The following is a 56,243-nucleotide window of genomic DNA, read 5'->3' as shown; positions in this document are numbered from 1 at the left end:
GTGCTGTCGACGCTGAAGCGCCTGCTCGACGGTCCCGCCGGCGCCGGGCCCATGGAGATCATCAGCGCCGACCGCCTGGCGGTGCGCCTGGCCGGCCGCCAGCTGCAGTGCGACGCCACCGAGTTCGAGGCCGCGGTGCGCGCGGGCCACCAGGCCGAGGCCACCGCCCTGTACCGCGGCGAGTTGCTGCCCGGCTTCTACGACGACTGGGTCCTGGACGAGCGCCGCCGCCTGGCCGCGCTGGCAGACCGCCTGCAGCCGGCCGCCGCCCCGGCCTACCCGGCACCGGTGGCCGGCCCCGGCGCGCTGAACCTGCCGCACTACCTGACCCAGTTGCATGGTGCCGATGCGGTGGGCGCAGGGCTGCGCGCCGAGGTCCAGGCGCACCGCCTGGTCACGCTGCTGGGCCCGGGCGGCTTCGGCAAGACCCGGCTGGCGGTGGAGGTGGCGGCCAGCCTGGCCGACAGCGCCGGCTGGGGCCCGCAACAGGCCGCCGGCACGGCGCCGCCGCCGCGCTTCGACCTGGTGGCCTTCGTGCCGCTGGTGGCCTGCCAGGGCGCCGATGCCCGGCCCGAAGCCCTGCTGGCGGCGCTGCTGCAGGCCCTGCGGCAGGAGGCCCGCGGCCCGGCCCCGGCCGATCCGCTGGATCCGCTGGCCGGGGCACTGGCGGGCCGCCGCAGCCTGCTGGTGCTGGACAACTTCGAGCAGCTGGTCGACGCCTGCGCCCCGTTGGTGGCCGCGCTGCTGGCGCGCTGCCCGGGGCTGCACCTGCTGGTCACCTCGCGCCGGGCGCTGGGCCTGGACGGCGAGCACCAGCGCCCCTTGCCGCCGTTGCCGCTGCCGGCCGACGAAACCGGCACCCCGGCCAGTGACGAGGCGGCAGCGCTGAACCCGGCGGTGGCGCTGTTCGTCGACCGCGCCCGCGCGGTGCGGGCAGACTTCCAGCTGGAGGCCGGCCACCGCGCCGCGGTGGTGGCACTGGTGCGGCTGCTGCAGGGCATGCCGCTGGCCATCGAGCTGGCGGCCGCCCGGGTGCGCAGCCTGTCGCCGGCCGACCTGCTGGCGCTGCTGCAGCACGGCGGTCCGGCCGGCGCCGGCACGGCACCAGCGCTGGCCCTGCTGGCGCGCTCGGGGCCGCGGGCCGGTGGCGATGCGCGGCATGCGTCGATGCTGGCCGTGGTGCAGTGGAGCTGGCAGCTGCTGCCGCCGCCGGCCCAGGCCCTGCTGCCGCGGCTGTCGGTGTTTGCCGGCAGCTTCAGCGCCGCGGCGGCGCAGGCGCTGGGCGATGCGCCGGCCGTCACCGTGGCACTGGCGCTGGATGAGCTGGTGGCGCATTCGCTGTTGCGTGCCGAACCCGCAGCCGAGGCCGGCGCCGGCACCCGCTACCTGCTGTTCGAGCTGGTGCGCGAATTCGCCGCCAGCCAGTTGCCAGCGGCCGACGCAGCGGTCTGCCGGGCGCGCCACCGCCAGTGGCTGGCCGGCTGGCTGGCGGCCCTGCCGCTGTCCACCCCGCTGCACCAGGTGCGCCCCGAGCTGCCCAACCTGGCCGCCGCGCTGCTGGCCGCCGAGACCGACGGCGCGCCGGTGCAGGCGGCCCACCTGGCGCTGGCGGCGCAGACCGCGTTCAGCGCGATCGCGCTGCCGCCCCGCAGCCTGGCTGCACTGGACCGCTGCGCCGACACGCTGGTCGATCCGGTGCTGCGCGCCGTGACCCGCGCCGCGCTGGCCCGCCAGGGACTGGCGGCCAACCGGATGGCCGAGGCCGGCCGCCTGGCCGACCAGGCCCTGGCCGAGCTGCCACCGGCCGAGGCCAGGCTGGTGCTGGCCTCCAGTGACCCTGCCGAGCGGTCCGATGCAACAGCGCTGCGGCACGGCCCCGGCATCCCGCGGGCGCTGGTGCTGACCCGCGTGGCCCATGTGCGCTGGCGCCTGCAGCGCGATCCGGCGGCCCTGGCCTGGCTGCAGGAGGCGCAGGCGCTGGTGGCCGATGCCAGCCTGCCGGCGCTGCTGGCCGGCATCCTGACCAACCAGGGCGCGGTGCTGCGCGGGCGCGACCCCGCGGCGGCGCTGGCCCTGCAGCGCCGCGCCATCGCGCTGTGGGAAACCGCCGGCGACCGGCATGGCGTGCATGTCGGCCGCTGCAACCTGGCCCTGGCACTGATGCAGCAACCCGCCGGCTGCGCCGAAGCCCTGGCCCTGCTCGACCAGGTGCTGACCGACACCCAGGCCCTGGGCGACCTGCAGCAGGCGGCCCAGGCCAGCAACCTGCGCGGCGAGGCGCTCAGCCGCCTGCGGCGCTGGCCCGAGGCGGCGCGCGCCTACCAGGGCTGCGTGGCCACCGCCTGGGCGGCCGCCGAGCCCTGGCCGCTGCTCTACGGCCTGTGGAACCTGCCGCGCGCCTGGGCCCACGGCCGCCGGCCCGAGGCCGCCGCCCGGCTGATGGGCTTTGCCGCGCACCACGCCAGCCTGCTGGGCCCGCCGGGTGCCGGCGATCGGCATGAGCTGCGCCGCCTGTGGCGGCTGTGCCGCTGCCAGGCCGCGGCCGATGATGTGGCCCGCTGGCGCGCGGAGGGTGCCCAGCTGCCACTGGCCCAGGCGGTGCGGCTGGCCCTGCACGGGAGCCTGCGGTGAATACAGCGCAGGCACAGATCTTCCTGAGCTACCGGCGCGACGACACCGCCGGCTACGCCCGGGCGCTGAACGACCTGCTGGCGCAGCAGTTCGGCGCCGAGCGGGTGTTCATCGATGTCGACGACATCGGCGCCGGCCAGGCGTTTGACGCCCGCATCACCCAGGCCATGGGCCAGGCGCGGGTGCTGCTGGTGCTGATCGGCCCGCGCTGGCTGGCGCCGCAGGTCGACGGCGTGCCGAGGCTGCACCACGACGACGACATGGTGCGGCGCGAGGTGCAGGCCGGGCTGGATGGCGGGCTGCAGGTGATCCCGCTGCTGTTCGACGGCGCAGCGATGCCGGCGGAGGCCCAGCTGCCCGGCCCGCTGCAGCCGCTGGCGCGCCGCCAGGCGCTGGTGATGGACCCGCGGCGCTTTGCCGCCGACAGCCAGCAACTGCTGGCCGTGCTGCAGCAGACGCTGGGCGTTGCGGCAGCCGCGCCAGCGCCGCCGCCACCGGGCCGACGCCGCGCGGTGCGGCTGCTGGCCGGTGCTGCCGCGGCCACCGCGCTGGCCGGCGCGGCCTGGTGGGCGCTGCAGCCGGCCACCCACCCGCCATCCAGCGCGGACCCCGGCACGGCCGCCCTGCCCGCACGCCTCGCCATCAACGGCCGCTGGCAGGCCGAGGTGCGCTACGGCTGGATGGCCAGCGACCTGCGCGAGACGCTGGACTTGCAGGGCGAGGGCACGGCACTGCAGGGCACGGCCTCGTTCCTGCGGGTGCCGCGCGGCATCGAAGATGGCCAGGTGAACGGCGCCGAGGTCCGCTTCACCACCCGCAGCAGCGAGGTGCTGGGCAACGGCCCGGAACGGGTGGTGACCCACCAATACACCGGCCGCCTGGTCGGCGACACCCTGCAGCTGACGATGCAGACCACCGGGGCGGCACAGCCGCACGGGCCGGTGGCGGTGGTGGCCCGGCGGCTGCCGCCGCCGTGAGGCTCAGACCAGGCCCAGGCCCTCGTCCACGCCCAGGTGCAGGTTCATCGCCTGCACCGCGGCGCCGCTGGCGCCCTTGCCCAGGTTGTCGAGCCGGCTGACCAGCAGCACCTGCGTGGCATTGGCGAAGACGAACAGATCGGCGTTGTTGGTGTCGTTGCAGGCCTGCACGTCGAAGAAGCCGGCGGCCAGCGTCTCCGGGTCGGCCAGCGGCAGCACCCGCACGAAGCGCTCGCCGGCATAGTGCGCGGCCAGCGCCTGCTGCACCTGGGCGGCGGTGGTGCCGGGGCGGAACTGGTCGAGCTGCAGGCCGATGCTGACGGCCAGGCCCTTGTAGAAGCTGGCCACCACCGGCAGGAAGACCGGCGGCCGCGCCAGGCCGGTGTGGGCCACCATCTCGGGCAGGTGCTTGTGCGCCAGGCCCAGCGCATAGGGCCGCGGGCTCTGCAGCTTCGCATCACCGCCGGCCTCGTACTGCGCAATCATCGACTTGCCGCCGCCCGAGTAGCCGGTGATCGACGTGGCGCTGACCGCCGCCTCGGCCGGCAGCAGCCCGGCCTGCACCAGCGGGCGCAGCAGCAGCACGAAGGCGGTGGCATGGCAGCCCGGATTGGCGATGCGCTTGCCCGTGCGGATGGCCTCGCGCTGGCCGGCGGCCAGTTCGGGCAGGCCATAGGTCCAGCCGGGCACGGTGCGGTGGGCGGTGCTGGCGTCGATGATGCAGGTCTTGGGGTTGTCGACCAGGGCCACCGCCTCGCGGGCCGCGGCATCGGGCAGGCAGAGGAAGGCCACGTCGGCGGCGTTCAGCAGGCGGGCACGCTCGGCCGGGTCCTTGCGCTTGTCGGGGTCGATGCGCAGCACTTCCACATCGCTGCGGCGGGCCAGCATCTCGTGGATGCGCAGGCCGGTGGTGCCTTCCTGGCCGTCGACGAAGATGTGGTGGGTCATGGTGCGCTTCCGGTGGTGACAATGCGGGATAGCCCGCAAGGATAAGGCCAACACATGACCACTCCACGTGTCCTGCTGCTGCCGGGTTGGCAGAACTCCGGCCCCGGCCACTGGCAGAGCCGCTGGGCTGCGCTGCACGGCTTTGCGCGGGTGGAGCAGGACGACTGGCTGTGGCCACGCCGCGGGGACTGGATGGCCCGGCTGGAGGAGACGCTGCTGGACGGCGACGGCCCCGCGCTGCTGGTGGCCCACAGCCTGGGCTGCCACCTGGTGGCTGCCTGGGCCGGTCATTCGCGCCACACCGCGCGGGTGGCCGGCGCGCTGCTGGTGGCGCCGCCCGATCTGGAACGTGCCGACATGCCGCCGCAGGTGCAGACCTGGGCGCCGATGCACCGCCAGCCGCTGCCGTTCGCCAGCACCGCGGTGCTGAGCGCGAACGACCCCTACTGCGATGCCAGCCGCGGGCTGCAGCTGGCCGCCGGCTGGGACAGCGAGATCGTCACCCTGGGCGCGGCCGGCCATGTCAATGCCGACAGCGGCCTGGGCGACTGGCCCGAGGGCATCGCCCTGCTGCAGGCGCTGGCTGCCCGCGCCGGGTTGACACTGGGCGCCGCTGCGGCCTGATCGCCGACAATCCCGCCGCATATGGTCACCAAGAAACCCAAGGGCCTCGGCCTCGGCCTGGAAGCCCTGCTCGGCCCCAAGGTGGCCGACGCGGCGCCCGCCGACGCCTCGCGCCCCAGCACCCTGAGGCTCACCCAGCTGCAGGCCGGCAAGTACCAGCCGCGCACCCGCATGGACGAGGGCTCGCTCTACGAGCTGGCCGAAAGCATCAAGAGCCAGGGCATCATGCAGCCGATCCTGGTGCGCCCGGTGGGCGCCAGCGGCTACGAGATCATCGCCGGCGAGCGCCGCTTCCGCGCCGCCAAGCTGGCGGGCCTCGACGAGGTGCCGGTGCTCGTCAAGGAAGTGCCCGACGAAGCCGCCGCGGTGATGGCGCTGATCGAGAACATCCAGCGCGAGGACCTGAACCCGCTGGAAGAGGCGCAGGGCCTGCAGCGGCTGGTCAACGAGTTCCAGCTCACGCATGAGCAGGCGGCGCAGGCGGTGGGCCGCTCGCGCAGCGCGGCCAGCAACCTGCTGCGGCTGCTGAACCTCACCGCACCGGTGCAGCAGATGCTGATGGCCGGCGACCTGGACATGGGCCACGCCCGCGCCCTGCTGGGCCTGGAGGCCGGCGCCCAGGTGGCCAGCGCCACCGAGATCGTCAGCAAGAAGCTCAGCGTGCGCGAGGCCGAGCGCCTGGTGGCCAAGGCGCAGGACAGCGCCGGCGTGTCGGGCCGCCAGACGCCGCTGCTGCGGGTGAAGAAGGACAAGTCGCGCGACATCGTGCGGCTGGAAGAGCAGCTGGCCGATGCGCTGACGGCGCAGGTCGAGATCCGCATCCACCGCAGCACCCGGCGCGGTGAGCAGGGCGAGGTGGCGATCCACTTCGGGTCGCTGGACGAGCTGAACGGCCTGCTGGAGAAGCTGGGCGCCAAGGAGGCCTGATCAGGCCGGCGCTGCGGCGCGGGCGATGCGCGCGTCCAGCAGGTTGCGCAGGTCCAGCACCGAATGCAGGTCCAGCGCGCGGTAGGCCTTGCGCACATGGTCCACCACGGTGCTGGGCGCCACGCCCAGCGCCTGGCCGATGCGGGCCTGCGGCTGGCCCTGGTACAGCGCCCGGCACACCGCCATCTGCCCGGGCGTGATGGGCAGGCTGCGCAGCGCCCGCTCCAGGGCCACGCGCTGGGGCTCGTGGCGCTGCAGGCTCAGCTGCACCAGCGGCGCCTGCAGGCCCGCAGCGGCCGCACCGGCCACCGACTGCAGCAGCCGGCCACTGGCCACGAAGCGCCCGGCCGCGTTGCCGTGGCTGATCACCACCGCCGCCGCCGGCGCCTGGCGCAGCCTGGCCAGCACCGCCGACACCAGGGGCCCGCCCAGGACCTGCAGCGGGCGCGACAGGCTGTCGCGCGAGGCGCCGCCATCGGCCATCAGCAGCAGGCGCATCGCGCCCGCACTGGCGTGGCAGGCCTGGCCGTCCAGGGTCAGCAGCAGCGTCTCGGGCGGATCGGGGGCCGGCACATGGGGCTCGTCGGCATCGGCCGCTGCGCGGCCGGCGCTGCCTTCCAGCGCCTGCGCCAGCAGCGGCAGGGCGCGGGCCAGGTGCTGGCGGTCGGCGGTGGTGAACGCGGCATCCTGCGGGCCACGGTACAGCACCAGCGAGCCCAGCAGCTGCCCCCGGCGGCCGCGCACCACGGCCTCCAGCCGGGTGTGGAAGCCCTGCGGCTTCCAGATCTCGTGGTACAGCGCCGAGCGGTAGAAGCCGGCGCTGTCCAGGTCCTCGGCACCGCACACGCCGGCCGGGCGGTCGCGCAGCGCATGGAAGGGCAGCATGGCCTCGGACTCGCGCCGGTTGTGGAATTCATCGAAGTACAGCTGCGCCAGGCCCACGTCGATCGGCCCTTCGATGTAGTAGCGCAGCAGCTGGCCCTGGGGGTCGGTCCAGTCGAACAGGTTGCGTGACGAGGGCACCAGGGCATGCAGGGCTTCCAGCACGGCCGGCACCAGGGCGTCTGCATGCAGGCCCTGCTGGCACAGGGCGCGCAGCATGGCCAGCGCGGTGGTGGGGTTCATGGCGGACCCAATGTAGGCAGCGGCCCGTCCGGCCACATCCCCCAATTGCAGGAGTGGCCGCGCGCGCGCCCCCTGGCCATGGGGCGACGCCGGGTGGGGGCCCCACGTACGGTCGCACTGCTGCTGCGCCAACCCGGCGCCGGCAGCCTTCCAACAAGCCTCCGGAGATCTGCATGCACCCCATCGCCCACCGCCCGGCGCCACACGCGGCCTGGCGCGCCTTCCACCCCCTGGCCACCCTGTGTGCGGTGGCCGTGCTGCTGCCAGGCTGTGGCGGCAGCGGTGACGACCCGGCCCCCGTGGCCCAGCCGGTGGCTGTCTCTGGCGTGGTGGCCGACGGCCCGCTGCAGGGCGCCAGCGTCTGCTACGACCTGAACGACAACAGCGCCTGCGATGCCGGCGAGCCCACCGCCACCACCGATGCCGACGGCAAGTACAGCCTCAGCATCGACGCGGCGGCCGCCGGCAAGCATGCGGTGCTGGCCCTGGTGCCTGCCACGGCGGTGGACAAGGACACCGGCACCGCCGTCGGCGTGGCCTTCATGCTCAAGGCCCCGCCCAGCGGCAGCAGCGGGGCGCAGGCGGTGTTCGTGAGCCCGCTCACCACCGTGGTGGCCAACACCGCCGCCGATGCCGGCATCAGCGTGGCCGAAGCCACCGCCCAGGTGCAGGCCACGCTGGGCCTGAGCGCCTCGCCGCTGACCGACTTCACCACCGCAGGCGCCGCAACCGATGTGGGCCTGGCCGCACGCGCGGTGGGCAGGGTGGTGATCGACACCACCAAACTGGCGGCCGATGCCGGCGTGGCCGCCGACCAGGCCGCCCGCCTGGTGCGCGAGGCGGTGGGCGGCCAGCTGCCGGTGCTGGCCACGGCGCTGGAAGCCAGCGCCGGTGGCACGGCGGCCGAGCGCATCACCGCCGCGGCCGCGGCCGTGGCCACCCAGCTGAACCTGAGCGCCACCACGGTCGCGGCCGTGGCCGCCGCGGTGGCCCAGCCGGCGGCCGCCAATGCGGCCGACACGGCCGGCCCCTTCGTCAGCGTGCGGCGCTTCAGCTACACCGACGCCAACACCTACAGCTACCAGATCTTCGTGGGCGACAGCAGCCAGACCGACGCCAACGGTGCCTGGCTGGCGCACGAGCCGCGGGCCAACATGCTCAACGGCGAGGCCATCGCCTTCAGCCGCAACCAGCTGTACTGGACCGGCAGCAGCTGGAACAACTGCGACAACGGGTACGGCGTGGTCAGCACCCGGCCCGCCACCGCCACCCTGCCGCAGCGCAGCGTGTACTGCGGCGGCTCCAGGAGCGAATCGCGCCCGGTCTGGGAAGACATCAGCGGCAAGACGCAGCGCGAGGTGATCACCCGCATGCGCGCCTACCCGCTGCGCGACACCGTGAGCAGCACCACCGACGACACCGGCCTGCCGGTGAAGTGGGGCCCGGATCCCGCGCTGCTGCCGGCCGATGCGGTGTTCCCGGCCGGTTCGCGCTACAACACCCGCGCCACCCGCAGCGACATCGGCAACACCGACCGCATCGAGGTGGCCGTCAAGCCCACGGTGCGCCAGGCCGACGGCGTGTTCCGCCAGGCCAATGCGCTGGAGCAGCTGTCGCTGATGGGCGGCAACCTGGCCGAAGCCGGCGTGACGGTGAGCAACCTGAACTCGCTGTTCGTCGAGGATGTGCCGCTGCCCGGCCAGACCGACACCGCGCTGCAGCCGTTCAAGCGGTGGCGCCTGGCGGTCGACGTGGCCGGCCTGAAGGGCCGCTTCTACAGCTGCGACGTGGTCGTCGCCACCGGCAACAGCCAGGCCTGCGAGGCGGCCGGCGATGCCACCCTCGCGGTGCAGACCCAGGGCGGCATCCGCCTGCTGCGGGTGGCCAGCGGCTACCCGGCCGACCTGAAGAGCCGCCTGCAGCGCCAGCGCTTCTGGGCCGAGCATGTGGGCACGGTGTTCCGCGGCACCACCGATCTGGAGCGCAGCTTCCACGACCAGCGGCTGAACAAGGCCGCCTGGGACGCGCTGCGCACCGCGCTGGCCATCCCCGAGCCGGTGGTGCCGGCCGCGCCGGCCGCGCCCGGCGCGTTCCGGCTGCTGCGCAACTTCAGCTACACCGATGCGCAGAACTACAGCTGGCGGGTCTACACCGGTGACGAGAGCGTGCGCGACGCCGCCGGCTTCTTCACCGTGAACGAGACCCGGCGCCAGCTGAGCGCGGGCGCCGAGGTGCCGTTCGTGCGCAACCGCACCTACTGGTCCGGCAGCGCCTGGGTGCCCTGCCCCGACAGCGGCGCCATCATCACCGCGCAATCGGCGGCGCCGTTCCGCTCGGTGCTGTGCGAAGGCTACATCGACGAGGCCACCGACAACCTCGTCACCAGCCTGGGTGGCCGGCTGATGAGCGACGTGGTCAACGAGATCCGCAGCTACAACAGCACCGATGCAGGCCGCGTCAGCTGGGGCAACTGGGGCATCGCGGCCGGGCGGGTGCCGGCACTGGCCAGCACGCGCTTTCCGGCGGGTGCCACGCTCAGCATCCGTGGCGGCCGCTCGGTGGCCGTGCCCGAGGCCATCGCCACCGCCGACGGCGACCGGCTGCGCATCGCACCCAGCCCCACCTCGAGCGAACCGTTCGCCAATTGGCCGCTGGCCACCTCGCTGGACCAGGTGATCGCCAACTACCCGGGCAGCCTGCGGGGCAGCAGCGTGATCAACGGCAATGTCACGCTGTTCGTCTGGCGCTACACCGAGACGCCCACCAACCCGGCCCACACCGACCAGGTGGAGATCCGCGTGGCCTTCGACGCCGACGGCCAGAAGGCCCGATTCACCCGCAACAACCGGTCGGTGAGCACTGGCTTCAGCACCAACTACCAGACGATCCTGGACACCACTTACACGATCGAGACGCTGGGTGATGCGCGGTTGCTGAAGTTCGCCGCCATGCCGGACGGCTTCGAGGACCGGTTCCAGTTCACCCGCCGCTATGCCGAACGCGGCGGACTGGTCTGGTATGCCTTCAAGGACGCGGTGCCCGCCGGGCAGCTGAACTGGACACAGCGCTTGAACGGCACCGCCTGGGACGCGCTGCGCACCGTGCTGGGCGTGCAGTAGCCGCCGGCTGCGCTGGCCAGCATCCAGGGGCCCCGGAAACGGGGCCCCTTTTCATTGCAGGGTGCGGCGCCCTGCCGCGATCGCCTGCGCAAGCTTTGTCGCCAAACGACCCTGCCTTCGCGGGGGTGACATTGGTGCATGCCGGGCGACCTGCAGCACGCCATGCACCAATGGGCGCGGGCAGGTGTTCGCCGACCACAGAATCGGCACCACAGCGCAGCAGACGCATTCTCAAATGCGCGAACAAGGTGCATGCTTGTCAGCGCGCCGCCAGTTCCGGGCGTTGTGGTGAGCAGGTGGTGGCCAACAGGGCTGGCGCGCAGCTTGCTGCAGTGCAGCCAAGAAGGCGGGCAAAGCGTGTGCTCATCGGCGGTTCAGGCGGTGGGTGAATGCAGGAAGCTGGAGACTCATGACGCGGTAGTGCAACGCCAGATGACCGGAAAGCTCTGATGGAGCCTGGGCCTGTGAAGCCGGGACTTCATCAGAACTTCCCCGCCACCGATGGGGCTGATCCCCGCATCGGTGCTGTGTCCGATCAAGGAGGTCCTCATGGACGTGATCAGCAGCTTTGCCGCCCGCTACGAACGCACCCGCGAAGAGGAAATGTCCCTCGAGGACTACCTCGCCGAGTGCAAACGCAACCCCATCGCCTATTCCACCGCCGCCGAGCGCATGTTGCGCGCCATCGGCGAGCCGCAGATGGTGGACACCCGCAACGACCAGCGGCTGTCCCGGCTGTTCGCCAACAAGGTGATCAAGCGCTACCCGGCCTTTGCCGAGTTCTACGGCATGGAAGATGCCATCGAGCAGGTGGTGAGCTACTTCCGCCATGCCGCGCAAGGGCTGGAAGAGAAGAAGCAGATCCTCTACCTGCTGGGTCCGGTGGGCGGCGGCAAGAGCTCCATCGCCGAGCGGCTGAAGCAGCTGATGCAGGAAGTGCCGTTCTACGCCATCAAGGGCAGCCCGGTGAACGAAAGCCCCCTGGGCCTGTTCGACCCGGCCGAGGACGGCGCCATCCTGGAGCAGGAGTACGGCATTCCACGCCGCTACCTCAACCGCATCCTCAGCCCCTGGGCGGTGAAGCGGCTGGAAGAGTACGGCGGCGACATCCGCAAGTTCAAGGTCGTCAAGCGCCACCCCAGCGTGCTCAAGCAGGTGGGCATCGCCAAGACCGAGCCGGGTGACGAGAACAACCAGGACATCTCCAGCCTGGTGGGCAAGGTCGACATCCGCAAGCTCGAGACCTTCGCCCAGGACGACCCGGATGCCTACAGCTTCAGCGGTGGCCTGTGCCTGGCCAACCAGGGACTGCTGGAGTTCGTGGAGATGTTCAAGGCGCCGATCAAGGTGCTGCACCCGCTGCTGACGGCCACGCAGGAAGGCAACTTCAAGGGCACCGAGGGCTTCGGCGCCATCCCGTTCGACGGCGTGGTGCTGGCCCACAGCAACGAGAGCGAGTGGAAGGCCTTCCGCAACAACAAGAACAACGAAGCCTTCCTCGACCGCATCTACATCGTCAAGGTGCCGTACTGCCTGCGGGTGAGCGAAGAGATCAAGATCTACGAGAAGCTGATCAACAGCAGCAGCCTGGGCCAGGCCAAGTGCGCCCCGGGCACGCTGAAGATGATGAGCCAGTTCGCCATCCTCACCCGCCTGAAGGAGCCGGAGAACTCCAGCCTGTTCAGCAAGATGCAGGTCTACGATGGCGAGAACCTGAAGGACACCGACCCGCGCGCCAAGAGCTACCAGGAGTACCGCGACTACGCCGGTGTCGACGAAGGCATGAGCGGCATCAGCACCCGCTTCGCCTACAAGATCCTGTCCAAGGTGTTCAACTTCGACAGCGCCGAAGTCGCCGCCAACCCGGTGCACCTGATGTACGTGCTGGAGCAGCAGATCGAGCGCGAGCAGTTCCCGGCCGAACTGGAGCAGAAGTACACCGGCTACATCAAGGAGCAGCTGGCACCGCGCTATGCCGAGTTCATCGGCAAGGAGATCCAGACCGCGTACCTGGAGAGCTATTCCGAGTACGGCCAGAACATCTTCGACCGCTATGTCACCTACGCCGACTACTGGATCCAGGACCAGGAGTACCGCGACACCGACACCGGCGAGGTGTTCGACCGCGCCAGCCTGAACGCCGAGCTGGAAAAGATCGAGAAGCCGGCGGGCATCGCCAACCCCAAGGACTTCCGCAACGAGATCGTCAACTTCGTGCTGCGGGCGCGGGCCAACAACCAGGGCAACAACCCGGTGTGGACCAGCTACGAGAAGCTGCGCTCGGTGATCGAGAAGAAGATGTTCTCCAACACCGAGGAGCTGCTGCCGGTCATCAGCTTCAACGCCAAGGCCAGCGCCGACGAGGCCAAGAAGCACGAGGACTTCGTCGCCCGCATGGTGGCCAAGGGCTACACCAGCAAGCAGGTGCGCCTGCTGTGCGAGTGGTACCTCCGTGTGCGGAAGTCCAGCTGATGGGATGGCCCACCCCCGAAGCGCCTGCGGCGCTTCCCCCTCAAGGGGGCGCCGACAGCGGCCCGGCAAAGCCGGTTCCGCGTCGGCCGCTTGGTTCGACCTGAGGACTTCATTCCATGGCACTTCAATCGATCATCGATCGGCGGCTGGCGGGCAAGAACAAGTCCATCGGCAACCGCGAGCGCTTCCTGCGCCGCTACAAGGACAAGATCAAGGACGCCGTGCGCCGCGCGGTGGACGGCCGCGGCATCCGGGATCTGGAGCGCGGCGAAGAGGTGCGCATCCCGAAGAAGGACCTGTCGGAGCCGGTCTTCCACCATGCCAACGGTGGCGTGCGCGACATGGTGCACCCCGGCAACCAGGACTATGTGCGCGGCGACCGCATCAAGCGCCCGCAGGGTGGTGGTGGAAGCGGAGGCAGCGGCAAGGGCCAGGCCAGTGACCAGGGCGAGGGCGAGGACGACTTCAGCTTTGCGTTGAGCAAGGAAGAGTTCATGCAGGTCTTCTTCGAGGACCTGGCCCTGCCCCACCTGGTGCGCACCCAGCTGGCCGAGGTGCCCGAATGGAAGAGCCACCGCGCCGGCTACAGCAGCGATGGCACGCCCAACAACCTGCATGTGGTGCGCAGCCTGCGTGGCGCCATCGGCCGGCGGCTGGCCATCGGCTCGGGCTCGCGCCGTGAGCTGGCCGAGCTGGAAGCCGAACTGGCGATCCTGAAGGCCGCGGCCGACGCCGGCGACGTGACGGCCAAGCTGGAACTGCCCGCGCTGGAAGAGAAGGTGCATGCGCTGCGCAGCCGGCTGGCGCGCATCCCCTACCTCGACCCGATCGACCTGCGCTACCGCAACCGGGTGAAGACGCCGGTGCCCACCAGCAAGGCGGTGATGTTCTGCCTGATGGATGTGTCGGGCTCGATGGACGAGGGCCGCAAGGAGCTGAGCAAGCGGTTCTTCATCCTGCTGTATTTGTTCCTGACGCGGCACTACGAGAAGATCGACATCGTCTTCATCCGCCACCACACCCAGGCACAGGAGGTGGACGAGGAGAACTTCTTCCATGCCCGCGAGACCGGCGGCACCGTGGTGAGCAGCGCGCTGGTGCTGATGGAAGAAATCATCCGCGCCCGCTACAGCCCCAGCGAGTGGAACATCTACGGCGCCCAGGCCAGCGACGGCGACAACTGGCACCATGACAGCGGCCGCTGCCGCGAGCTGCTGGACCAGAAGATCCTGCCGCTGTGCCGCTACTTCGCGTATGTGCAGGTGGCCGAGGAAGAGCAGAACCTCTGGGAAGAGTACTGCCAGCTCGCCAACGCCAGCAAGCACTTCGCGATGCGCAAGGCCACCTCGGCCGACCAGATCTACCCGGTCTTCCGCGACCTGTTCAAGAAGGAGGGTGCTGCGCAAGCGGCATGACGCCATGGAACCCGTGCCGCCCACCGCCCCGCCGATCACCACGCTGGCACCAGCCGCTGCCGCGCGCCCGCTGCGCGGCCCGCTGCCATTGCTGAAGACGGTGCAGCGCCTGCCTGCGCCCAGCGACTGGACCTTCGACCTGATCGAGCAGTACCACGCGGTGATCCGCGAGACGGCCGAGCGCTACGGCCTGGACACCTACCCCAACCAGCTGGAGATCATCACCGCCGAGCAGATGATGGATGCCTACGCCAGCGTGGGCATGCCGGTGAACTACCGCCACTGGAGCTACGGCAAGGAGTTCATCAGCACCGAGAAGAACTACAAACGTGGCCACATGGGCCTGGCCTACGAGATCGTGATCAACAGCAACCCCTGCATCAGCTACCTGATGGAGGAGAACACCATGCCGATGCAGGCGCTGGTGATCGCGCATGCCGCCTATGGCCACAACAGCTTCTTCAAGGGCAACTACCTGTTCCGCATGTGGACCGATGCGTCGTCGATCATCGACTACCTGGTCTATGCCAAGAACTACGTGGCCGAGTGCGAAGAGCGCCACGGCATGGAAGTGGTCGAAGAGTTCATCGACAGCTGCCACGCGCTGCAGAACCATGGTGTCGACCGCTACCGGCGTCCGGCCCGCAAGACCCTGGCGCAGGAACTGGCCGAACGCAAGGACCGCGAGGCCCATGCCCAGCAGCAGGTCAATGACCTCTGGCGCACCCTGCCTAAGGCGGCGGAGAAGGCCGGCGCGGCGGTGGAGGCCAAGCGCTTCCCGGATGAGCCGCAGGAGAACCTGCTGTACTTCATCGAGAAGAACGCGCCCTTGCTGGAACCCTGGCAGCGGGAGATCGTGCGCATCGTGCGCAAGGTGGCGCAGTACTTCTACCCGCAGCGCCAGACCCAGGTGATGAACGAGGGCTGGGCCACCTTCTGGCACCACCGGCTGCTCAACCAGATGTACGACGACGGGTATCTTGCCGACGGCGTGATGATCGAATGGCTCAAGAGCCACACCAACGTGGTCTACCAGCCCAAGGTGACCGACCGCGGCTATTCGGGCTTCAACCCCTACGCGCTGGGCTTCGCGATGTACACCGACATCAAGCGCATCTGCGAGAACCCCACCGACGAAGACCGCCAGTGGTTCCCCGACATCGCCGGCAGCGACTGGGTGCCCACGCTGGATGCCGCGATGCGCAACTTCAAGGACGAGAGCTTCATCGGCCAGTACCTCAGCCCCAAGCTGATGCGCGACTTCCGCCTGTTCGCCATCCACGACGACGAGAAGCAGCCCGAGCTGGAAGTGGCCGCCATCCACGACGAGAACGGCTACCGCCGCGTGCGCGAGGCCCTGAGCCGCCAGTACGACCTGGGCAGCCGGGAGCCCAACATCCAGGTGTGGAACGTGAACCTGCGTGGCGACCGCAGCCTGACGCTGCGCCACTTCCAGCACAACGACCGGCCGCTGGACGACAGCGGGCAGGAGGTGCTGAAGCATGTGGCCCGGCTGTGGGGCTTCGGCGTGCAGCTGGAAAGCGCCAACGCCAAGGGCGACATCACCAAGCGCTGGGCGGTACCGGCACCCAGCCACTGACCGCACCGCCCCCCGGATGCGGGGGCGCCGAACCCGGTCGACGCACCGGTTTGCTAACGATGGGCTAACGGCTGGCCGCCACGATGCGGCCAACCCTTCACCCCCTCGGAGCACGCCATGCAACGTCCCTCCCACTGTCTGTCCAGCCTGCTGGCCGCCCTGGCCCTGGCCGCCGCGCTGCCAGGCGCCCACGCGCAGCAGGGCGTCAACCTGACGGCCGGTCCGGTCGACTACACCACCTGGAACCTGTTCGGCAGCGCGGTGGCGGCCAACAGCACGCCGGGCAACGGCTTCACCTACAGCCTGCTCGACCTCACCTTGCCCGGCAGCAACGGCCAGGCCGGCGCGGCGTTCGCACCCACGGCGCTGCTGCTGGATTTCAACCAGGCCTTCCGCTTCGACTTCAACTGGTACATCACCGCCGGCGCGGCACCGAACAACCTGCGCGGTGACGGCCTGACCTTCACCCTGAGCACCGCGCCGGCGGTGGGCGGCGGCGGTTCAGACCTGGGCTATGCCGGCCAGCACGGGACCAGTGTGGCCATGGCGATCGACACCTTCAACTTCGACGACGAGCCGGCGTCACCCAGCCTGCAACTGCTGGCGGGCGGCAGCACCACGCCGCTGGCCGTCACCAACACCGACCTGGGCGACAGCATCCGCGACAGCGACGGTCAGTGGTTCGGCAGCCTGGCCTTCAACCCGTCAGGCAACAGCGACCACGCCGGCGTCCTGGTGGCCCGCATCGACCATGTCACGCTGGGCAGCTTCAGCGTGCAGACCGACGTCGACTTCAATGCGCTGGGGCTGGCCGGCGCGGCGGTGTTCTACGGCTTCACCGCCAGCAACGGCGCGGCCTCCGATGGACATGCCACCTCCTGGGGCGCCGCCCTGCCGGTGCCCGAGCCGCAGACCTGGGCCATGCTGCTGGCAGGCCTGGGGGCGGTGGGCTGGATGGCGCGGCGCCGCGCGGCAGGCTGAGCGAGCCAGGGGCGGCCTGTGGCCGCCACTAGCCCTGGTCGGCGCCCAGGATCTGCGCCAGTTCGCTGCCTGCCATGTCGAACGGCTGGCAGTGCCGGATCAGGGTACCGGCTGTGGCGGCCCAGTGCCGGGCGGCCCGCTCGTCGCCGGCGCGCCGGGCCATTTGCGTGGCCAGTGCCGCGCAGTGCAACTGCAGACCCGGGCGCACCTGCACCGCCGGGTTGTCGTGCAGGCTGGCGCAGGCGGCCAGTGCCTCGGCCGGCGCCAGCAGGCGGGCCAGCTCCAGCTCCATCAGCACGCGGTTGAAGGGCGACGCCAGCCGCGCCACCACGCCCTGCAGCGCGGCCACCAGCGCCGCGTCCACCGTGCCGAAGCAGCGCTGCCAGCGCAGCCGCAGCGCCATGCGCCGGCCCACCCAGCGCTCGGCCAGGCCATCGGTGCTGCTGGCCAGGGCAGCAGCGGCGGCATCCGCCTGGCCCAGCGCGATGGCCATCTGCGCCAGGTGGTTCTCGGCCAGCAGGATGTCGGTGCGGATGTAGTCGGCCGGCGGCATGCGCTGCAGCTCGGCGATGGCGCCCTGCAGCATGGTGCGGGCGTCGTCGTGGCGGCCCAGCTCGTACAGCACGGCGCCCAGGTGGATGTCGATCTTGACGCCCGCGCCGCCGGTGCCGTAGAGCGCCTCGCGCCGGTTGCGGGCGTCGGTCAGCACCGCGCAGGCATCCGCGTACTCGCCGCGCCAGTAGTGCATCACGCCCAGGTTGCTCATCGCCGGCAACGCGTTGGGCCAGTCGCTGGCCGCGCTGAAGGCGGCCAGCGCCTGCCGGCCCTCGGCAATGGCGGCATCGATCCGGTCGCCATAGGCATGGATGCTGGAGCGCGCCAGCCGGTAGTGGGCGCGGGTCGCCAGGTCGGCACCGTTGTCGATCCAGCCCTGGTGGCGGGTCAGCAGCGCCAGGGCGACCTCGGCGCGGTTGCTCATCGCCATGGACCAGCTGAGCGCGCGCGACAGCTGCCAGGCCAGATCGGGCTCGCCGACAGCCAGGGCGCGGTCGATGGCGGCGTGCACCTGCGACTCGGGCAAGGGCTGGCCCAGATTGACCTGCAGGCCCCAGTGCAGGTTCAGCACCACCAGCTGCTGCACCTCGGTGCGGGCCAGGCCGCGCAACCGCTCGATGATGGCCGGGCGCTGGGCCTCATGGCCCTGGGATTCGAACGCGTTGGCGCGTTCGTGCAGCAGATCGAACAGCAAGTCGCCGGCGACCGGGTCGTGTTCCAGCGCGGCAATCGCGCTGTCGAGCAGGGCGGCATGCTCATTGGCCAGCGCCGCCGCCCGGGCCGCCTGCGCCGCCTGGCGGAAGCTGACACCGGCCAGCCGCCATTCGCCGCAGGCCTGCCAGTGGGTGGCCACCTGCGCCGCATCGCCGCCGTGCTGCACCAGGTGCTCGGCCACGAAGCGGTGCATGAACTCGGCCACCGCCTGCGGCACGCTGCGGGCGGTGACGGTGGCGATCACATCGTGCACGAACTGCCGGCCGATGAACACCTGGCGCTGCTCCAGCTCGCGCAGCGGCGCGCTCAGCGCGATGGGCGGGCAGGCCAGCGCCGACGCGGCCAGCGGGATGCTGTAGCCGCTGCCGGCGATGGCCGCCAGCTGCACCAGATGGCGTGCCTGGGGTGACAGCAGGTCGATGCGCCGCTGGATCACGGCTTCGATGCTGGCGGGCAGGGGCAGCGCACCATCGGCACCCGGCGCGCCATCGCTGGACAGCAGCAGCTTCACCGACTCCAGCAGAAAGGCCGGGTTGCCGCCCACCTGGCGCCACAGCGGGCCCGACCAGGCGCCTGCACCGAGCGCCGGCAGGCCCAGGCTGTCGAGCAACCGTTGTGCATCGTCGGCCGACAGCGCAGCCAGGTCGACGCGGGTGAACGAGCCGCCGGCGGCCAGCCCTTCCAGCAGCGCCTGCGCCTGGGCACCGGCCTCGTCAGGGCGCAGCGCGAACGCAAACCGCAGCGGCCGTGCGCCGGCAGGCTCGGCCAGCACCTGCAGGGCGGCCAGGCTGGCGTCGTCGGCAAACTGCAGATCGTCCAGCACCAGGGCCTGGCCACCGCGATCGGCCACCCCGCCCAGCCAGCGGGCCAGCGCCCACAGCGCCAGGCTGCGCTCATGGTCGGTGCGCACCGGGGCCACGGTGGCACCGGCCAGGCTGGCCAGGCGCGGCAGCAGGCGGGCAGCCTGCAGCGCGTCGGCGCTGTCGGTCGGCAAAGCAAAACGGTCGGCCGCCGCCAGCACCAGCCGGCCCAGCGCGGCATAGGGCTGCACCGCATCGCCGGGCCGGGCGGCGGCCAGCGCGCACGGCCCCAGCGCGGTGGCCCAGTCGCCCAGCAGGCGGCTCTTGCCCAGACCGGCCTCGCCGGCCACGCACAGCACATGGCCGGCCCGCCAACCCGCCTGCAGCTGTTGCAGCGCGATTTCACGGCCCACCAGGCGCGGCGGGCGCAGCACGCTGACCGGCAGCGCCCGGGTGGCGGCCGGCGTGGGCGCCCAGGCGGCCAGCGTGGCCTGGGCCGATTGCGCCGCCATCAGGATGGTGTCGCCCAGCTGCCGGGTGGCGGCCGACGGCTGCACGCCGTACAGCTGGCGCAGCATGTCGCGGCAGCGGTCCCAGGCCGACAGCGCCGCGGCATGGTCGCCGCGCAGGTAGGACACCTCCATCAACACCCGGTAGGCCTCCTCGCTCTCGCGGTCGGTCTGGAGCAGCTGGTCGGCCGCGTACAGCGCGTCGTCCAAGCGCTGGCTCTGCGCGGCCTCGCGCACCTCGGCCAGCCATTCCCGCTTGCGGCGGCCGCGCTCGGCCTCGCGCCGGCCGTCCAGCCAGCGGGCCAGGCTGTCGCAGTCATCGAAGCTGTGGTTCTGCAACAGCTCGGCGCCGGGTGGATCCGGCGGCTCCACCTGGACGCCGGGGCCGATGGACAGCATGCCGTTGTCGTCCTGCACCAGGGCGCCGGCGTCGCTGCGCAGCTTCAGCAGCCGCTGGCGCAGGTTGCCGCGGGCGCGGTCCTCGGGCACATCGGGCCACAGCAGGCCGGCCAGGCGGCCACGTGGTGTCGGGCCTTCCAGGTGCAACCAGGCCAGCAGGGCGGCATGCTTGCGTTCCAGCGGGCGCGGCGCGTCGTCGCCACGCTGCCAGCAGGCCACACCATGCAGGGTCAGCCGCCAGATGGAGTCAGGAGAAGACAGGTGCATCGCGGTGTCCGATCCTCAGGTTGCAGGCGCCGTGGCGGCCCCGCAATCCCTTGGCCAGGGAGGGTGACGGCGGCATTGACGCTGCGGTGACGCTGCAGCGTGGAGTATCGCCACGCCATGGCCCCGCCCACACCATCCCCCCCGCCCGCCGGTTTACCGCCGGGGCGCGCGCGCCTGTGGCATGCCGGTCGGCAACTGCTGATCTACCAGCCCGACGGGCCGCTGGGCGGCACCTTCACCTGCACCCGCTGCGCGGCCCAGGCCTGGCAACCCGACCTGCTGCCCCATGCGCCGGGCTGCCCGTTCGGGCCACCCCCGCAACCGGTGACGGGCGGGTGACGCTGGCCACCGGACGATGCAAGGCATCCCCCACAACGAGGCACCCACCATGACGCCACGCCCTCTTCTGTCCACCCTGCTACCCGCCGTGACCGCTGCCGGCCTGCTGCTGTCCGGCCCGGCACAGGCCGGCATGTCCGACGGCTACGGCGTCGCCGTCTCGGCCACGGCCCAGTTCGCCTACGACGGCGCCCAGACGGTTTCCGCCTACCGCAAGCTCCCCGATGCCTCCGGCAACTGGTCGACCACGGTCGACTATCCCGGTGTTCAACGGCTGGGATGCCCGGACCCTGCGGCAGGCAGCGGCTTCCTGTGCTTTGCATCGGCCACCGGCACCGGCAGCAGCAGCGGCACGAACTACGACCTGACCACCGCCGTCGCCAACGCAAGCCGCAGCGACAACGCCGGCTACAACGCGGCGGACTTCGCCACGGGCCTCGCCAGCGCCCGCGCCGACCTGGCAACCGGTGAAATCGGCGTGTCCGCGTCGAGCGACAAGTTCCGCAGCGTGCTGTCCGGGCCCACCTGGAATGGTGGCTTGGCCTATGCCCATCTGAACGACACGCTGAACTTCCAGGTGGCCGGCGCAACCGCCGGCACGGTCACACGGATCACGGTCGGCTTCGAACTGGATGGCGGCCTGTCGGTCTTTCCGTTCCAGCCGGGTGTCGCCACGATCGACGCCCAGTTCCAGTTCGGCAGCGCCGGCGCCCGCTACCAGGCTTCGATCGGCACGGGCAGCCCCTCTCCGATCACCTCCAGCGGTGGGTGGGTGAGCCATGCCTGGGAGGAGTCCGGTCCGAACAGCATCCGCTTCAGCGGCGTGTATGAACTGACCGGCGCGATGCAGGTCATCGGCATCAGCAACAGGCTGGCGACATTTGCGGGCCAGGGCGGCGCCTCCGATTTCCTCGACACCTCCCGCATCGTGCTGGCACTGCCCGACGGCGTGAGCTTCACCTCGGACAGCGGCGTGTTCCTGACGTCCGCCGTGCCCGAGCCGCAGACCTGGGCGCTGTTGCTGGGCGGCCTGCTGGCGCTGGGCTGGAGGGCGCACCGCCGCAGCAACATCCGGTGACAGAACCGCGGCCCACCCCCCCTTGCACGCAGGATGACATGGCGGCGACCGCCTGCCGACAATCCGATCGACCGGATGAACGGAGCGTCTGCCATGTCTGCCTCTGCCTTGCACCTGATGCTGAGCACCGCCTTGCTGGCCGGCTCTGCTGCCCACGCTGCCACCAGCAGCTTTGATGCCGGCGCCGAGGGCTGGATCTCGGTCAACAACGACAACCAGCCCGTCGTCTGGACAGATTTCGCCATCCGTGTGGACGACAAGTCCGACGGCTGGGCCTACCTGCAGGCGCCCGTCAGTTTCCTCTCACCGGTTGCTGCCGGTGGCGTGTTCAGCTTCGACCTGCGCCATGCCTACGACGGCCTGGCCCCGGCCTACGGCGTTCGGGCGGCCCTCACCGGCGGCGGCTTCACCCTGATTGCCGAGGCCGCCATCCCCAGCAGCGCCTGGACGCGCTACAGCTTCGCGCTGGCCGAAGGCGCGGGCTGGCGCAGCTTCAGTGACACGCAGCAGCCTTACAGGAACAACGCCCCGCTGGCCTCGCTGGCCACGTTGACGACGGTGCTGGCCAACCTGACGGGCGTGTACATCGCCACCGACTACACCGATGGCAACATCGGCAACGGGCGGGGGCTGGACCGCACCTTCATCGACAACGTCGCGCTCACCGCCCCGGTGCCCGAGCCGCAGACCTGGGCCATGTTCGCCGCCGGCCTGGCAGCCCTGGGCTGGATGGCCCGCCGCCGGCGGACCTGAGTCCACGCGTCTGCCAAAGCAAAAAGGGCCGGCAATGCCGGCCCTTTGTGTTGCGCAGCGGTCGCTCAGGCCTTCAGCGCCATCAGCACCTCGTCCAGCATCTTCTTGGCGTCGCCGAACAGCATGCGGTTGTTCTCCTTGTAGAACAACGGGTTGTCCACGCCGGCATAGCCGCTGGCCATGCTGCGCTTCATCACGATGCTGGTCTTGGCCTTCCACACCTCCAGCACCGGCATGCCGGCGATCGGGCTGGTGGGGTCGTCCTGCGCGGCCGGGTTCACGATGTCGTTGGCGCCGATCACCATGGTCACGTCGGTGCCGGGGAAGTCCTCGTTGATCTCGTCCATCTCCAGCACGATGTCGTACGGCACCTTGGCTTCGGCCAGCAGCACGTTCATGTGGCCGGGCATGCGGCCGGCCACCGGGTGGATGCCGAAGCGCACGTTCACGCCCTTCTCGCGCAGCAGCTTGGTGATCTCGTACACCGTGTGCTGGGCCTGCGCCACCGCCATGCCGTAGCCGGGCACGATGATCACGCTTTTCGATTCGCGCAGCAGTTCGGCCGTCTCGGCGGCCAGGATCGGCGACACCTCGCCTTGCGGCTGCGCCGCACCGCCCGCAGCCGCCGGGGCGGGTGCGCCGCCACCAAAGCCACCGGCGATCACGCTGATGAAGTTGCGGTTCATCGCCCGGCACATGATGTAGCTGAGGATGGCGCCCGACGAGCCGACCAGCGCGCCCACCACGATCAGCAGGTCGTTGCTCAGCATGAAGCCGGTGGCCGCGGCCGCCCAGCCCGAGTAGCTGTTGAGCATCGACACCACCACCGGCATGTCGGCGCCGCCGATGGCCATCACCATGTGGATGCCGAACAGCAGCGCGATCACCGTCATCACCAGCAGCGGCAGCATGCCGGCCGGGATGTCGTGCGCCTGCACGAAGGCCCAGCCGAAGTACACCACCACCAGCAGACCCACCAGGTTCAGCAGGTGCCGGCCGGGCAGCAGCAGCGGCTTGCCGCCGATCTTGCCCGACAGCTTGCCGAAGGCCACGATCGAGCCGCTGAAGGTGACCGCGCCGATCAGGATGCCGACATAGATCTCGACCTCGTGGATCGCCTTCTCGGCGCCGGTGGCGAACACGGTGGACGTGTCCACGTAGCTGGCGAAGCCCACCAGGCAGGCCGCCAGGCCGACCAGGCTGTGCATCAGCGCCACCAGCTCGGGCATCTGCGTCATCTGCACCTTCTTGGCGGCGATGACGCCGATGGCGCCACCCACCACCAGGGCGCCGACGATCCACGGCACGCCGGCCGCGGTGACACGCGGGCCCAGCACCGTGGCCAGTACGGCAATCGCCATGCCGACCATGCCGAACAGGTTGCCGCGGCGGGCGGTCTCGGGGTTGCTCAGCCCGCCCAGGCTGAGGATGAACAGGATGGTGGCACCGATGTACGCCATCGTGGCAAGGCTGGAACTCATGTCCGCTCCTTCTTGTTGTTGGTCTTGTTCACTTGCGGAACATCGCCAGCATGCGCCGCGTCACCGCGAAGCCGCCGAACATGTTGACGGCCGTCAGCACCAGCGCGACGACGGCCAGGCCCAGGATCAGCCCGTTCGGCCGGTTCAGCGCCCCGGCAGCATCCAGCGGCGGCGCCACCTGCACCAGGGCGCCGATGGCGATGATCGAGCTGATCGCGTTCGTCACGCTCATCAACGGCGTGTGCAGGCTGGGCGTGACGTTCCACACCACCATGTAGCCGATGAAGCAGGCCAGCACGAAGACGGTGAAGTGCGCCAGGAAGCTGGCCGGCGCGTACAGGCCGACGAGGGCGAACAGCACCGCGCCGATGCCGAACACCGTGGCCAGGCTCTTGGCCGACATCGGCTCGCCCGGCCCATGGCCATGGGCCTTCTTGGCCGCCGGCGCGGCCGCCGCAGCGGCCGCCTTGGCCGGCGCCGCCGGCATCTTGATGGGCGGTGCCGGCCAGGTGACGGCACCCTCCTTGATCACCGTGAGGCCGCGGATCGCGTCGTCCTCGAAGTTGACATTGACCTGGCCGTCCTTGGTCTTGCACAGCTCCTCGGTCAGGCGCAGCAGGTTGTTCGAGTACAGCGTGCTGCTCTGCTTGGCCAGCCGGCTGGCCAGATCGGTGTAGCCGACGATGGTGACGCCGTGGCGCACCACCGCCTCGCCGGGCACGGTGAGCTCGCAGTTGCCGCCCTGCTCGGCGGCCATGTCGACGATCACGCTGCCGGGCTTCATCGTGGCCACCATCTCGGCGGTGATCAGCTTGGGCGCCGGCTTGCCCGGGATCAGCGCGGTGGTGATGATGATGTCGACCTCGCGCGCCTGCTTCGCGTACATCGCGCGCTGCGCGGCCTGGAAGCCCTCGCTCATCACCTTGGCGTACCCGCCGCCGCCCGAGCCTTCTTCCTCGTAGTCGACCTTGACGAACTCGCCGCCCAGCGAGACGACCTGGTCGGCCACCTCGGCGCGGGTGTCGTTGGCGCGCACGATGGCGCCCAGGTTGGCCGCCGTGCCGATGGCCGCCAAACCGGCCACGCCGGCACCGGCGATGAACACCTTGGCCGGCGGCACCTTGCCGGCGGCGGTGATCTGGCCGTTGAAGAAGCGGCCGAAGGCATTGGCCGCCTCGATCACGGCGCGGTAGCCGCTCACGCCGGCCTGCGAGGTCAGCGCGTCCATCTTCTGCGCCCGGCTCAGCTGGCGCGGCAGTGCGTCGATGGCGAGCACGGTGGCGCCCTTGGCGGCCAGCTGCTCCATCAGCGCGGGGTTCTGCGCCGGCCAGACGAAGCCGATCAGCATGGCGCCCGGGCGCAGCAGGGCCACCTCATCGGGCGTGGGCGGGCGCACCTTGAAGACGATGTCGCTGCGACCCCAGACGTCGGCCGCACTGGCAGCGATCTGCGCGCCGGCGGCGCGGTAGGTGTCGTCGCCACAGTTGGCGGCATCACCGGCACCGCTTTCCACCTGCACCGAGAAGCCCAGCTTGATGAGCTTCTCGACCACCTCGGGCACGGTGGCGACGCGCTTCTCCCCGGCCGCCGTCTCGCGCGGCACACCAATCAGCAGACCCATGGAATCAACTCCTCAGTTGTTGTCAGGCGGCAGGCCCGGTGCTTCACGGCGCGCGGGCGAGCAGCGGCCACTGCAAGAAGCTTACCTGACCTGCCGTTTTCAGTCGTCGCCACCGTGACCCAGTGCACGGCAGGCACACGGATAGCATGCCGCGCATGTCTGATGCGCGATGGAAACCCAGCGTCACCGTGGCTGCCGTGGTCGAGCAGGACGGGCGCTTCCTGCTGGTCGAGGAGATGACGCCCGAGGGCTTGAAGCTCAACAACCCGGCCGGCCACCTCGACCCCGGCGAGACGCCGGAACAGGGTGCGGCCCGCGAGTGCCTGGAAGAGACAGCCTGTGCCTTCACGCCACAGTGGCTGGTGGGCGTGTACCTGGCGCGCCTGCAGCGGCCGGCCGCCCATGGCCAGCCGGCCGAGGACATCACCTACCTGCGCTTCGCCTACGGCGGCAGCGTGGCCGCGCCCGATCCCGCCCGCACGCTGGACGCGCCGGTGGTGCGCACGCTGTGGCTCACGCCCGACGAGGTGCGCGCCAGCGCCGCCCGCCACCGCAGCCCGCTGGTGCAGCGCTGCATCGACGACCACCTCGCCGGCGTGCGCCACCCGCTGGGCGTGGTGGGCGCCGATCCCTCGCTCTGGACCTGACAGGACCACCGATGAACGATGTGTTGCGCTTCGGCCCGGTGGCTGTGCACCTGGGCGAAAAGTCCGGCAAATACCCCGATGGCAACCAGGTCATCGTGCAGGGCGCCGACCAGCGCGTGGCCTTCGACACGCCGCTGGTGGCCAACCGCATCGGGGCCGATTTCGACGACGTGGACATGGTCATCCTGGGCCATGTGCATGAAGACCACATGACCGGCCTGCACCGCGTGCCGCGGGCCGCCGTGCAGGTGCACCACGCCGACCTGGCTGCCGCGCAGAGCTGGGACGGCCTGTCGCGCCACTTCGGCTACCCGCCCGAGGTGCTGGCGCCGATGCACGACAAGCTGCGGGCCGAGTTCTTCTACCACCCGCGTCCCGACGCCACCGCCTATGCCGACGGCGCGGTGTGGCAGCTGGGCGGCGGTGTCAGCGTGCGGGCGCAGCACCTGCCCGGCCACACCGCCGGCCATTGCGCGCTGATCGAGCAGAGCCACGGCGTGGCCTTCATCGGCGACATCGATCTCTCCGGCTTCGGCCCGTACTACGGCGACGCCACCTCCAACCTGGCCGACTTCCGCCGCAGCCTGGCGGCGGTGGCCACCCTGGACGCAAGGGTGTGGGTCACCTCGCACCACCGCGCCGTCATCAGCGACCGGTCGGCGTTCCTCGACCAGCTGGCCGCCTTCACCGCCAAGCTCGATGAGCGCGAGGCGAAGCTGCTGGCGATGCTGGCGCCAGGCCCGCAGGCCATGGACGACCTGGTGCGCCAGCGCCTGCTGTACCCGCCCGAGCACGACGCGCTGTGGGTCGGCTTCGTCGAGCGGCGCAGCATCCAGATGCACCTGGACGAGCTGCTGGCCGATGGCCGGGTCCGCCAGCTCGACGACGGCCGCTGGGCAATGGCCTGAGCAATGCCCATGTCCGACACGCCCGAGTCCATCCCCGACGGTTTTGCGCCGCACACCCGGCACAGCCCGCTCACCGCGCCGTGGCAGCCACTGTATGCCAGGCCGGATGGCCACCGCATGCAACTGGGGCTGCGGGTGCGCGAGGCCCACTGCAACGGCCGCGGCTTCGCCCATGGCGGGCTGATCAGCGCGCTGGCCGACAACGCCATGGGCCTGTCGGCGGTGGCGGCCGCGCGCGCCGCCGCGGCGGCGGCCGGCCAGACGCCGCCGGCCGGTGCGGTGACGGTCAGCCTGGTGCTCGACTTCATGGCCAGCGCCAGCATCGGCCAATGGCTGGAATTCCGCCCGGTGGTGCTGCGCCACGGCCGCACCCTGGCCTTCACCGAATGCCATGTGCTGGCCGACGGCGAATTGGCAGCGCGCGCTAGTGCCACCTTCCGGCTGGGGTGAGGCCGTACGGCGCTCAGCCCGGCGCCGGCAGCAGCAGTTCCAGAATCTCGTCGCCGTGGGCGTCCAGCCGGCCGGTGGACTGCCAGCCCAGGTGGCGGTAGAAGCCGTGTGAGCGGCTGGCCGGGTCGGTGCTGCAGCCCAGGAACAGCCGGCGCCAGCCCAGCCCGGCCAGCTGCGCCACCACGCGGCCCAGCAGGTCGCGGCCGAGCCCCTGGCCTTCGGCCTCCGGAAGCAGGGCCAGCACCACCACTTCGCCGGTGTCGCGGTCGCCGAAGCAGTAGCCGACCAGATGGTCGCCACGCAGGCACACATGGCCAGGCGTCGCGCCGCTGCGGATGCCCTCCGCCCAGCTGGCGGCGGTGATGCCGTAGGCCGCCAGGCGGTCGGCGGGCACGGCGTTCTGGCGGGTGCGGCCGCGCAGGTCGATGCAGGCGGGGGCGTCCTCGGGCACGGCGGGGCGGTGGGTCAACGTCATGCGGGGCATTCTGCGGACGAACTGGGGACAATCACGCCGATGAAACCCCAACGCGTGGTCGTCGGCCTGTCCGGCGGCGTCGATTCGGCCGTCACCGCCTGGCTGCTCAAGCAGCAGGGGCACGAGGTCGTCGGCATCTTCATGAAGAACTGGGAAGACGACGACGACAGCGAATACTGCTCGTCGAACATCGACTTCGTCGATGCCGCCGCGGTGGCCGACGTGATCGGCATCGAGATCGAGCACGTCAACTTCGCCGCCGACTACAAGGACCGCGTCTTCGCCGAGTTCCTGCGTGAATACGACGCCGGCCGCACGCCCAACCCCGACGTGCTGTGCAATGCCGAGATCAAGTTCAAGGCCTTCCTCGACCATGCGATGCGCTTGGGCGCCGAGAAGATCGCCACCGGCCACTACGCCCGGGTGCGCTTCAACCCGGCGCTGCACCGGCATGAATTGCTGAAGGGCGTGGACCCACTGAAGGACCAGAGCTACTTCCTGCACCGCCTCACCCAGGCGCAGCTGGCCAAGACCCTGTTCCCGGTGGGCGAACTGCCCAAGACCGATGTGCGCCGCATCGCCGCCGAGGCCGGCCTGCCGAACGCGAAGAAGAAGGATTCCACCGGCATCTGCTTCATCGGCGAGCGGCCGTTCCGCGAATTCCTCAACCGCTACCTCCGCCACCAGCCCGGCCCCATCGTCGACGACCGCGGCCGCCGCATCGGCCAGCATGTGGGCCTGAGCTTCTACACCCTGGGCCAGCGCCAGGGCCTGGGCATCGGCGGCGTCAAGGAGAAGGGTGCGGCCCGCGGCGCCGGCGACCATGCGCCCTGGTTCGTCGCCCGCAAGGACCTGGAACGCAATGCGCTGGTGGCGGTGCAGGGGCATGACCACCCCTGGCTGCAGTCGCACAGCCTGGTGTTCGACGACGCCAGCTGGGTGTCCGGCACCCCGCCGGCCGATGGCACCCTGGCTGCCAAGGCGCGCTACCGCCAGGCCGACGCCGCCTGCCGGCTGGCCGCGCTGGGCGATGGCCGCTTCGGACTGCAGTTCGATGCGGCGCAATGGGCCGTCACGCCGGGCCAGTCGGCCGTGCTGTACGACGGCGATGTCTGCCTGGGCGGCGGCGTGATTGCCAGCGCCACCACCACCGAGGCTGCGCCGCCCGTCAGCGCCGGTTGACACGGCGGGCTCAAGTCGGACGGCCGCGCGGCCGATAGTCCAGCAGGGATGGCGCGTTCGCGCGGGACCATCCGGACCACCGCGACCCGACCGATGCCACGCCTGACGACCCTTGCCTGCCTTGCCGCCGCCGCCAGCGTGGCGTTCGCCGCCCATGCCGGCACCGTCGACGTGCTGGTGACCGATGCCGCCGGCAAGCCGCTGGCCGGCGCCGCGGTGTTCCTGGAGTCGAAGGAGGCACGTGCCGCCAGCAAGCCCGGCCCCGCCGTCGAGGTGGTGCAGGTCAGCCGCCAGTTCCAGCCGCTGGTGACCGTGGTGCCGGTGGGCACGGCCGTGAGCTTCCCCAACCGCGACACGGTGCGCCACCACGTCTACTCGTTCTCGCCGATCAAGAAGTTCGAGATCAAGCTCTATGTCGGCACCCCGGCCGCGCCGGTGGTGTTCGACAGCCCCGGCATCGCCGTGCTCGGCTGCAACATCCACGACACCATGGCCGCCTGGATGGTGGTGGTGGAGACGCCCCACCACGGCCTGACCGCCGCCACCGGCCGGATCACCCTGCCCGACGTGCCGGCCGGCGCCTACCGGCTGCGCGCCTGGCACCCGGGCCTGCCGCCCGGCGCCCCGGCCCTGGACCAGCCGTTGCAGGTGGCCGCCAGCGGCAGCCAGGCCGCCACCGTCAAGCTGGCCGGGGCGGCGCCGTGACACCACCGGGCCGGCGCGTGCAGGCCCTGCAACGCTGGCGCTGGCCGGCGATGCGGCTCTCTGCGCGCTTCGTGCTGGCCTCGCTGGCACTGCTGCTGGTGGTGCAGGCCGCCGGCTTCCTGGTCATCCGCCACAGCATCCAGCGCAATGCCCATGCCCAGCTGGACGAGCATGTGACCATCGCCGGCCAGGTGTGGCAGCGCCTGCTCGACCAGCGCGCGGCCAAGCTGAACCAGGGCGCCGCCCTGCTGGCGGCCGACTACGGCATGCGCGAGGCCGTCAGCTCCGGCGACCTGGAGACGGTGCGCTCGGCGCTGGACAACCATGGCGCCCGCATCGGCGCCAGCCTGGCCGCGCTGCTGGGCACCGACCTGGCCATCAAGGCCGTGGCCGAGGGGGTCGACCCGATGCTGGGGCCGGCGCTGGCCACACTGGCACCGCAGCTGGCGCAGCATCCTGGCAGCGGCCTGGTGGGCCTGGTGGCGCAACGGCCCTACCAGTTCGTGATGGTGCCGATGCGCGCGCCGACCCTGATCGGCTGGGTGGTGATGGGCTTCCCGCTCAACCAGCCCCTGCTCGACGACATCCACGCCGTCTCAGGCATGCATGCCGCGCTGGTGGCGCAGCCGGTGGGCGGCGCCCCGCTGGTGCTGGTGCACAGCCTGAAGCCGCCCGCCGACGCCAGCCCGCTGGCCAACCAGCTGGCCGACGGCGACCTGTTGCTCGGCGCCGAGCCCTACCTGGTGGCCACCACGCCGGTGGCCAGCGGCCCGGAAGGCCGCATCATCCTGCGGCTGGCCGGCTCCATCGCCGCTGCGGTGGCGCCCTACGACGGCCTGCAGTGGATGCTGGCGGCGATCACGCTGCTGGGCGTGGTGGCCTTCGGCGTGGGCAGCATGTGGACAGCCGGCCGCGTGACCAAGCCGCTGCGCCGCCTGGTGCGCGCCAGCGAGCGCCTGGGCCGCGGCGAGTACGACGAGCCGGTGGCCCAGGACCGCCGCCTGGACGAGATCGGCGACCTGGCACGGGCGTTCGACCACATGCGCGTCAACGTGGGTGCCCAGCGCGAACAGATCCGCACGCTGGCCTACCGCGACCGCCTGACCGGCCTGCCCAACCGCCTGCAGTTCCGCGACGACGTGCAGCGCGCCATCGCCCAGGCCGACGCCGCCACCGACCACCTGGCGGTGCTGATGCTCGACCTGGACCGCTTCAAGCATGTCAACGACGTGCTGGGCTATGCCTCGGGCGACCGGCTGCTGGCCGGCGTGGCCACGCGGCTGCAGGAGGTGGTGCGTGACGGCGACGTGGTGGCCCGCCTGGGTGGCGACGAGTTCGCGCTGCTGATGCATGCCGCCGATGTCGACCTGGCGGTGGCCGTGGCCCAGCGCATCACCACCGCCTTCGAGCAGCCGCTGCTGCTGGACGACCACACGGTTGACCTGAGCGCGGGCCTGGGCATCGCCGTGTGGCCGCTGCATGCGGCCGATGCCGATGCCCTGCTCAGCCGCGCCGAGGTGGCGATGTATGCCGCCAAGCGCCGCACCGCCGGCGCCCAGGTCTACGACCCGGCGGTGGACACCGCCAGCGCGCTGAACCTGTCGCTGCTGAGCGAGCTGCGCCGCGCTGTCGACAACCACGAGCTGCGGCTGTACCTGCAGCCCAAGATCGCGATCCAGACCGGCAGCGTCTGCGGCGCCGAGGCCCTGGTGCGCTGGCAGCACCCCACGCGCGGCCTGGTGCCGCCGATGCAGTTCATCCCGTTCGCCGAGCAGACCGGCTTCATCCGGCAGCTGACGCTGTGGATGTTCGAACAGGCTGCGGCCCAGCAGGTGGCACTGGCGGTGCTGGGCGTGCGGCGGGTGTCGGTGAACCTGTCCACCCGCGACCTGCTGGACCTGGAACTGCCGGAGAAGCTGGACGCCATCCTGCGCCGGCACCGGGCGCTGGCCGACGGCTTCTGCCTGGAGATCACCGAGAGCGCGATCATGGACGACCCGCAGCGCGCCGAATCCACCCTCAACCGGCTGGCCGAGCGCGGCTACAAGCTGTCGATCGACGACTTCGGCACCGGCTACTCCTCGCTGGCCTACCTGAAGAAGCTGCCGGTCAACGAGCTGAAGATCGACAAGAGCTTCGTGATGGCGATGGAGAAGGATGCCGGCGACGCCAAGATCGTGCGCTCGACCATCGACCTGGCCCACAACCTGGGCCTGACGGTGGTGGCTGAGGGCGTGGAGAACGCCGCGGTGCTGGCCCTGCTGCACGAGCTGCAGTGCGACGAGGGCCAGGGCTACCACATGAGCAAGCCGCTGCCGATCGACGACTTCTGCGACTGGGTGGCACGCTGGCAGGCCCGCCCGCCGGCCGCGCCCGGGCTGGCCACCGAGCTGCGCGCCGGCGCGCCGCTGCTGCATTGACCCACCCCCGGAGCGCCTGCGGCGCTCCCCCTCCAGGGGGCAACGCGAGCGGCCCGGGCAAGCCGATTCCGCGGCGTTCGCTGGGTCAGGTCCTGGCCGTGCTGGGGCGCTTGGTCGGCACGAAGGGCTTGGCAGCCGGCAGCGCCTCGCCGCAGAAGCCGAAGCTCAGCGCGGGCCGCTTGCCGCTGATCAGCTCGGCCAGCGCCTGGCCGGAGCCGGCGCCGTGCGTCCAGCCCAGGGTGCCGTGGCCGGCGTTCAGCCACAGGTTGGGCAGTCGGCTGCGGCCGATGTACGGGATGTTGGTCGGCGTGCTGGGCCGCAGACCGGTCCAGTAGTTCGGCTGGCTGGTGTCGGCCACGCCGGGGAACAGCTCGTCATAGCGGCGCACCAGGGCCGCGCAGCGCTTCTGCGCGGTGGCGCCGTCCAGCCGGGTGTCGTAGCCCGCCAGCTCGGCCGTGCCGGCGATGCGGATGTGGTCGCCCAGCCGGCTGATCGCAATCTTGCGGGTGTCGTCGAGCAGGCTGACCACGCTGGCTTCCTGCGGGCGCTTGAGCTTCAGCGTGGCCGAGTAGCCCTTGGCCGGATAGATGTTCAGCCAGATGCCCAGCTGCCGCAGCATCGGCGCGGTGTACGAGCCCATCGCCGCCACATACTGGTCGGCCACCAGGGTGCGCACGGGGGCCTTGGCGCCGTCGGTCAGGCTGCGCACCCGCACACCGCTGATCTGGCCGCCCAGGGTGTCGATGCGCTCGATGGCGGTCTCATGCAGGAAGGTGGCGCCACGGGCGCGGCACAGCGCCGCCAGCTTCTGGGTGAACACCTGGGCATCGCCCGATTCATCGCTGGGCGTGAAGGTGCCGCCGTGGATGTGGGGGCCGAAGGCAGCCAGTGCCGGCTCCACCTTCAGCACCGCGGCGCGGTCCATCACCCGGCGGTCGACGCCGTACTTGCGCATCAGCTCGGCACCGGCGGCGCCCGCCTCGAAATCGGCCTGCGAGGAGAAGAAATGCAGGATGCCGCGCTCCAGGCGGTTGTAGTCGATGCCGGTGGCGGCGACCACGCCCTTCAGCGATTCATGGCTGTAGCGGCCCAGGGCCACCAGCTGGCGCACGTTGCGCTCGAAGGCGGCGTCGTTGCACTGGGTCAGGAAGGACAGGCCCCAGCGCCACTGGTGCGGGTCGAGCTTGGGGCGGAACAGCAGCGGCGAGTCATCACGCAGCAGCCACTTGGCCACCTTGAACGGCGCGCCGGCGTTGGCCCAGGGCTCGCAGAAGCTCACCGAGATCTGCGCACCGTTGGCGAAGCTGGTCTCCAGCGCGGCGTCGGCCTGGCGGTCGACGACCGTGACCTCATGGCCCTCGTTCAGCAGATGCCAGGCGGTGGACACGCCGATGATGCCGGCGCCGAGAACGATGACCTTCATGGGAAGCTCCTGCGGGCACACCGCCCTGTGCCCGGATTGTCGGCAGTCAAGCCTCAATCATGAAGTTTCATTCATTCAATTCCCAACTCATCAGTCAGACTGATGGAACCACGTTGTCCTGGCGGGACAAGCCATCCAGCGGCGCGGGCGCGGTCTGACAGGCCAGCCGGGTCTGCACCAGGCGGCCGCGCACAAAGTCCATGCGCTGCGCCAGCAGGGCCATCGCTTCCTCGCGCCGCAGCTCGCGCCGCGCCACCAGGCGCAGCAGCGCGCGCAGCTCGGGCGGCAGGCCGGTGAGCGAGCCCTCGGGCAGGCCGCCGTCCTGGTGCAGCGCCGCCTGCAGCGCGGCGCTGTAGAGCCACAGGCCGAACTCCTGTGGCCCGCGCAAGCGCTGGATGGACACCGCCATCTCAGCCACCGCGCGGCGGCCGGCCTCGCTGGTGGCCATGGCCATGGTCCAGCGGAACAGCACGTCGCGGCTGGGTTGCAGCCAGTCGCGCAGCAGCGGCTCGGCAGCCCGCGGCGGGTGGAAGCTGGCCAGGCTGCGCGGCACCCAGGGGGCTTGCGGCGGTGGGGCGGTCGGTTGTCGAGGCATGCCTGCAGCGTAGGCGGCAGACCGGCCGATGGTCTGTGCGGCCGTGGCAGGCTGCCTTGTGAACTCCGTCACAACCCGTCGGCGGCCGTTGACCGTCCCACGGGCGCAAGGCGGCACTCCTCCACATGACGGATGGACGTTTGGTGTGCAGATGTGAATATTGCCCGCACACGACAGGGGGACAACGGCTCCAATGCGATGCACCCCATCCGGTTTTCCCAGCGTTCACCGCAGCGAGACGTCCATGCCAGCCTCTGCCACGCCCAGCCTGATCGCCCGCCTCACCCGGCGCCGCCCGCGCACGCTGCGCCAGCCGGAGCCTGCCGACATGGGCACCGCCTTCGGCATGGAGCAGTGGCTGGACGAGCGCGACCACGGTGGTGTGCCGTCAGGCAGCACGCCGGTGCGCCGCTCCTGGCTGCCGCGCTGGCTGCAATCCACCAGCCCGCGCTGATGGTGTTTGTGGCAAATTCGGCACACCGCCGAGTCACCACTTGACCTGATCAGTCTGTTTTTGCACCCGGCGTCTAGAATGCGCGGGTGACACGCCTCAGCTTCCGCCAGAAAGTCCACCTCGCCCGCGAGGACGCCATCGTCGGCACCGTCAAGCGCCTGCTGGCGGAAAAGGGCTTCGACCTGATGACGGTCGACGAGGTGGCGGCCGAGGTCGGCATTGCCAAGGCCAGCCTGTACAAGCACTTTCCGTCCAAGGAAGCGCTGGCCGCCGCGGCCATGGTGCAGATGATGGACCAGGCGCTGGAGCAGGTGCAGACGCAGGAGGCCCAGCCTGGCGCCACCGCCATCGACAAGCTCAAGGGCATCACCCGCTGGACGCTGCAGACGCAGCTGGCCGGCGCCATGCCCACGCTGCCGGCCGAGAACTCGTCGCTGCGCAATGCGCTGATCGCGCACAAGGGCTACATGGACGGCCTGATGGAGCTGAGCGACCAGCTCGGCGCCTGGATCGTGCAGGCCCAGGCCGACGGCACGGTGAACCGTGCGCTGCCGCCCGAGGCGGTGCTCTACACCATCTTCGCCCGCGCCTGCGATCCGGTGCTGGGCTTCCTGAAGGCCGGCGGCAGCCACAGCGACGCGCAGATCGTCGACTGGGTGATGCTCACCTGCTTTGACGGACTGGCCGGCCGCCCCGCGGTCACCTGACGATCAGCACGGGCACCCCGCACTGGGCCATCACCTTGGTGGTGACCGAGCCCAGCACCAGGTTGCCCAGCAGGCCGTGGCCGTGCGAACCCATCATCAGCAGGTCGAATTGGCCCTTGGTGGCGAGCGCCGCGATGGTGTCGGCCGCCGGACCCACCTTGGCCACGAACTCGGCGCGGATCTTCTGCTTGTTGAAGAAGGCGCGGATCGGCTTGAAGACCTTCTCGCTCTCGGCGGCGTAGTGCTCCTGCAGCACGGTCTTGTCCAGCACCGCGGCGGCACGCGGCGGCACGGCCGGGGTCACATGCAGCAGGGTGTACTGGTGCGTCTCACCCAGCCACTCGTCGTGGGCGGCCAGATAGGCCAGCATGCGCTTGGTGAACGGGCTGCCGTCGACGGGGACGAGGATCTTCATGGCCTTGCTCCTGATGGGTTTGTGGCTGGTGCGGCCAGTGTCGCACCGCTGCAATGCCAGACCTTGCCTTTGGTCAAGCTGCGGGCCAGGCGAGATCGATCGGCTTGAGCGGATCGAAGCCCACGGCCTCGCCCTTGCGCACCAGACCCATGGCCTGGCTGAGCACCCGGGTGGGCGCCCGGCCCGGGCGCGGCACGGCGTAGTCATGCCGGCAGTGCAGGTGGCCATGCAGCCAGACATCGGCCAGCGGGATCAGGTCGTCGTCGGCATTGCAGAAGCTCGCGGTGCCGGGCTGCCTGCCGAAGCGCGGGTCGGCACTGCGCAGGCTGGGCGCGAAGTGGGTGATGGCCACGGTGGTGTCCCAGCCGCCTGGCGCGGCGCCGGGGTTGGGCTGGCGCAGTTCGTCGGCCAGCCAGGCGCGGCACGCCAGCGATTCATCGCGCAGCAATTCCGGTGTCAGCGGCGCGCCGTCGATGGTCGAGCCCATCAGCTGCAGGAAATACGCGGCGGCGCGCTGGGCCCTGTCGCGCCCGGCATCACCGAACAGGTCGAAGTCCGACCAGCGCACCGTGCCGACGAAGCGCACCCGCAGGCCGGCGGCGCTGGTGATGACCACGCGCTCGCGCTCGATCAGGCGGATGCCGTGGCCGGCGGCGAACGCCCGCAGGTCGGCCCAGCTGTGGCGCAGGTCGCGGCCGTCGAACTCATGGTTGCCGGCCACCATCAGCACCGGCACCGGCCAGTGGGCGAAGCGCGCCAGCGCATCCCAGCCGCTGTCGATGTCGCCGGCCAGCACCAGCAGCTCGGCGCCAGGCAGGGGTTGGGGGTCGAAGTCCTCCGACTCCAGATGAAGGTCTGAAAACAGTTGCAGCCGCATGAGCGGCTGCAGTGTAGGCGTGCGCCGGGCGGGACCCGGCGGCAGGGTCAGGCCGCCAGCTTGGCCTCGAACTGGCCCTTGATCGCCAGCAACTGCGCCGGCAGCCGGCTGGCCAGTTGCTGGAAGAGCTCGCCGTGCAGGCCGATCTCGGTGGCCCAGGCGGCGCGGTCGACCGAGATCACCGACTGGTACTGCGCCTGGCTGAAGTCCAGGCCGGTCCAGGTCAGGTCGCCGTAGCGCGGGCTGGTGCCGAAGAAGCTCTCATCGCCGCCTGCCGTGCCTTCCACGCGCTCGAGCATCCACTTCAGCACGCGCATGTTGTCGCCATAGCCGGGCCAGGTGAACTTGCCGTCGTCGCCCTTGCGGAACCAGTTGACGCAGTAGATCTTGGGCAGCTTGGCGCCGGTGGCAGCCACCTGCTCGCCCAGCTTCAGCCAGTGGCCGAAGTAGTCGCCCATGTGGTAGCCCATGAAGGGCAGCATGGCGAATGGATCACGGCGCACCACGCCCTGCTGGCCGGCGGCGGCGGCGGTGGTCTCGCTGCCCATGGTGGCGGCCATGTACACGCCCTCGGCCCAACTGCGGGCCTCGGTGACCAGCGGCACGGTGGTGCTGCGGCGGCCGCCGAAGATGAAGGCGTCGATCGGCACGCCGGCTGCGTTGTCCCACTCGGCGTCGAGTGCCGGGTTGTTGGTGGCGGCCACGGTGAAGCGCGAGTTCGGGTGCGCGGCCTTGGCGCCGGTCTCCTTGGCGATCTGCGGCGTCCAGTCCTTGCCCTGCCAGTCGATCAGGTGGGCCGGCGTGTCGCCGTCCATGCCTTCCCACCACACGTCGCCGTCATCGGTGAGGGCCACGTTGGTGAAGATGACGTTGGCCTTCAGCGAATCCATGCAGTTGGGATTCGTCTTGTAGTTGGTGCCCGGGGCCACGCCGAAGTAGCCGGCCTCGGGGTTGATGGCCTGCAGGCGGCCGTTGGCATCGGGCTTGATCCAGGCAATGTCGTCGCCGATGGTGGTGACCTTCCAGCCGTCCAGCCCCTGCGGCGGCACCAGCATCGCGAAGTTGGTCTTGCCGCAGGCGCTGGGGAAGGCGGCGGCCACGTGGTACTTCTTGCCGGCCGGGCTGGTGACGCCCAGGATCAGCATGTGCTCGGCCAGCCAGCCCTGGTCGCGGCCCATGGTGCTGGCGATGCGCAGGGCGAAGCACTTCTTGCCCAGCAGCGCGTTGCCGCCGTAGCCCGAGCCGTAGGACCAGATCTCGCTGGTCTCGGGGTAGTGCACGATGTACTTGGTCTTGTTGCAGGGCCAGGCGGCGCTGGTCTCGCCGGCTTGCAGCGGCGCGCCCACGGTGTGCATGCAGGGCACGAAAGTGCCGTCGTCGCCCAGCACGTCGAACACCGCGCGGCCCATGCGGGTCATGATGCGCATGTTCACCGCCACGTAGGGGCTGTCGCTCAGCTCGACGCCGATGTGGGCGATCGGCGAGCCCAGCGGGCCCATGCTGAACGGCACCACGTACAGGGTGCGGCCCTTCATGCAGCCCTTGAACAGGGCGTTCTCGCCGGTCTGCAGCAGCGCGCGCATCTCGGCCGGGGCCATCCAGTTGTTGGTGGGACCGGCGTCTTCCTTCTGCGCGCTGCAGATGAAGGTGCGGTCCTCCACCCGGGCCACGTCGCTCGGGTCGCTCAGCGCCAGGAAGCTGTTGGGGCGCTTGGCGGGGTTGAGCTTCTTGAAGGTGCCGGCATCGACCAGCTGCTGGCACAGGCGGTCGTACTCGGCCTGGCTGCCGTCGCACCAGTAGATGTCGCTGGCTTCGGTCAGCGCGGCCATCTCGGCCACCCAGGCCACCAGGCGGGCATGCTTCACATAGGCGGGGACGTTCAGGCGCAAGCCTTCCATCACGGGCTGGTTCATCAAGGGCTCCAATCAGGCTGAGGTTTGAAAGACGGAATTGCAGGAGCCACGCCGTGGGCGCTGCCAACGAGGCTCGTGCAATGCCGCGTGCTGGAGGAGGAGGAGGGGGTGTTCCTTGCGGGCGGTCGGGGCCAAGAACGGTGCCGGGGGCCGCCAGGAGCAGTCACGAAGCGGTTACTTCGTCGCCGGGCCACCATGCCGCGCTGTACACGGCTGGCGCATTGTCAAATGAGTGTAATAGGCCCGTAACCACCGGGTCCATGGGGGTCATGCAGATTCCGTATGAAGTGATGCACGGTCCTTGAGGTCGGTCATGCCCCGGACCGGTGCAGGTGAAACAATGCGTGCATGTCTCGCCGCCTGATCGTTGTGCTGCTGGTCGGGTTGGCGGTGCTGGCCGGCGCAGCCCTGTGGTGGGCGGCGCGTCCGCCGCTGGTGCCGGCCGTGGTGCTGCAGCCGGCGCCGCTGGTGCGCAGCCTGTTGTTTGCCGCCCGGGTGGCCGCACTGCAGCGGGTGGAGCTGGGCGCCACCGTCACCGGCCGGGTGTCGGCCGTGCTGGTGGCCGAGGGTGCCAGCGTGCGCGCCGGCCAGCCGCTGGTGCAGCTGGAAGACACCGAACTGCGCGCCGCACTCGCCCAGGCCCAGGCCAGCGCACAACAGGCCGCCGCGCGGCTGGCCGGGCTGCGCAGCACCGGCCGCAGCGCCGCCCAGGCCACGGTGGCGCAGACCGATTCCACCCTGCTGGCCGCCCAGGCCGACCTGCGCCGCACCCAGGACCTGGTGGCGCGCGGCTTCCTCAGCCAGGCCCGCCTCGATGACGCCCAGCGCGCGGTGGCCGTGGCCCAGGCCCAGCGCGACGGCGCCAGCGCCCAACGCGCCGCCATCGCCGACCAGGGCAGCGACGTGGCCCAGGCCGATGCCCAGCTGGCGCTGGCCCGGGCCGCCGTGGCGGCCGCCGCAGCGCGGCTGGACCAGGCCCGGCTGCTGGCGCCGGCCGACGGCCGGGTGCTGCAGCGGCTGGTGGAACCGGGCCAGATCGTGCAGCCTGGCCGCGCGCTGCTGGCGCTGGCGCTGCAGGGCCCGGTGCAGCTGGTGGGCCAGGTGGATGAACGCTACCTGGGCCAGCTGCAGCCCGGCCAGACGGCCAGCGTGGTGGCCGACGCCTACCCCGGCCAGCGCTTTGCCGCCCAGGTGCTGGTGATCGCACCGCTGGTCGACGCCCAGCGCGGCGCGGTGGAGGTGAAGCTGGGCCTGCCGCAGGCGCCGCCGCCCTTCCTGCGCGAGGACATGACGCTGTCGGTGCAGGTGGAGACCGGCCGGCGTGACCGTGCGCTGGTGCTGCCCACCGCCGCACTGGTGGGTCCGTCGGACGGCGACACGGCACAGGTGCATGTGCTGCGCGACGGCCGCGTGGTGCTGCAGCGCCTGCGCCTGGGCCTGCGCACGCTGGACGGCGCCGAGGTGCTGGACGGCCTGGCCGCCGGTGATGTGGTGCTGCTGGGCGCCGCCGTGCCGGGCCAGCGGGTGCAGGCCGACACCGGCGCCACACCGGCCAGCGGCGCCAAGGCCACCGGCGAATCCGGCGCGGCGCTCGGCAACGCCATGGGCCGCTGAGCCAGGCCATGGCCATCGGGCTGGGCTTCGAACGCCGCGTGGCGCTGCGCTTCCTGCGCGAAGGCCGCATGCAGAGCCTGCTGATCATCGTCGGGGTGGCCGCCGGCGTGGCGGTGGTGGCCTACATCTCGGCGCTGATCGCGGGCCTGCAGGCCAACACGCTGGAGAAGACGCTGGGCGCGCAGCCGCACATCACGCTGAGCCCGCCCGACGAGGTGGTGGCCGCCGCCGCGCCGCCGGCCGGCACCACCGCGCTGCAGCAGACCCAGCCGCGTGCGCAGCGGCCGCGCTCGGTGGCCAACTGGGCGGCGCTGGTGCCGGTGCTGGAAGCCCTGCCCGGCGTGGCCGGCGTGTCGCCGATGGTGGCCGGCGCCGGCCTGGCCCAGCGCGGCGAGGCCAGCAAGTCCATCGCCCTGGTGGGCGTGGAGCTGGACCGCTACGACCGCATCGTCAACCTGCGCAGCAAGGTGGTGGCCGGCAGCGCCCGGCTGGGGCCGGGCGAGGCCATCCTGGGCCGCGACCTGGCCGCCGACCTGGGCGTGCGGGTGGGCGACCGGGTGGCGGTGGTCACCAGCAGCAGCAGCGGCAGCGTGACCGACGCGGTGCGCATCACCGCCCTGGTCGACCTGGGCGTGCGCGAGCTGAACCGACGCACCGTCATCGTGCCGCTGCGCGCGGCGCAGAGCCTGGTCGGCCTGCCCGGCGGCGCCACCAACCTCGACCTGGTGCTGACCGACGTGTGGGCCGCGCCGGACATCGCCGCCGGCCTGGCCCGGCGCTGGCCCTACAAGGTGGAGAGCTGGCAGGACACCAATGCGCCGCTGGTGTCGGCGCTGAACGCGCAGTCGGTCAGCACCGGGCTGATCCGCGCGGTGGTGATGGTGGTGGTGGTGCTGGGCATCGCCAGCGTGCTGGTGGTCAGCGTGGTGCAGAAGCAGCGCGAGATCGGCATCCTGCGGGCGATGGGCGCCACCCGCGGCCAGGTGCTGCGCATCTTCCTGCTGCAGGGCGCCATCGTCGGCGCGCTGGGCTCGGCGCTGGGCGTGCTGCTGGCGGTGGCGCTGATCTGGGCCTTCACCAGCTTCGTCAAGGGCTCCGACGGCCTGCCGCTGTTCAACATCACGCTGGCGCCGGGGCTGGCGCTGCGCATTGCCGCCATCGCCACGCTGTGCGGCGTGCTGGCGGCGGTGGCGCCCGCCCGGCGGGCCGCGGCGCTGGACCCGGCGCAGGCGATCCGGCTATGACGGTGCCGTTGCTGCAGCTGGCCGATGTGCGCAAGCGCTACAACATCGGCCAGCCGAACGAGGCCGAGGTGCTGCGCGGCGTGTCGCTGACGCTGCAGCCGGGCGAATTTGCCGCCCTGATCGGGCCGTCGGGCTCGGGCAAGAGCACGCTGCTGAACATCATCGGCCTGCTGGAACCGCTGACCACCGGCAGCTACCAGCTGCAGGGCGACGAGGTGGCCGGCCTGGACGACGCGGCACTGACGCTGCGGCGCCGCACCACGCTGGGCTTCGTGTTCCAGTTCCACCACCTGCTGCCGGCCTTCACCGCGCTGGAGAACGTGACGCTGCCGGCGCTGATGCGCGAGGGCGCCGTCAGCGCGGCCGAGACGGACCGGGCGCTGGCGATGCTGCAGGCGGTGGGGCTGGCGCAGGCCGCGGCCAAGCGGCCTGGCCAGCTGTCGGGCGGCATGCAGCAGCGCGTGGCCATCGCCCGCGCGCTGGTGCTGCAGCCGCCGCTGGTGCTGGCCGACGAGCCCACCGGCAACCTGGACACGGCCTCCTCCGACGAGGTGTTCAAGCTGATGCGGCACATGCATGCCACGCTGAACACCGCCTTCCTGATCGTGACGCACGACCCGCGCCTGGCCGCCCGCTGCGACCGGGTGATCGAACTGGTGGACGGCCGCATCCAGCGCGACGAGCGCCAGGTGCCGACCGGCGCCGACAATCGGGCATCCGCTGCAGCCACGCCTCCGCCATGAAAATTCTCAGCGTCAACACAGCCGCCGCAGCCACCCGGCTGATCCAGGGCCGCGCCATTGCCACCGCCATCGGCAAGCAGCCAGTGGCCGGTCCGGTGGCCGTGGGCCCGCTGGGCCTGGCCGGCGACGAACAGGCCGACCAGAGCGTGCACGGCGGCCAGAGCAAGGCGGTGTACCTGTACCCTGTGGTGCACCATCCGTTCTGGCAGACAGTGCGCGCCCAGGCCGGCGTGGCGGCGGCCGATGCGCCGATCGCCCCGGGGCTGTTCGGCGAGAACCTCACAGTCGATGGCATCGACGAGAGCCAGTTGTGGATCGGCGACCAGCTGCGCCTGCCCGGCTGCACCCTGGTGGTGAGCGAGCCGCGCAACCCTTGCTTCAAGTTCAACGCGGTGATGGGCTTTCCGCAGGCCAGCAGCCTGATGAACCAGAGCGGCTACTGCGGCGCCTACCTGGCGGTGCTGCACCCGGGCAGCCTGCAGGCGGGGGAAGAATTCACCCTGGTGCCCGGCCCGCGCGAGGTGAACCTGCGCGAGCTGTTCCTGGCCAAGCACCAGCGGGGCCGGGCGACCTGGCGCTGAGCCGGGTCAGCCCCGGCGCGCCAGCCGCGCCGCCTCCAGCCGCCACAGCGGGCCGGTGAGCACCAGCACCGCCGCATAGCGCACCACATGGAAGGCGGTGACCACCGGCACGCCCAGCCCCAGCACGCTGGCGGTGATGGCCATCTCGGCCATGCCGCCGGGTGAGGTGGCCAGCAGCGCGGTGGCCGGATGCAGCCCCCAGCCCCAGGCCAGCAGCGCGGCAAAGCCGGCCGACAGCCCGATCATGCCCAGCGTGCCCAGCGCCACAGCGCCCAGCCAGCGCGGCGCGGCACGCACCGAGTCCGGCGTGAAGCGCACGCCCAGCGTCACCGCGATGGCCAGCTGCGCCGCATCGGCCAGCGGCCGCGGCATGGCCGACCAGCTGACACCGCTGCCGGTGAGCACCATGCACACCGCCAGCGCGCCCAGCACCCAGGGGTTGGGCACGCGCAGCGCCTGCATCACCGCGCCGCCGGCCGCGGTGGCGGCCAGCAGCATCAGCAGGCCGGCCGGCTGCACCATGCCGGTGGCCTGGATGGCCTGGTCGGCGCCGTGCACCCCCACCGCCTGGTAGGTGAACGGGATCAGCACCACCACGATCAGCACCCGCAGCGAGTGCGCCGACGCCACCCGGTCGACCTGGGCGCGTTCACGCTCGGCCAGCAGCGCCATCTCGGAGGCGCCGCCGATGGCCGCGGCAAAGTAGGCCGAGGCCGGCTGCAGCGCGGGCCCCGGCTCCCAGCGGCGCAGGAACAGGTAGAAGCCATGGCCCAGCAGCAGCGCCCAGGCCACGCCCAGCGCAATGGCCGGCGCCAGGCCGGCCACCACCGCCACCACCACGGGCGTGAAGTACAGGCCCAGCGCGGTGCCGATGAGCCACTGGCCGGCGTTGCGCAGCCGGTGCGACGCCGCCAGCGGCAGCCCGGCCGCGCTGCCCAGCGCGGTGACCAGCAGCGGGCCGATCACCCAGGGCAGCGGCCAGTGCAGGGCCTGCGCTGCCGCGCCGGCGGCCGCGGCCAGCAGCAGGGTGCCGGCCACCCGCAGCCCGGCAGACCGCGGGCCGGCAGACCAACCCGCCACGCTCAGGCGGTGGCGGCGGGGTTGGCCATGTTCAGCGTGGGGTAGTCGGTGTAGCCGGCGGCGCCACCGCCATACAGCGTGGCCTGCACCAGCGGCTGCCAGGGCGCATCAGCCCGCAGGCGGGCGCCCAGGTCCGGGTTGCTGATGAAGGGCTTGCCGAAGGCGACCAGATCGGCCGCGCCGCTGGCCACCGCGTCCAGCGCCATGGGACGGCTGTAGCCGTTGTTCACCATCCACGGGCCGTTGTAGAGCGCACGCAGCGCGGCGTAGTCGAAGGGCTTCACGCCCTTGGCGGTGAGGTCGCGCGCGCCGCCGGTCTGGCCTTCGATCACGTGGATGAAGGCCAGGCCCAGCGGAGCCAGCTGCGCCACCACGTGTTCGTACAGCGCCTGGGCGTCGCTGTCCTGGCCGGCGTCGTTGACCGGCGTGATCGGCGACAGCCGGATGCCGGTGCGGCCGCCGCCGATCTCGGCCACGATGGCCTGCATCACTTCGACCATCAGCCGGGCGCGGTTGGCGATGCTGCCGCCGTAGGCATCGGCGCGGTCGTTGATGCTGTCGCGCAGGAACTGCTCCAGCAGGTAGCCGTTGGCGCCGTGCACTTCCACGCCGTCGAAGCCGGCGTCGATGGCGTGGCGGGCGGCCTGGCGGTAGTCGTTGATCAGCGCCGGGATCTCGTCCGTCCGCAGCATGCGCGGCGGCGAGCAGTCGACGAAGCCGTCTTTCGTGAAGGTCTTGCCGGCGGCCGCCCGGTCGGTGGATGACACCGGCGCGGCGCCACCGGGCAGCAGGCTGCTGTGCGAGATGCGGCCCACATGCCACAGCTGCACCACGATCTTGCCGCCCTCGGCATGCACCGCGTCGGTGATGGCGCGCCAGCCGGCCACCTGCTCGGCGCTGTGGATGCCGGGGGTGTCGAGGTAGCCCTGGCCCATGGGGCAGACCTGGGTGGCCTCGGTGATGATCAGGCCGGCGCCGGTGGCCGGGTTGCCGCGCTGGCGGTAGTACTCGCGCATCAACGCATTGGGCAGCTGGCCGGGCGCACGGTTGCGCGTCAGCGGCGCCATCACGATGCGGTTGGCCAGGGCGATGCTGCCGAGTTGGATGGGGTCGAAGAGGGTCGTCATGCCGCGAAGCGTACTTTGTCGCGGCGCGCGCGTCTGTCGCCCGCGCGGAAGCATCCGGGCGGACGCGACAATCCGCGATCATGCCGACGCCGCCACCCCTCTCCCCCCACACCGGCCCGCTGGCCGGGCTGAAGGTGCTGGAACTGGGCCAGCTGATCGCCGGTCCGTTTGCCGGCAAGACCCTGGGCGACTTCGGCGCCGACGTGATCAAGGTCGAGCCGCCCGGCGATGGCGACCCGCTGCGGCTGTGGCGCCTGCTGCACCAGGGCACCAGCGTGTGGTGGCAGGTGCAGAGCCGCAACAAGCGCAGCGTGGTGCTGGACCTGCGCACCGACCAGGGCCGCGCCGACGTGGCCGCGCTGGCCGCCGAGTGCGATGTGCTGATCGAGAACTTCAAGCCCGGCACGCTGGAGAAATGGGGCCTGGGCTACGAGACGCTGGCCGCGGCCAACCCGGGGTTGGTCATGCTGCGCATCAGCGGCTACGGCCAGACCGGCCCCTACCGCGACCTGCCCGGCTTCGCCGTGGTGGCCGAGGCCATGGGCGGCCTGCGCCACCTGATGGGCGAGCCCGGCCGCCCGCCGGTGCGTGCCGGCGTCAGCCTGGGCGACACCCTGGCCGCGCTGCACGGCGTGATCGGCGTGCTGCTGGCGCTGCAGGCGCGGCAGCGCAGCATTAGCCCTGACGCACCGAAGGGCCGCGGCCAGGTGGTGGACGTGGCGCTGTATGAATCGGTCTTCAACTGCATGGAAAGCCTGCTGCCCGAGTACAGCGCCTTCGGCACCGTGCGTCAGCCTGCTGGCAGCGCCCTGCCCGGCATCGCGCCGAGCAACGCCTACCGCTGCGCCGACGGCCAGGTGGTCATCGGCGGCAATGGCGACAGCATCTTCAAGCGGCTGATGGCCGCCATCGGCCGCGACGACCTGGGTGCCGACCCGGGCCTGGCCGACAACGCGATGCGCGCCGCGCGGGTCGATGAACTGGACGCCGCCATCACCGCCTGGACGGTGCAGCGCTCGGTGGCCGACGTGGTGGCGGTGCTGCAGGCCGCCAGCGTGCCGGCCGGGCGCATCTACACCGTGGCCGACATCGCCGGCGATCCGCACTTCCTGGCCCGCGGCATGATCGAAGCGGCCACCACGCCCGATGGCCTGCAACTGGCCGTGCCCGGCATCGTGCCCAAGCTCAGCGCCACGCCCGGAGCCATCCGCAGCCCGGCACCCACGCTGGGCCAGCACACCGACCAGGTGCTGGGCAGCCTGGCCCAGCGCCGCAAGCCTGGCGAGGCACCGGCGTGAGCCTGCGGGACTACCTGGTCGGGCTGCAGGCCAGCTACGACACCGTGGCCCTGCGGGCGCCGGTGGCCACCGCCGGGGCCCAGGCGCGGCTGCGGGCCCAGGCCACGGCGGTGCAGGCGCTGACGCACTGGTGCCTGCAGGGCGCCGTGCCGCGGGTGCGCCAGCGCATGCTGGTGGGCACGCTGCGCGGCGCCACCGGCGCCGAGGCCCAGGCGCTGGCCAGCTGGGCCGATGCCTTCGCGCGGCAGATCGACGGCGGCATGCGGCTGGACGCCATGTCCACCCAGGTGCAGGCCCTGGCCTGGCGGCTGCGGGTCAAGGTCAACGATGCCCGGCCCTGGCGCAACCGCCTGCCCAGCGACCCGTGGGATGCCGGCTGGGCGCTGAGCGCCCCGGCCGCGCTGCGCCAGCTGCAGACGGCATGGATGCCGCGCCGACCCACCCTGGTGCTGGCCGATGCTGCCGACCATGCCGCCCTGCGCCTGGCGCTGACCGCGCTGTGGCAGCGCCACGACCAGTTCCGCCACCCGGTGCGCTGGCTGTGGGTGGGCGCCGGCGCCGACCTGCCGGCGGTGCCGGGGCAGCTGGTGGCGCGGTTCGGGCTGGTGCCGGTGACGCCACCCTGAACAGGCGCGGGGCAGCAAGCACCAGCGGCGACGCTGGCAGGCGGGCAATGCCAGGGCCTGGCAACCGCTGGCTGACAATGGGCGGGCCGATGTCGGCAAGCATGATTCATGGGAGAAGTGATGGTGTTTCGGTCTTGGAATGGCGTGGTCTTGTTGGCAGCAACCCAACTGGTCGGCTGCGCATCGATCGTGAATGGACAGAATCAGAGCGTTTCGGTCGAGAGCCGCACCGACAGCGGGCCGATCAGCGGGGCCAACTGCAAGCTGTCGAACAACAAGGGAACCTGGTTCGTCACCACGCCGGGCTCCACGATGGTCCAGCGCAGCTTCGAGGATCTGTCGGTCCGCTGCGACAAGGACACGCTCGAACCCGGCCTGGTTTCGGTCAAGTCGAGCACCAAGGCCATGGCCTTCGGCAACATCATCTTCGGCGGCATCATTGGCGCCGGGGTGGACATGTCCACCGGGGCCGCGTATGACTACCCCACGCTGATCACCGTGCAGATGGGCAAGAGCACCACGCAGGCTGCACCGCCGCAAGCCGCACCTGCACAGGCCTCCCCTGCCCAGGCCACCCCCACGGCACCGGCGGCTGGCACATCGGCGCCGCCTGCGCCGGCCAAAAACTGATCGACTGATCGCGCGCGTAGCAACCCATTCGGCTGGTCCAGCTTCTTGCCACCTGCCTGATCGTGGCCGTCCTGGGTGGCTGCGCGCACCCGATCAATGTCGAGCCCGACCTGGGCCGGATTCCCGCGACGACCGGCCAGCCCCTGCCCATCAAGGTGGGCTACTGCCCAACGATCTGGTCAATCTGGAAGTGACCACGCCGGGCGGTGGCGGCGACAGCGTGCGCTACAACCCCTACGCGTCGGTGTCGACGGGCGTTCGAGGATGCACTGCGCAAGATGAACCCCGCCTTGCGCGACTGGGCCGCGGGCCTGAGCACGGGCAGCGCCCGGCCGGCCAGCCCCAGCGGCCGTTCAGCCGAGCGCCTGAAGCAGCTGCGTGATCTGCTGGACCGGGGCCTGATCACGCCAGCGGAGTACGACACCAAGCGCCAGGCCGTGCTATCCGATCTGTGGGTCTGCCCAGGCCACGCGGTCAGCCCGCGGCCACCACCCGCCAGACCACATCGCCCACGTCGTCGGCCACCAGCAGACCGCCGCCCGGGGCCAGCACCACGCCCACCGGCCGGCCGTAGGACACCGATTCATCCGGTGCCAGGAAGCCGCCCAGGATGTCGCGTGGCGGGCCCGCCGGCTTGCCATTGGCAAACGGCACGAACACCACCTTGTAGCCGCTGAGCACGCTGCGGTTCCACGAGCCATGCTGGCCGATGGCCATGCCTTCGGGCCAGCCGGGGAAGGTGCCGGCCGGCATCCAGCACAGGCCCAGGCTGGCGGTGTGGCCGCCCAGGGCGTAATCGGGCGTGATGGCGCTGGCCACCAGGGCGGCGTCCTGCGGCACGCGGTCGTCCACGGTGCGGCCCCAGTAGCAGTAGGGCCAACCGTAGAAGCCGCCGTCCTGCACGCTGGTCAGGTAGTCGGGCGGGGTCTCGTCGCCCAGGCCGTCGCGTTCGTTGACCACCGTCCACAGCGCGCCGGTGCTGGGCTCCCAGGCCAGGCCCACCGGGTTGCGCAGGCCACTGGCGAAGGTGCGGCGCTCGCCGGTCGCCAGGTCCAGCTCGTAGACGCAGGCGCGGCCTTGTTCCAGCTCCATGCCCATGTCGCCGATGTTGCTGAGCGAGCCGACACCGGCATACAGCTTGCGGCCATCGGGGCTGGCCAGCAGGCTGCGTGTCCAGTGGCCGTTGGAGCGGAACTTGCACAGCTGGCGCCCGGGCGCGTCGATGCGCGTGTCGCCGTCGGCATACGGAAAGGCCACCACGCCGTTGGTGTTGCCGACGTAGAACTGGCCATCGACCAGCGCCATGCCGAAGGGTTGCTGCAGGCCCTCCAGCAGCACATGGCGCTGCTCGGCCACGCCGTCGGCGTCGGCATCGCGCAGCAGGGTGATGCGGTTGGGGCTGGGGCCCACCGCGGCGGCGCGGCGCATGGTGGCCACCATCGCATGGCCGAACAGCGTCTTCACCGGGCCGGGCTCGAACAGCGCCTCGGCCACCGTCACGTCGCCGTTGGGCAGCACCTGCAGCCAGCGCGGGTGCTTCAGGCCGGTGGCGAAGGCGTTGACGCGCAGGCCCGGCGCGGTGCTGGGCAGCTGGCCCGCGGCCCAGCCCTGCGCGGTGGGCATCTTCAGCGTGGGGATGCTGCCCTGCGGCTTGGCCGCCGGGATGGTGGGCGCCGTGCCCACCGCCTGGGGCGGCACCGGCCCTTGCAGGCGGCGCCACAGGATGGCGGCATCGCCCACCTTGGCAACCAGGGAGGCCAGCAGGCTGTCGTTCGACATGGGATGGAGTCCGTGAGAGGAGAGAAGCGGGGCATTGTCAGCCGCGCTCGCCGGGTGCGCCCGGCGTGGGGCCGGGCAGCCGCGTGTCGGGCTGGCGGCGGAAGTCGCGCAGGCCGGCATACAGCCAGCTGCGCCAGCCGATCAGCAGGGTGAAGGGCCGCTTCTGCTCGGTGGGCAGCCGCTGGTCGGCCAGGTGCTGCTGGGCGAAATCCTGCGCCAGGCGTTGCAGCCGTTCATTGAACACCCGGGCCATCGGCGGGCTGACCTGGCCGTGCACCAGCATCAGCAGTTCGTCCTCGCCGTCGAAGCGGCCCTGGAAGAAGTCATCGACCACGCGCTGGCGGAAGAACTGCATCAGCGGCCCGTCGGGCAGCCAGCGCAGGGTCTTGCCCACCCGCAGCCGGTAGCGGTTGTTGGCGCGCAGCTCGATCACGCCCAGCGCGTCCAGCCGGGTGAGGCCGGCCACGCACTCGGCCTCGGTGAGGCGGTAGGTGGCGACGATCTGCGCCGCCGTCCACTGGCTCAGCACGCACAGCGCCAGCAGCAGCAGGCGCGGATCGGCCACCACCGCGGCCTCCTGCGCGGCGGTCAGCATCGGCCGCTGGGCCTGGGCCTCGGCCACCTGGCGGGCCAGCTCGGCGAAATCGGTCTTCAGCACCCGGCAGATGGCGTCCACCCGGGCCAGCGGCATGTCGCCGCGGGCCAGCATGCGCTTGACGCTGGACTCGGCCAGGCCCAGCTCACGCGCCAGCGCGGCATAGGTGATGCCGGCGCGCTTGAGCTCGGCCTTGAGCACCTGGACCAGGGCGGCGGTGGTGGACATGGTCCGCCATGGTATTGCCAGACGATACCGAACATCCAAACCATCGACACTTCGCATCGACTGGTTGAACTGCTGCCGGGGCCGCGGCAGCATGTCGCCATGTTCAGCCAAGCGCCCGCACACCGGGCAGACACCATGCGCCCCAGCTCCACCCCCCTGCGCCGCGCGCTGTGCGCCGGCCTGGCCAGCGCCCTGCTGCTGGCCGCCCCGCTGTCGGCCCGGGCGGCCGATGCCTCGGCCGCGGCCAGCGCGCTGTCGGCGCTGCCGGTGGCGGTGGTGGTGGCCGCGCCGGTGGCACTGCTGGCCGGCGGCGCCCAGCTCAGCGTGGTGGCGGTGGAAGCCAGCGCCGAGGGCACGGTGTGGGTGATGCAGCGCGGGTCCGACGGCGCCCGCGCCAGCCTGCGCCTGGCCGGCCAGGCGGCCGGCGGCGCCTCGGTGGCGGCCGGCACGGTGGTCACCGTCACCGCGCTGGGCAGCGGCCTGCTGCTGTCGGCCGCCGGCCAGGCACTGGCCTTCGTGCCGAATGCGGTGGGTCTGGCGTTGATGCACAACGAGCGGGTGTCGCAGTGACCCCGTGCTGGCGCGCCCTGGCGCTGGCCGCGGCACTGGCGCTGGCCGGCACCGCCCAGGCCGGCCGGCCCTGCGACGAGACGCCGATGTCGGCCAGCGCGGTGGAACGCGGCCTGGCGCTGGCCGAGCGCACCCAGGCCGCGCTCGAGACCAGCGGTGCCACCGTGGTGCTGCTGGCCCGCGCGGGGCAGGACCTGTCGGCCCACCGGCTGCAGTGGTCGCACCTGGGCCTGGCCTACCGCGACGGCGACGGTCCCGGTGCGCCTTGGCGGGTGCTGCACAAGCTCAACCACTGCGGCACGGCCGAGGCCGCCGTCTACCGCCAGGGCCTGGGCCTGTTCTTCCTGGACAGCCCGTTCCGCTACGAGGCCGCCTTCCTGCCGCTGGCGCCCGCGCTGGCCGCCCAGCTGCGCCCGCTGCTGCAGGACAACACCCGCGGCACCCGGCTGCACGAGGCGCGCTACAACATGCTGGCCTACCCCTGGGCCACCCGCTACCAGCAGAGCAACCAGTGGGCGGTCGAGACGCTGGCGATGGCCGCCGGCGGCGCGGCCGACCGTGCCCAGGCCCAGGCCTGGCTGCGCGCCCAGGGCTACCAGCCCACCGTGCTGCAGCTGGGCCCGCTGACCCGCCTGGGTGCCCGCGCCACCCGCGCCAATGTCGCCTTCGACGACCACCCGAACGACCAGCGGTTTGCCGACCGCATCGCGACCATGACCGTGGACTCCGTCTTCGCCTGGCTGCCGCGCACCGGCCTGGCCGGCGCCGTGGTCACGGTGCGCTGACACACCCCGCACCGCGCCAGCGCACTACATTGCGCCCACCAGCCTTGCCGGAGCGCCCGTGAGCGACGACCACGCCGACCCCCATCCCAACCAGTTCGCCCTGCTGCGCCAGCGCCGCTTCGGCCCGTTCTTCTGGGTGCAGTTCCTGGGCGCGGGCAACGACAACCTGTTCAAGTTCGCCTTCACCGTGCTGGTCACCTACCAGCTGCAGGTGCCCTGGCTGCCCGAGGGCATGGCCGGCCTGGTGATCGGCGCGCTGTTCATCCTGCCGTTCGTGCTGTTCTCGGCCACCAGCGGCCAGCTGGCCGACAAGCTGGAGAAGTCGGGCCTGATGCGCCTGGTCAAGAACCTGGAGATCGCCATCATGGCCGCGGCGGCGCTGGGCTTCCTCACCGCCAACGCGGCGCTGCTGCTGGGCTGCGTGTTCCTGATGGGCCTGCATTCCACGCTGTTCGGACCGGTGAAGTTCGCCTACCTGCCGCAGCACCTGACCGAGCGCGAGCTGACCGGCGGCAACGGCATGGTGGAGATGGGCACCTTCGTGGCCATCCTGCTGGGCAGCCTGGCCGGCGGGGTGCTGATCGCGCTGCCGCAGATCGGCCCCACCGCGGTGGCGGTGGCCTGCTTCGCCGTGGCGCTGGCCGGCCGCTGGGCGGCGCAGGCGGTGCCGCACTCGCCGGCCACCGACCCGCAGCTGAAGATCAACTGGAACCCGTTCACCGAGACCTGGCGCAACCTGGTGCTGGCGCGGCAGGACATCGTGGTCTTCCGCTCGCTGCTGGGCATCAGCTGGATGTGGTTCTTCGGCGCGGTGTTCCTGGCCAATTTCCCGGCCTTCGCCAAGGGCGTGCTGCATGGCGACGAGCATGTGGCCTCGCTGCTGCTGGTGGTGTTCTCGGTGGGCGTGGGCGTGGGCGCGCTGCTGTGCGAGGTGGTCTCGCGCCGGCATGTGGAGATCGGCCTGGTGCCGGCCGGCGCCATCGGCATGAGCGTGTTCGCCATCGACCTGTACTTCGCCGCGCGCGGTCTGCCGGCGGTGCCGGTGCAGGGCCTGGGCGCCTTCCTGGCGCAGCCGGCGCACTGGCGGGTGGTGGCCGATCTGTTCATGCTGGCGTTGAGCGTGGGCGTCTACAGCGTGCCGATGTATGCGCTGATCCAGCTGCGCAGCCAGCCCAGCCACCGGGCGCGCATCATCGCGGCCAACAACATCCTCAACGCGCTGTTCATGATCGTCAGCTCGCTGGGCGCGGGGGCCATGCTGGGCGCGGGCTTCACGGTACCCGAGGTGTTCCTGGCCACCGCGCTGCTGAACGTGCTGGTGGGCGCCTATGTGTTCCTGCTGGTGCCGGAGTACCTGCTGCGCTTCGTCGCCTTCGGGCTGTCACGGCTGATCTACCGCTTCGAGGTGCAGGGCGACCGCCACCTGCCCACCACCGGCGCGGCGGTGGTGGTGTGCAACCACGTCAGCTATGTCGATGCCCTGCTGCTGATGGCCGCCAGCCCGCGGCCGCTGCGCTTCATCATGGACCACCGCATCTTCGCGGTGCCGGTGCTGGGCTGGCTGTTCCGCCTGGCCAAGGCCATCCCGATCGCGCCGGAGCGCGAGAACCCGGCCGCCTACGCCGCCGCCTTCGAGGCCGCCGACCGGGTGCTGGCCGAGGGCGGGCTGCTGTGCATATTCCCGGAAGGCGGCATCACCCGGGATGGGCAGCTGCAACCCTTCCAGGGCGGGGTGCTGAAGATCCTGAAGCGGCGCCCGGTGCCGGTGGTGCCGGTGGCGCTGCACAACCTGTGGGGCTCGTTCTTCTCGCGGGTGGAAGGCGGCACGGCGATGGTGCGGCCACTGCGCCGCGGTCTGTTCAGCCGGGTGGGCCTGGTGGCTGGCCCGGCGCTGGCGCCCGAGGGCCTGTCGCCCGACAGCCTGCGCCAGCAAGTGGGCCTGCTGCTGCAGACGCCGCGCCAGAGCGTGCGATAAGGCACGCCGCACCGGCCTCACCCCCCACCGCAGAGGGGGACGCGGAAACCGGCTTCAAACGTACAGTTTGAAGCAGATTTTGCAGTTTCCTGACCGCCCATGAACCTCTCCCGCGCCGCCTGGCTGCGCCTGCTGCCCTTCGTCGCCTTCATGGCGCTGCTGGCGCTGCGCGGCATGGCGCCCACCGATGGCAGCTGGGGCTTCGACACCCGCTGGCTGTATGCCGCCAACCTGCTGGTGGTGGGCGGCATGCTGGTGGTGTGGTGGCGCGCGTACGGCGAGCTGGCCCGCCAGAACTGGCCCGACCTGGGCGAGCTGCTGCTGTCGGTGGGCGTGGGGCTGGGCGTGTTCGTGCTGTGGATCCACCTGGACGCGCCGTGGATGCAGATCGGCGAGCCCACGGCCGCCTTCGCGCCGGTGGATGCCGCCGGCCAGCTGCTGTGGCCGCTGATCGTGGTGCGCTGGCTGGGCGCGGCGCTGCTGGTGCCGGTGATGGAGGAGCTGTTCTGGCGCTCCTTCCTGATGCGCTGGGTGCAGAGCCCGGTGTTCGAGGGTGTCGACCCGCGGCGGGTCGGCGTCAAGGCGGTGCTGCTATCGACCTTCGTCTTCATGCTGGCCCACCCCCTGTGGCTGGCCGCCATCGTGGCCGGCCTGGCCTATGCGCTGCTGTACCGCGGCACCGGCCGGCTGTGGACGGCGGTGATCGCCCATGCGGTGACCAACGGCGCGCTGGGCATCTGGGTGGTGGCCTCGCGGCAGTGGCAGTTCTGGTGACGCACGCCCAGCTGGCCCGCACCCGGGCCAGCAGCGCGCGCTTCCAGGCGGTCCAGCGGCCGCAGGCCAGGGCGAACCAGGGCGGCTGCATCAGCGCCGGCGGCGTCAGCGCAAACAGCCGCGCCACCACGGCGGTGCCCACCCGCTTGGCGAGCACGATCACCGCCAGCCCGAGCAGCCGCTGGCCCTGGGCGATCCGCCCCAGCGCCGGCTGGCCGCCGCCGAGGCGGCGCAGTCAGCGGCTGATGGCATGCAGCAACGGTCCGGCCATCCGGCGTGGCGGCCGGCCGCAGCGTCAGGCGGACGGCGCCGGCGTGGCGGCCCAGGCGGCCTGCAGCTGCTGCAGCCACTGGGCCAGCGCCTCACCCTGCAGGTAGCCGCGGGCGGCGCCGTCGGCCGGGCTGCGCGGGGCATCGAGCCGGCCGGCCAGGGTGTCGAACAGGCCGCATTCGATGCTGTCCTGCGCCACCAGGTACACCCACTGCTGGCCGGCCGGTGCCTCGCCACGCGGGCCGCCGGCCTGGCGGCGCGGCCGCCAGGGCACGCCCACCTGCAGCACCACGTCGATGCCGGCGGGCAGCAGCGCGCCGGGTGCCAGCAGCTGCACCGGGCTGTCATCGCCCAGCCAGTCGGCCAGGCGCTGGGCCAGCTGGGCCTGGTCGGCGGCGCTGGGGCACAGCACCGCCACCTGCGGCGCACCGGTGCCGGCCGCCTCGGCCAGCTGGGCGGCCAGGGCCTGCACCGTGGCCTCGGCCAGGGCGCTGTGGCCATCGGCCGGATCGGCACGGTGGCAGGCCTGCTGCATCGCGCGCAGGGCCTGGGCCAGGCGCCACTGTTCGCTGTCGCTGCACCAGCCGCTGGCCTGCCAGGCGGCGAGGCCGCGGCGCAGCACGGCGGCCTGCTGGTCATGCGCCTGGCGCTGGCCCGGAGCCAGCGGCAGCAGGCGCTCGCTGTGCACCACCGGCGGCAGCTGGTCGGCCACATCGGCGCGCAGGCGCTGCAGCATGCCGCGCGACAGGGCGTCGGTCAGGCGCTCGATGTCGGCATCGGCCAGGCTGCGGCCGGTCTGGCTGGCGGCATGCAGCTCGCGCAGCGCCGCCAGCGGGCCGAGGCGGGCGGTGTCCAGCCAGGCCATCAGGGTGTCCATCAGGTCCGGCAGGTCGGCCAGCGGCGCGCCGCTGAGCACCAGGGCATGCGGCGCGGCCTGCAGCGTGGCCCAGTCGGGCGCCTGCAGGGCCAGCTGTTGCGGCTCGTCGACGATGACCAGGTCGGGCGCCCAGTGGGCGAGATGGGCGGCGTCGGTCTGCAGTGCCTCGGGCGCCAGGATGCGCACGCCGGCAGCTGCTGCCCACTGCGCCGGACGCTGGTGGTGACCACCGTCGACCACCTGCACCTCGGCGGCGGCGAGGCCGGCAAAGCGCTGCCAGGCACGCTGCCAGGCACTGCGCTGGGCCGGCGCGCACAGCACCAGCACCCGCTGCACACCGAAGTGCCGGCGCCACAGCTGGGCGGCGGCGATGGCCTGCACGCCCTTGCCCAGGCCGCGCTCGTCGGCCAGCAGGGCGCGGCCGGCGACCACGGCGAACAGCGCGCCCTCGGCCTGGAACAGCGGCAGCGGCGCACGCAGCAGCTGCTGCAGCGCCGGGCTGGCCGGGCCGTCCGGGTAGGCGGCTTCCAGCGCCGACAGGCGGTGGCGGGCATCGCGGTGCGCGGCCAGCAGGGACCAGACCGCATCGTCGATGCGCAAGTCATGCCCGCCTTCCTGGGCCAGGCGCAGCAGTTGCGGCAGCGCAGCGTCGTCCTCCGGCGGCAGGTGGCCGCCGGCATCCAGCCGGCGCTGCGCGGCCTGGCGCAACGGCGCTGGGCAGGCATGGCCGGGCTGCCAGACGATGCGGGCCAGATCGCCCGGGGTGACATTGAGCTGGCTGTGGGCCGGACCGGTGGGCGGCGGCGCGGGGGCAGGCTCCGGTGCAGGCGCAGGCCGCCGCGGGGGGGCCGGCGGCGCGGCGGCCACGGGCGGGGAGATCGGAAGACACACGTCTGAACTCCAGTCACAGTCAACAATCTCGTATGCCGTCTTCTGCTTGT

48 protein-coding genes and 1 pseudogene (1 of these 49 running past the window's edge) are annotated in these 56,243 nt (G+C 71.6%); 33 read left to right on the top strand and 16 right to left on the bottom strand.

The window, feature by feature from the left end:
* Positions 1 to 2,631: the 3' portion of an ATP-binding protein gene (locus tag FFT10_RS18275; protein WP_137734300.1), read on the top strand. Its footprint begins 255 nt before the window's first position; 2,631 of the gene's 2,886 nt are visible here — the last part of the coding sequence; its start codon lies beyond the left edge, outside the window; it ends in the stop codon at positions 2,629 to 2,631.
* On the top strand, positions 2,628 to 3,608 hold the full coding sequence (locus FFT10_RS28605) for a toll/interleukin-1 receptor domain-containing protein (RefSeq protein WP_162520840.1): 981 nt from the start codon (positions 2,628 to 2,630) through the stop codon (positions 3,606 to 3,608). Before FFT10_RS18275 ends, FFT10_RS28605 begins: the two co-directional genes overlap by 4 nt.
* A gap of 3 nt (positions 3,609 to 3,611) precedes the next feature.
* On the opposite strand, the gene argC is transcribed toward FFT10_RS28605, so the two are convergent.
* Positions 3,612 to 4,556 (bottom strand): N-acetyl-gamma-glutamyl-phosphate reductase, encoded by a 945-nt coding sequence (gene argC, locus FFT10_RS18265; RefSeq protein WP_137734298.1) that lies wholly within the window; start codon positions 4,554 to 4,556, stop codon positions 3,612 to 3,614.
* Between the two features lie 54 nt (positions 4,557 to 4,610).
* Between argC and FFT10_RS18260 the strand changes: the two genes are divergently transcribed.
* Both FFT10_RS18260 and FFT10_RS18255 read left to right on the top strand, forming a co-directional pair.
* Positions 4,611 to 5,180, top strand: a complete 570-nt coding sequence (locus FFT10_RS18260) for an RBBP9/YdeN family alpha/beta hydrolase (RefSeq protein WP_137734297.1) — start codon at positions 4,611 to 4,613, stop codon at positions 5,178 to 5,180.
* A 21-nt stretch (positions 5,181 to 5,201) separates the two neighbouring features.
* Entirely contained in the window at positions 5,202 to 6,107 is a 906-nt protein-coding gene (locus FFT10_RS18255) for a ParB/RepB/Spo0J family partition protein (protein ID WP_137734296.1), read from the top strand.
* On the opposite strand, the gene FFT10_RS18250 is transcribed toward FFT10_RS18255, so the two are convergent.
* Positions 6,108 to 7,232: a helix-turn-helix transcriptional regulator gene (locus tag FFT10_RS18250; RefSeq protein ID WP_137734295.1), complete on the bottom strand. Its 1,125-nt coding sequence runs from the start codon at positions 7,230 to 7,232 to the stop codon at positions 6,108 to 6,110.
* A gap of 173 nt (positions 7,233 to 7,405) precedes the next feature.
* On the opposite strand from FFT10_RS18250, the gene FFT10_RS18245 reads away from it, so the two are divergent.
* From FFT10_RS18245 to FFT10_RS18220, 5 genes are all read left to right on the top strand, one after another.
* On the top strand, positions 7,406 to 10,351 hold the full coding sequence (locus FFT10_RS18245; RefSeq protein WP_137734294.1) for a hypothetical protein: 2,946 nt from the start codon (positions 7,406 to 7,408) through the stop codon (positions 10,349 to 10,351).
* 549 nt (positions 10,352 to 10,900) lie between these two features.
* Positions 10,901 to 12,823 (top strand): PrkA family serine protein kinase, encoded by a 1,923-nt coding sequence (locus FFT10_RS18240; protein WP_137734293.1) that lies wholly within the window; start codon positions 10,901 to 10,903, stop codon positions 12,821 to 12,823.
* 116 nt (positions 12,824 to 12,939) lie between these two features.
* Positions 12,940 to 14,238, top strand: coding sequence for a YeaH/YhbH family protein (locus FFT10_RS18230; RefSeq protein WP_137734292.1), 1,299 nt, complete (start codon positions 12,940 to 12,942; stop codon positions 14,236 to 14,238).
* A 4-nt stretch (positions 14,239 to 14,242) separates the two neighbouring features.
* Positions 14,243 to 15,838, top strand: a complete 1,596-nt coding sequence (locus FFT10_RS18225; RefSeq protein WP_137734291.1) for a SpoVR family protein — start codon at positions 14,243 to 14,245, stop codon at positions 15,836 to 15,838.
* Positions 15,839 to 15,955: 117 nt separating this feature from the next.
* Positions 15,956 to 16,819, top strand: coding sequence for a PEPxxWA-CTERM sorting domain-containing protein (locus tag FFT10_RS18220; protein WP_137734290.1), 864 nt, complete (start codon positions 15,956 to 15,958; stop codon positions 16,817 to 16,819).
* 28 nt (positions 16,820 to 16,847) lie between these two features.
* On the opposite strand, the gene FFT10_RS18215 is transcribed toward FFT10_RS18220, so the two are convergent.
* Entirely contained in the window at positions 16,848 to 20,063 is a 3,216-nt protein-coding gene (locus tag FFT10_RS18215; RefSeq protein ID WP_137734289.1) for an AAA family ATPase, read from the bottom strand.
* A gap of 117 nt (positions 20,064 to 20,180) precedes the next feature.
* Here FFT10_RS18215 and FFT10_RS18210 point away from each other — a divergent pair, with 117 nt between their 5' ends.
* The 3 genes from FFT10_RS18210 (at position 20,181) to FFT10_RS18200 (ending at position 22,233) form a co-directional block, all read left to right on the top strand.
* On the top strand, positions 20,181 to 20,402 hold the full coding sequence (locus tag FFT10_RS18210; RefSeq protein WP_137734288.1) for a hypothetical protein: 222 nt from the start codon (positions 20,181 to 20,183) through the stop codon (positions 20,400 to 20,402).
* Positions 20,403 to 20,451: 49 nt separating this feature from the next.
* Complete coding sequence (locus FFT10_RS18205) at positions 20,452 to 21,480, top strand: PEP-CTERM sorting domain-containing protein (protein WP_162520839.1); 1,029 nt, start codon at positions 20,452 to 20,454, stop codon at positions 21,478 to 21,480.
* 93 nt (positions 21,481 to 21,573) lie between these two features.
* Positions 21,574 to 22,233, top strand: a complete 660-nt coding sequence (locus FFT10_RS18200) for a PEP-CTERM sorting domain-containing protein (protein WP_162520838.1) — start codon at positions 21,574 to 21,576, stop codon at positions 22,231 to 22,233.
* 65 nt (positions 22,234 to 22,298) lie between these two features.
* Here the strand turns inward: FFT10_RS18200 and pntB are convergent, their stop codons facing one another.
* Both pntB and FFT10_RS18190 read right to left on the bottom strand, forming a co-directional pair.
* Entirely contained in the window at positions 22,299 to 23,714 is a 1,416-nt protein-coding gene (gene pntB / locus FFT10_RS18195) for a Re/Si-specific NAD(P)(+) transhydrogenase subunit beta (RefSeq protein ID WP_137734286.1), read from the bottom strand.
* A 28-nt stretch (positions 23,715 to 23,742) separates the two neighbouring features.
* Positions 23,743 to 25,335, bottom strand: coding sequence for a Re/Si-specific NAD(P)(+) transhydrogenase subunit alpha (locus tag FFT10_RS18190; protein WP_137734285.1), 1,593 nt, complete (start codon positions 25,333 to 25,335; stop codon positions 23,743 to 23,745).
* A gap of 155 nt (positions 25,336 to 25,490) precedes the next feature.
* Between FFT10_RS18190 and FFT10_RS18185 the strand changes: the two genes are divergently transcribed.
* From FFT10_RS18185 to FFT10_RS18175, 3 genes are read left to right on the top strand one after another with little or no spacing between them, the layout of a single operon-like run.
* Positions 25,491 to 25,982 carry an NUDIX hydrolase gene (locus FFT10_RS18185; RefSeq protein WP_137734284.1) on the top strand — a complete coding sequence of 164 codons (492 nt, stop codon included), beginning with the start codon at positions 25,491 to 25,493 and terminating at the stop codon, positions 25,980 to 25,982.
* Positions 25,983 to 25,993: 11 nt separating this feature from the next.
* A complete protein-coding gene (locus FFT10_RS18180; protein ID WP_137734283.1) occupies positions 25,994 to 26,890 on the top strand; it encodes an MBL fold metallo-hydrolase in 897 nt (298 codons plus the stop codon).
* A 9-nt stretch (positions 26,891 to 26,899) separates the two neighbouring features.
* Positions 26,900 to 27,340 carry a PaaI family thioesterase gene (locus FFT10_RS18175; RefSeq protein WP_137734282.1) on the top strand — a complete coding sequence of 147 codons (441 nt, stop codon included), beginning with the start codon at positions 26,900 to 26,902 and terminating at the stop codon, positions 27,338 to 27,340.
* Between the two features lie 13 nt (positions 27,341 to 27,353).
* Here FFT10_RS18175 and FFT10_RS18170 read toward each other — a convergent pair whose 3' ends face one another.
* Entirely contained in the window at positions 27,354 to 27,815 is a 462-nt protein-coding gene (locus tag FFT10_RS18170) for a GNAT family N-acetyltransferase (protein WP_137734281.1), read from the bottom strand.
* A 39-nt stretch (positions 27,816 to 27,854) separates the two neighbouring features.
* Between FFT10_RS18170 and mnmA the strand changes: the two genes are divergently transcribed.
* From mnmA to FFT10_RS18155, 3 genes are all read left to right on the top strand, one after another.
* Positions 27,855 to 28,997 carry a tRNA 2-thiouridine(34) synthase MnmA gene (gene mnmA, locus FFT10_RS18165; protein ID WP_137734280.1) on the top strand — a complete coding sequence of 381 codons (1,143 nt, stop codon included), beginning with the start codon at positions 27,855 to 27,857 and terminating at the stop codon, positions 28,995 to 28,997.
* Between the two features lie 93 nt (positions 28,998 to 29,090).
* Positions 29,091 to 29,702, top strand: a complete 612-nt coding sequence (locus FFT10_RS18160) for a methylamine utilization protein (protein ID WP_228027172.1) — start codon at positions 29,091 to 29,093, stop codon at positions 29,700 to 29,702.
* 17 nt (positions 29,703 to 29,719) lie between these two features.
* Positions 29,720 to 32,122: a putative bifunctional diguanylate cyclase/phosphodiesterase gene (locus tag FFT10_RS18155; protein WP_306446577.1), complete on the top strand. Its 2,403-nt coding sequence runs from the start codon at positions 29,720 to 29,722 to the stop codon at positions 32,120 to 32,122.
* Between the two features lie 85 nt (positions 32,123 to 32,207).
* Here the strand turns inward: FFT10_RS18155 and FFT10_RS18150 are convergent, their stop codons facing one another.
* Positions 32,208 to 33,545, bottom strand: a complete 1,338-nt coding sequence (locus FFT10_RS18150) for a D-amino acid dehydrogenase (protein ID WP_137734279.1) — start codon at positions 33,543 to 33,545, stop codon at positions 32,208 to 32,210.
* Between the two features lie 94 nt (positions 33,546 to 33,639).
* A complete protein-coding gene (locus FFT10_RS18145) occupies positions 33,640 to 34,140 on the bottom strand; it encodes a hypothetical protein (protein WP_137734278.1) in 501 nt (166 codons plus the stop codon).
* Between the two features lie 244 nt (positions 34,141 to 34,384).
* Between FFT10_RS18145 and FFT10_RS18140 the strand changes: the two genes are divergently transcribed.
* Together FFT10_RS18140 and FFT10_RS18135 are read left to right on the top strand one after the other, a co-directional pair.
* Positions 34,385 to 34,594: a hypothetical protein gene (locus FFT10_RS18140; RefSeq protein WP_137734277.1), complete on the top strand. Its 210-nt coding sequence runs from the start codon at positions 34,385 to 34,387 to the stop codon at positions 34,592 to 34,594.
* Between the two features lie 86 nt (positions 34,595 to 34,680).
* Positions 34,681 to 35,301 (top strand): TetR/AcrR family transcriptional regulator, encoded by a 621-nt coding sequence (locus tag FFT10_RS18135; RefSeq protein ID WP_137734276.1) that lies wholly within the window; start codon positions 34,681 to 34,683, stop codon positions 35,299 to 35,301.
* Here the strand turns inward: FFT10_RS18135 and FFT10_RS18130 are convergent.
* The 3 genes from FFT10_RS18130 to FFT10_RS18120 all read right to left on the bottom strand — a co-directional run bounded on the left by FFT10_RS18130 (position 35,294) and on the right by FFT10_RS18120 (position 38,506).
* The gene (locus FFT10_RS18130; protein ID WP_137734275.1) at positions 35,294 to 35,716 is read right to left on the bottom strand and encodes a universal stress protein; all 423 of its coding nucleotides are present in this window, start codon (positions 35,714 to 35,716) and stop codon (positions 35,294 to 35,296) included. The genes FFT10_RS18135 and FFT10_RS18130 overlap by 8 nt on opposite strands.
* Positions 35,717 to 35,789: 73 nt before the next feature.
* Positions 35,790 to 36,593, bottom strand: coding sequence for a metallophosphoesterase (locus tag FFT10_RS18125; RefSeq protein WP_137734274.1), 804 nt, complete (start codon positions 36,591 to 36,593; stop codon positions 35,790 to 35,792).
* 47 nt (positions 36,594 to 36,640) lie between these two features.
* Positions 36,641 to 38,506, bottom strand: coding sequence for a phosphoenolpyruvate carboxykinase (GTP) (locus FFT10_RS18120; RefSeq protein WP_137734273.1), 1,866 nt, complete (start codon positions 38,504 to 38,506; stop codon positions 36,641 to 36,643).
* 348 nt (positions 38,507 to 38,854) lie between these two features.
* Here FFT10_RS18120 and FFT10_RS18115 point away from each other — a divergent pair, with 348 nt between their 5' ends.
* From FFT10_RS18115 to FFT10_RS18100, 4 genes are read left to right on the top strand one after another with little or no spacing between them, the layout of a single operon-like run.
* Complete coding sequence (locus FFT10_RS18115; RefSeq protein ID WP_137734272.1) at positions 38,855 to 40,120, top strand: efflux RND transporter periplasmic adaptor subunit; 1,266 nt, start codon at positions 38,855 to 38,857, stop codon at positions 40,118 to 40,120.
* 8 nt (positions 40,121 to 40,128) lie between these two features.
* Positions 40,129 to 41,364 carry an ABC transporter permease gene (locus FFT10_RS18110; protein WP_137734271.1) on the top strand — a complete coding sequence of 412 codons (1,236 nt, stop codon included), beginning with the start codon at positions 40,129 to 40,131 and terminating at the stop codon, positions 41,362 to 41,364.
* On the top strand, positions 41,361 to 42,107 hold the full coding sequence (locus FFT10_RS18105; RefSeq protein ID WP_137734270.1) for an ABC transporter ATP-binding protein: 747 nt from the start codon (positions 41,361 to 41,363) through the stop codon (positions 42,105 to 42,107). The genes FFT10_RS18110 and FFT10_RS18105 overlap by 4 nt, the downstream gene beginning before the upstream one ends.
* Complete coding sequence (locus FFT10_RS18100; protein WP_137734269.1) at positions 42,104 to 42,688, top strand: MOSC domain-containing protein; 585 nt, start codon at positions 42,104 to 42,106, stop codon at positions 42,686 to 42,688. Before FFT10_RS18105 ends, FFT10_RS18100 begins: the two co-directional genes overlap by 4 nt.
* A gap of 6 nt (positions 42,689 to 42,694) precedes the next feature.
* On the opposite strand, the gene FFT10_RS18095 is transcribed toward FFT10_RS18100, so the two are convergent.
* Entirely contained in the window at positions 42,695 to 43,768 is a 1,074-nt protein-coding gene (locus FFT10_RS18095) for an AbrB family transcriptional regulator (protein ID WP_174246129.1), read from the bottom strand.
* A 2-nt stretch (positions 43,769 to 43,770) separates the two neighbouring features.
* Positions 43,771 to 44,895: an alkene reductase gene (locus FFT10_RS18090; protein WP_137734268.1), complete on the bottom strand. Its 1,125-nt coding sequence runs from the start codon at positions 44,893 to 44,895 to the stop codon at positions 43,771 to 43,773.
* 80 nt (positions 44,896 to 44,975) lie between these two features.
* On the opposite strand from FFT10_RS18090, the gene FFT10_RS18085 reads away from it, so the two are divergent.
* The 5 genes and pseudogenes from FFT10_RS18085 to FFT10_RS28855 form a co-directional block, all read left to right on the top strand.
* Positions 44,976 to 46,193, top strand: coding sequence for a CaiB/BaiF CoA transferase family protein (locus tag FFT10_RS18085; RefSeq protein ID WP_137734267.1), 1,218 nt, complete (start codon positions 44,976 to 44,978; stop codon positions 46,191 to 46,193).
* Entirely contained in the window at positions 46,190 to 46,819 is a 630-nt protein-coding gene (locus FFT10_RS18080) for a hypothetical protein (RefSeq protein WP_137734266.1), read from the top strand. The genes FFT10_RS18085 and FFT10_RS18080 overlap by 4 nt, the downstream gene beginning before the upstream one ends.
* 108 nt (positions 46,820 to 46,927) lie before the next feature.
* Complete coding sequence (locus FFT10_RS18075; protein ID WP_228027171.1) at positions 46,928 to 47,449, top strand: hypothetical protein; 522 nt, start codon at positions 46,928 to 46,930, stop codon at positions 47,447 to 47,449.
* Between the two features lie 62 nt (positions 47,450 to 47,511).
* Positions 47,512 to 47,643, top strand: coding sequence for a hypothetical protein (locus tag FFT10_RS28600; protein ID WP_265575350.1), 132 nt, complete (start codon positions 47,512 to 47,514; stop codon positions 47,641 to 47,643).
* A gap of 84 nt (positions 47,644 to 47,727) precedes the next feature.
* Positions 47,728 to 47,880 (top strand): annotated as a pseudogene (locus tag FFT10_RS28855) (SHOCT domain-containing protein); the annotation flags it as partial.
* 43 nt (positions 47,881 to 47,923) lie between these two features.
* Here the strand turns inward: FFT10_RS28855 and FFT10_RS18065 are convergent.
* Together FFT10_RS18065 and FFT10_RS18060 are read right to left on the bottom strand one after the other, a co-directional pair.
* Positions 47,924 to 49,228 carry a PQQ-dependent sugar dehydrogenase gene (locus FFT10_RS18065; protein WP_137734264.1) on the bottom strand — a complete coding sequence of 435 codons (1,305 nt, stop codon included), beginning with the start codon at positions 49,226 to 49,228 and terminating at the stop codon, positions 47,924 to 47,926.
* Positions 49,229 to 49,265: 37 nt separating this feature from the next.
* Entirely contained in the window at positions 49,266 to 50,051 is a 786-nt protein-coding gene (locus FFT10_RS18060) for a helix-turn-helix domain-containing protein (RefSeq protein ID WP_137734263.1), read from the bottom strand.
* 135 nt (positions 50,052 to 50,186) lie between these two features.
* Here FFT10_RS18060 and FFT10_RS18055 point away from each other — a divergent pair, with 135 nt between their 5' ends.
* From FFT10_RS18055 to FFT10_RS18040, 4 genes are all read left to right on the top strand, one after another.
* Entirely contained in the window at positions 50,187 to 50,621 is a 435-nt protein-coding gene (locus FFT10_RS18055) for a hypothetical protein (protein ID WP_137734262.1), read from the top strand.
* Positions 50,618 to 51,406: a DUF2145 domain-containing protein gene (locus FFT10_RS18050; RefSeq protein ID WP_228027170.1), complete on the top strand. Its 789-nt coding sequence runs from the start codon at positions 50,618 to 50,620 to the stop codon at positions 51,404 to 51,406. Before FFT10_RS18055 ends, FFT10_RS18050 begins: the two co-directional genes overlap by 4 nt.
* Positions 51,407 to 51,464: 58 nt before the next feature.
* The gene (locus tag FFT10_RS18045) at positions 51,465 to 53,381 is read left to right on the top strand and encodes an MFS transporter (RefSeq protein WP_228027169.1); all 1,917 of its coding nucleotides are present in this window, start codon (positions 51,465 to 51,467) and stop codon (positions 53,379 to 53,381) included.
* A gap of 99 nt (positions 53,382 to 53,480) precedes the next feature.
* Positions 53,481 to 54,155: a CAAX prenyl protease-related protein gene (locus FFT10_RS18040; RefSeq protein ID WP_137734260.1), complete on the top strand. Its 675-nt coding sequence runs from the start codon at positions 53,481 to 53,483 to the stop codon at positions 54,153 to 54,155.
* 295 nt (positions 54,156 to 54,450) lie between these two features.
* Here FFT10_RS18040 and FFT10_RS18035 read toward each other — a convergent pair whose 3' ends face one another.
* Positions 54,451 to 56,169 carry an SNF2-related protein gene (locus FFT10_RS18035; protein ID WP_162520837.1) on the bottom strand — a complete coding sequence of 573 codons (1,719 nt, stop codon included), beginning with the start codon at positions 56,167 to 56,169 and terminating at the stop codon, positions 54,451 to 54,453.
* Between the last annotated feature and the right edge of the window lie 74 nt (positions 56,170 to 56,243).

It is taken from the genome of Pseudaquabacterium pictum, from assembly GCF_005403045.1.
Classification (GTDB): domain Bacteria; phylum Pseudomonadota; class Gammaproteobacteria; order Burkholderiales; family Burkholderiaceae_C; genus Pseudaquabacterium; species Pseudaquabacterium pictum.
The sequence above is the reverse complement of the archived record's forward strand: the minus strand, read 5'-3'. Positions and strand labels throughout refer to the sequence as shown.

Bases quoted from the DNA above. Each gene is read 5' to 3' on its own strand.
- FFT10_RS18100 (WP_137734269.1), top strand. From the start codon at position 42,104: ATGAAAATTCTCAGCGTCAACACAGCCGCCGCAGCCACCCGGCTGATC.
- FFT10_RS18150 (WP_137734279.1), bottom strand. From the start codon at position 33,545: ATGAAGGTCATCGTTCTCGGCGCCGGCATCATCGGCGTGTCCACCGCC.
- FFT10_RS18190 (WP_137734285.1), bottom strand. From the start codon at position 25,335: ATGGGTCTGCTGATTGGTGTGCCGCGCGAGACGGCGGCCGGGGAGAAG.
- FFT10_RS18065 (WP_137734264.1), bottom strand. From the start codon at position 49,228: ATGTCGAACGACAGCCTGCTGGCCTCCCTGGTTGCCAAGGTGGGCGAT.
- FFT10_RS18185 (WP_137734284.1), top strand. From the start codon at position 25,491: ATGTCTGATGCGCGATGGAAACCCAGCGTCACCGTGGCTGCCGTGGTC.
- FFT10_RS18255 (WP_137734296.1), top strand. From the start codon at position 5,202: ATGGTCACCAAGAAACCCAAGGGCCTCGGCCTCGGCCTGGAAGCCCTG.
- FFT10_RS18140 (WP_137734277.1), top strand. From the start codon at position 34,385: ATGCCAGCCTCTGCCACGCCCAGCCTGATCGCCCGCCTCACCCGGCGC.
- FFT10_RS18125 (WP_137734274.1), bottom strand. From the start codon at position 36,593: ATGCGGCTGCAACTGTTTTCAGACCTTCATCTGGAGTCGGAGGACTTC.
- FFT10_RS18250 (WP_137734295.1), bottom strand. From the start codon at position 7,232: ATGAACCCCACCACCGCGCTGGCCATGCTGCGCGCCCTGTGCCAGCAG.
- FFT10_RS18110 (WP_137734271.1), top strand. From the start codon at position 40,129: ATGGCCATCGGGCTGGGCTTCGAACGCCGCGTGGCGCTGCGCTTCCTG.
- FFT10_RS18230 (WP_137734292.1), top strand. From the start codon at position 12,940: ATGGCACTTCAATCGATCATCGATCGGCGGCTGGCGGGCAAGAACAAG.
- FFT10_RS18130 (WP_137734275.1), bottom strand. From the start codon at position 35,716: ATGAAGATCCTCGTCCCCGTCGACGGCAGCCCGTTCACCAAGCGCATG.
- FFT10_RS18180 (WP_137734283.1), top strand. From the start codon at position 25,994: ATGAACGATGTGTTGCGCTTCGGCCCGGTGGCTGTGCACCTGGGCGAA.
- pntB (WP_137734286.1), bottom strand. From the start codon at position 23,714: ATGAGTTCCAGCCTTGCCACGATGGCGTACATCGGTGCCACCATCCTG.
- FFT10_RS18115 (WP_137734272.1), top strand. From the start codon at position 38,855: ATGTCTCGCCGCCTGATCGTTGTGCTGCTGGTCGGGTTGGCGGTGCTG.
- FFT10_RS18170 (WP_137734281.1), bottom strand. From the start codon at position 27,815: ATGACGTTGACCCACCGCCCCGCCGTGCCCGAGGACGCCCCCGCCTGC.
- FFT10_RS18040 (WP_137734260.1), top strand. From the start codon at position 53,481: ATGAACCTCTCCCGCGCCGCCTGGCTGCGCCTGCTGCCCTTCGTCGCC.
- FFT10_RS18210 (WP_137734288.1), top strand. From the start codon at position 20,181: ATGGCCCCGCCCACACCATCCCCCCCGCCCGCCGGTTTACCGCCGGGG.
- FFT10_RS18085 (WP_137734267.1), top strand. From the start codon at position 44,976: ATGCCGACGCCGCCACCCCTCTCCCCCCACACCGGCCCGCTGGCCGGG.
- FFT10_RS18215 (WP_137734289.1), bottom strand. From the start codon at position 20,063: ATGCACCTGTCTTCTCCTGACTCCATCTGGCGGCTGACCCTGCATGGT.
- FFT10_RS18055 (WP_137734262.1), top strand. From the start codon at position 50,187: ATGCGCCCCAGCTCCACCCCCCTGCGCCGCGCGCTGTGCGCCGGCCTG.
- FFT10_RS18105 (WP_137734270.1), top strand. From the start codon at position 41,361: ATGACGGTGCCGTTGCTGCAGCTGGCCGATGTGCGCAAGCGCTACAAC.
- FFT10_RS18245 (WP_137734294.1), top strand. From the start codon at position 7,406: ATGCACCCCATCGCCCACCGCCCGGCGCCACACGCGGCCTGGCGCGCC.
- FFT10_RS18090 (WP_137734268.1), bottom strand. From the start codon at position 44,895: ATGACGACCCTCTTCGACCCCATCCAACTCGGCAGCATCGCCCTGGCC.
- FFT10_RS18145 (WP_137734278.1), bottom strand. From the start codon at position 34,140: ATGCCTCGACAACCGACCGCCCCACCGCCGCAAGCCCCCTGGGTGCCG.
- FFT10_RS18160 (WP_228027172.1), top strand. From the start codon at position 29,091: ATGCCACGCCTGACGACCCTTGCCTGCCTTGCCGCCGCCGCCAGCGTG.
- FFT10_RS18060 (WP_137734263.1), bottom strand. From the start codon at position 50,051: ATGTCCACCACCGCCGCCCTGGTCCAGGTGCTCAAGGCCGAGCTCAAG.
- FFT10_RS18240 (WP_137734293.1), top strand. From the start codon at position 10,901: ATGGACGTGATCAGCAGCTTTGCCGCCCGCTACGAACGCACCCGCGAA.
- FFT10_RS18260 (WP_137734297.1), top strand. From the start codon at position 4,611: ATGACCACTCCACGTGTCCTGCTGCTGCCGGGTTGGCAGAACTCCGGC.
- FFT10_RS18200 (WP_162520838.1), top strand. From the start codon at position 21,574: ATGTCTGCCTCTGCCTTGCACCTGATGCTGAGCACCGCCTTGCTGGCC.
- FFT10_RS18220 (WP_137734290.1), top strand. From the start codon at position 15,956: ATGCAACGTCCCTCCCACTGTCTGTCCAGCCTGCTGGCCGCCCTGGCC.
- FFT10_RS18120 (WP_137734273.1), bottom strand. From the start codon at position 38,506: ATGAACCAGCCCGTGATGGAAGGCTTGCGCCTGAACGTCCCCGCCTAT.
- FFT10_RS18175 (WP_137734282.1), top strand. From the start codon at position 26,900: ATGTCCGACACGCCCGAGTCCATCCCCGACGGTTTTGCGCCGCACACC.
- argC (WP_137734298.1), bottom strand. From the start codon at position 4,556: ATGACCCACCACATCTTCGTCGACGGCCAGGAAGGCACCACCGGCCTG.
- FFT10_RS18225 (WP_137734291.1), top strand. From the start codon at position 14,243: ATGGAACCCGTGCCGCCCACCGCCCCGCCGATCACCACGCTGGCACCA.
- mnmA (WP_137734280.1), top strand. From the start codon at position 27,855: ATGAAACCCCAACGCGTGGTCGTCGGCCTGTCCGGCGGCGTCGATTCG.
- FFT10_RS18205 (WP_162520839.1), top strand. From the start codon at position 20,452: ATGACGCCACGCCCTCTTCTGTCCACCCTGCTACCCGCCGTGACCGCT.
- FFT10_RS18075 (WP_228027171.1), top strand. From the start codon at position 46,928: ATGGGAGAAGTGATGGTGTTTCGGTCTTGGAATGGCGTGGTCTTGTTG.